This window comes from Streptomyces sp. NPDC016459 (assembly GCF_040632845.1).
GTDB lineage: Bacteria > Actinomycetota > Actinomycetes > Streptomycetales > Streptomycetaceae > Streptomyces.
Genome location: NZ_JBEYCR010000016.1, coordinates 55662 through 109541, shown reverse-complemented (window position 1 = coordinate 109541; position 53880 = coordinate 55662). Strand labels below are relative to the sequence as shown.

General features: G+C 72.3%; 48 protein-coding genes and 1 pseudogene. 17 read left to right on the top strand and 32 right to left on the bottom strand.

The window, feature by feature from the left end:
- Positions 1–484: IS5 family transposase (locus tag ABZ567_RS28210; protein ID WP_360794846.1), on the top strand; the 484-nt coding region annotated here is incomplete at its 5' end.
- 296 nt (positions 485–780) lie between these two features.
- On the opposite strand, the gene ABZ567_RS28205 is transcribed toward ABZ567_RS28210, so the two are convergent.
- The 3 genes from ABZ567_RS28205 to ABZ567_RS28195 form a co-directional block, all read right to left on the bottom strand.
- Positions 781–1287 carry a DinB family protein gene (locus tag ABZ567_RS28205; RefSeq protein ID WP_360794843.1) on the bottom strand — a complete coding sequence of 169 codons (507 nt, stop codon included), beginning with the start codon at positions 1285–1287 and terminating at the stop codon, positions 781–783.
- 268 nt (positions 1288–1555) lie between these two features.
- Positions 1556–2599 (bottom strand): alpha/beta hydrolase, encoded by a 1044-nt coding sequence (locus tag ABZ567_RS28200; RefSeq protein ID WP_360794840.1) that lies wholly within the window; start codon positions 2597–2599, stop codon positions 1556–1558.
- 611 nt (positions 2600–3210) lie between these two features.
- Positions 3211–3900: a metal-dependent transcriptional regulator gene (locus ABZ567_RS28195; RefSeq protein ID WP_360794837.1), complete on the bottom strand. Its 690-nt coding sequence runs from the start codon at positions 3898–3900 to the stop codon at positions 3211–3213.
- A gap of 161 nt (positions 3901–4061) precedes the next feature.
- On the opposite strand from ABZ567_RS28195, the gene ABZ567_RS28190 reads away from it, so the two are divergent.
- Positions 4062–4829: an SIS domain-containing protein gene (locus ABZ567_RS28190; protein WP_360794834.1), complete on the top strand. Its 768-nt coding sequence runs from the start codon at positions 4062–4064 to the stop codon at positions 4827–4829.
- 68 nt (positions 4830–4897) lie between these two features.
- Here the strand turns inward: ABZ567_RS28190 and ABZ567_RS28185 are convergent, their stop codons facing one another.
- Both ABZ567_RS28185 and pdxH read right to left on the bottom strand, forming a co-directional pair.
- Positions 4898–6241: a PAS domain-containing protein gene (locus tag ABZ567_RS28185; RefSeq protein ID WP_360794831.1), complete on the bottom strand. Its 1344-nt coding sequence runs from the start codon at positions 6239–6241 to the stop codon at positions 4898–4900.
- A gap of 125 nt (positions 6242–6366) precedes the next feature.
- A complete protein-coding gene (gene pdxH, locus ABZ567_RS28180) occupies positions 6367–7032 on the bottom strand; it encodes a pyridoxamine 5'-phosphate oxidase (protein ID WP_360794879.1) in 666 nt (221 codons plus the stop codon).
- Positions 7033–7268: 236 nt separating this feature from the next.
- Here pdxH and ABZ567_RS28175 point away from each other — a divergent pair, with 236 nt between their 5' ends.
- A complete protein-coding gene (locus tag ABZ567_RS28175; protein WP_360794828.1) occupies positions 7269–8369 on the top strand; it encodes a citrate synthase 2 in 1101 nt (366 codons plus the stop codon).
- On the opposite strand, the gene ABZ567_RS28170 is transcribed toward ABZ567_RS28175, so the two are convergent.
- The 5 genes and pseudogenes from ABZ567_RS28170 to ABZ567_RS28150 all read right to left on the bottom strand — a co-directional run.
- Positions 8348–9463 carry a 2-oxoglutarate and iron-dependent oxygenase domain-containing protein gene (locus ABZ567_RS28170; protein WP_360794825.1) on the bottom strand — a complete coding sequence of 372 codons (1116 nt, stop codon included), beginning with the start codon at positions 9461–9463 and terminating at the stop codon, positions 8348–8350. The two genes, ABZ567_RS28175 and ABZ567_RS28170, sit on opposite strands and share 22 nt — an antisense overlap.
- Before the next feature lie 454 nt (positions 9464–9917).
- Complete coding sequence (locus tag ABZ567_RS28165) at positions 9918–10496, bottom strand: TetR/AcrR family transcriptional regulator (RefSeq protein ID WP_360794822.1); 579 nt, start codon at positions 10494–10496, stop codon at positions 9918–9920.
- Complete coding sequence (locus ABZ567_RS28160; RefSeq protein ID WP_360794819.1) at positions 10484–11206, bottom strand: enoyl-CoA hydratase family protein; 723 nt, start codon at positions 11204–11206, stop codon at positions 10484–10486. The genes ABZ567_RS28165 and ABZ567_RS28160 overlap by 13 nt, the downstream gene beginning before the upstream one ends.
- Positions 11203–12804, bottom strand: a complete 1602-nt coding sequence (locus tag ABZ567_RS28155; RefSeq protein WP_360794816.1) for an AMP-binding protein — start codon at positions 12802–12804, stop codon at positions 11203–11205. Before ABZ567_RS28155 ends, ABZ567_RS28160 begins: the two co-directional genes overlap by 4 nt.
- Before the next feature lie 135 nt (positions 12805–12939).
- Positions 12940–13062: pseudogene (locus ABZ567_RS28150) on the bottom strand (excalibur calcium-binding domain-containing protein); the annotation flags it as partial.
- A gap of 762 nt (positions 13063–13824) precedes the next feature.
- Between ABZ567_RS28150 and ABZ567_RS28145 the strand changes: the two are divergent.
- Positions 13825–14703 carry a sporulation protein gene (locus ABZ567_RS28145; RefSeq protein ID WP_360794813.1) on the top strand — a complete coding sequence of 293 codons (879 nt, stop codon included), beginning with the start codon at positions 13825–13827 and terminating at the stop codon, positions 14701–14703.
- Here the strand turns inward: ABZ567_RS28145 and ABZ567_RS28140 are convergent.
- From ABZ567_RS28140 to ABZ567_RS28115, 6 genes are all read right to left on the bottom strand, one after another.
- On the bottom strand, positions 14661–15794 hold the full coding sequence (locus ABZ567_RS28140) for an acyl-CoA dehydrogenase family protein (protein WP_360794810.1): 1134 nt from the start codon (positions 15792–15794) through the stop codon (positions 14661–14663). The genes ABZ567_RS28145 and ABZ567_RS28140 overlap by 43 nt on opposite strands.
- On the bottom strand, positions 15791–17791 hold the full coding sequence (locus tag ABZ567_RS28135; protein ID WP_360794876.1) for a biotin carboxylase N-terminal domain-containing protein: 2001 nt from the start codon (positions 17789–17791) through the stop codon (positions 15791–15793). Before ABZ567_RS28135 ends, ABZ567_RS28140 begins: the two co-directional genes overlap by 4 nt.
- 17 nt (positions 17792–17808) lie before the next feature.
- Positions 17809–19437 (bottom strand): carboxyl transferase domain-containing protein, encoded by a 1629-nt coding sequence (locus ABZ567_RS28130; protein ID WP_360794807.1) that lies wholly within the window; start codon positions 19435–19437, stop codon positions 17809–17811.
- A gap of 60 nt (positions 19438–19497) precedes the next feature.
- The gene (locus ABZ567_RS28125; protein WP_360794804.1) at positions 19498–21177 is read right to left on the bottom strand and encodes an acyclic terpene utilization AtuA family protein; all 1680 of its coding nucleotides are present in this window, start codon (positions 21175–21177) and stop codon (positions 19498–19500) included.
- Entirely contained in the window at positions 21177–22139 is a 963-nt protein-coding gene (locus tag ABZ567_RS28120; protein ID WP_360794801.1) for a TIGR03084 family metal-binding protein, read from the bottom strand. Before ABZ567_RS28120 ends, ABZ567_RS28125 begins: the two co-directional genes overlap by 1 nt.
- 258 nt (positions 22140–22397) lie before the next feature.
- Positions 22398–22583, bottom strand: coding sequence for a DUF1272 domain-containing protein (locus ABZ567_RS28115; protein ID WP_360794799.1), 186 nt, complete (start codon positions 22581–22583; stop codon positions 22398–22400).
- Between the two features lie 995 nt (positions 22584–23578).
- Between ABZ567_RS28115 and ABZ567_RS28110 the strand changes: the two genes are divergently transcribed.
- Both ABZ567_RS28110 and ABZ567_RS28105 read left to right on the top strand, forming a co-directional pair.
- Positions 23579–24820 carry a helix-turn-helix transcriptional regulator gene (locus ABZ567_RS28110; protein WP_360794797.1) on the top strand — a complete coding sequence of 414 codons (1242 nt, stop codon included), beginning with the start codon at positions 23579–23581 and terminating at the stop codon, positions 24818–24820.
- A gap of 233 nt (positions 24821–25053) precedes the next feature.
- Positions 25054–25335, top strand: coding sequence for a hypothetical protein (locus ABZ567_RS28105; RefSeq protein WP_360794794.1), 282 nt, complete (start codon positions 25054–25056; stop codon positions 25333–25335).
- A 417-nt stretch (positions 25336–25752) separates the two neighbouring features.
- Here ABZ567_RS28105 and ABZ567_RS28100 read toward each other — a convergent pair whose 3' ends face one another.
- Positions 25753–26127, bottom strand: coding sequence for a VOC family protein (locus tag ABZ567_RS28100; RefSeq protein ID WP_360794791.1), 375 nt, complete (start codon positions 26125–26127; stop codon positions 25753–25755).
- A gap of 128 nt (positions 26128–26255) precedes the next feature.
- On the opposite strand from ABZ567_RS28100, the gene ABZ567_RS28095 reads away from it, so the two are divergent.
- On the top strand, positions 26256–26411 hold the full coding sequence (locus ABZ567_RS28095) for a hypothetical protein (protein WP_360794788.1): 156 nt from the start codon (positions 26256–26258) through the stop codon (positions 26409–26411).
- A 12-nt stretch (positions 26412–26423) separates the two neighbouring features.
- Positions 26424–26900, top strand: coding sequence for a GNAT family protein (locus ABZ567_RS28090; protein ID WP_360794785.1), 477 nt, complete (start codon positions 26424–26426; stop codon positions 26898–26900).
- Between the two features lie 125 nt (positions 26901–27025).
- Here ABZ567_RS28090 and ABZ567_RS28085 read toward each other — a convergent pair whose 3' ends face one another.
- Positions 27026–27895, bottom strand: coding sequence for an EamA family transporter (locus ABZ567_RS28085; RefSeq protein ID WP_360794873.1), 870 nt, complete (start codon positions 27893–27895; stop codon positions 27026–27028).
- Between the two features lie 244 nt (positions 27896–28139).
- Between ABZ567_RS28085 and ABZ567_RS28080 the strand changes: the two genes are divergently transcribed.
- Positions 28140–28997 carry a LysR family transcriptional regulator gene (locus tag ABZ567_RS28080; RefSeq protein ID WP_360794782.1) on the top strand — a complete coding sequence of 286 codons (858 nt, stop codon included), beginning with the start codon at positions 28140–28142 and terminating at the stop codon, positions 28995–28997.
- A 94-nt stretch (positions 28998–29091) separates the two neighbouring features.
- Here ABZ567_RS28080 and ABZ567_RS28075 read toward each other — a convergent pair whose 3' ends face one another.
- Together ABZ567_RS28075 and ABZ567_RS28070 are read right to left on the bottom strand one after the other, a co-directional pair.
- Positions 29092–29682, bottom strand: coding sequence for a GNAT family N-acetyltransferase (locus ABZ567_RS28075; RefSeq protein WP_360794779.1), 591 nt, complete (start codon positions 29680–29682; stop codon positions 29092–29094).
- A 115-nt stretch (positions 29683–29797) separates the two neighbouring features.
- Entirely contained in the window at positions 29798–32662 is a 2865-nt protein-coding gene (locus ABZ567_RS28070; RefSeq protein ID WP_360794776.1) for an FAD-binding and (Fe-S)-binding domain-containing protein, read from the bottom strand.
- Between the two features lie 51 nt (positions 32663–32713).
- Between ABZ567_RS28070 and serC the strand changes: the two genes are divergently transcribed.
- Positions 32714–33832 carry a phosphoserine transaminase gene (gene serC / locus ABZ567_RS28065; RefSeq protein WP_360794773.1) on the top strand — a complete coding sequence of 373 codons (1119 nt, stop codon included), beginning with the start codon at positions 32714–32716 and terminating at the stop codon, positions 33830–33832.
- A 70-nt stretch (positions 33833–33902) separates the two neighbouring features.
- On the opposite strand, the gene ABZ567_RS28060 is transcribed toward serC, so the two are convergent.
- Together ABZ567_RS28060 and ABZ567_RS28055 are read right to left on the bottom strand one after the other, a co-directional pair.
- Complete coding sequence (locus tag ABZ567_RS28060; RefSeq protein ID WP_360794769.1) at positions 33903–34268, bottom strand: hypothetical protein; 366 nt, start codon at positions 34266–34268, stop codon at positions 33903–33905.
- Between the two features lie 101 nt (positions 34269–34369).
- On the bottom strand, positions 34370–35359 hold the full coding sequence (locus ABZ567_RS28055) for a WD40 repeat domain-containing protein (RefSeq protein WP_360794766.1): 990 nt from the start codon (positions 35357–35359) through the stop codon (positions 34370–34372).
- A gap of 174 nt (positions 35360–35533) precedes the next feature.
- Here ABZ567_RS28055 and ABZ567_RS28050 point away from each other — a divergent pair, with 174 nt between their 5' ends.
- Positions 35534–36418 (top strand): alpha/beta hydrolase, encoded by an 885-nt coding sequence (locus tag ABZ567_RS28050; protein ID WP_360794763.1) that lies wholly within the window; start codon positions 35534–35536, stop codon positions 36416–36418.
- A gap of 69 nt (positions 36419–36487) precedes the next feature.
- A complete protein-coding gene (locus ABZ567_RS28045) occupies positions 36488–37213 on the top strand; it encodes a GDSL-type esterase/lipase family protein (RefSeq protein ID WP_360794760.1) in 726 nt (241 codons plus the stop codon).
- Here the strand turns inward: ABZ567_RS28045 and ABZ567_RS28040 are convergent.
- On the bottom strand, positions 37168–37581 hold the full coding sequence (locus ABZ567_RS28040) for a carboxymuconolactone decarboxylase (protein ID WP_360794757.1): 414 nt from the start codon (positions 37579–37581) through the stop codon (positions 37168–37170). The two genes, ABZ567_RS28045 and ABZ567_RS28040, sit on opposite strands and share 46 nt — an antisense overlap.
- 280 nt (positions 37582–37861) lie before the next feature.
- Here ABZ567_RS28040 and ABZ567_RS28035 point away from each other — a divergent pair, with 280 nt between their 5' ends.
- On the top strand, positions 37862–38302 hold the full coding sequence (locus ABZ567_RS28035) for a MarR family winged helix-turn-helix transcriptional regulator (RefSeq protein WP_360794870.1): 441 nt from the start codon (positions 37862–37864) through the stop codon (positions 38300–38302).
- Positions 38303–38314: 12 nt separating this feature from the next.
- Here ABZ567_RS28035 and ABZ567_RS28030 read toward each other — a convergent pair whose 3' ends face one another.
- From ABZ567_RS28030 to ABZ567_RS28005, 6 genes are all read right to left on the bottom strand, one after another.
- Complete coding sequence (locus tag ABZ567_RS28030; protein WP_360794754.1) at positions 38315–39304, bottom strand: aldo/keto reductase; 990 nt, start codon at positions 39302–39304, stop codon at positions 38315–38317.
- Between the two features lie 172 nt (positions 39305–39476).
- Positions 39477–40073, bottom strand: a complete 597-nt coding sequence (thpR, locus tag ABZ567_RS28025; RefSeq protein WP_360794751.1) for an RNA 2',3'-cyclic phosphodiesterase — start codon at positions 40071–40073, stop codon at positions 39477–39479.
- Positions 40074–40110: 37 nt separating this feature from the next.
- Positions 40111–40830: a VCBS repeat-containing protein gene (locus tag ABZ567_RS28020; RefSeq protein WP_360794748.1), complete on the bottom strand. Its 720-nt coding sequence runs from the start codon at positions 40828–40830 to the stop codon at positions 40111–40113.
- Positions 40831–40907: 77 nt separating this feature from the next.
- Positions 40908–43181 carry an FG-GAP-like repeat-containing protein gene (locus tag ABZ567_RS28015; protein WP_360794745.1) on the bottom strand — a complete coding sequence of 758 codons (2274 nt, stop codon included), beginning with the start codon at positions 43179–43181 and terminating at the stop codon, positions 40908–40910.
- 336 nt (positions 43182–43517) lie between these two features.
- The gene (locus tag ABZ567_RS28010; RefSeq protein ID WP_360794742.1) at positions 43518–44855 is read right to left on the bottom strand and encodes an MFS transporter; all 1338 of its coding nucleotides are present in this window, start codon (positions 44853–44855) and stop codon (positions 43518–43520) included.
- 27 nt (positions 44856–44882) lie between these two features.
- Positions 44883–45326, bottom strand: a complete 444-nt coding sequence (locus ABZ567_RS28005) for a MarR family transcriptional regulator (RefSeq protein ID WP_360794739.1) — start codon at positions 45324–45326, stop codon at positions 44883–44885.
- A gap of 201 nt (positions 45327–45527) precedes the next feature.
- Here ABZ567_RS28005 and ABZ567_RS28000 point away from each other — a divergent pair, with 201 nt between their 5' ends.
- Positions 45528–45788: a hypothetical protein gene (locus ABZ567_RS28000; RefSeq protein ID WP_360794736.1), complete on the top strand. Its 261-nt coding sequence runs from the start codon at positions 45528–45530 to the stop codon at positions 45786–45788.
- Between the two features lie 11 nt (positions 45789–45799).
- Here the strand turns inward: ABZ567_RS28000 and ABZ567_RS27995 are convergent, their stop codons facing one another.
- Entirely contained in the window at positions 45800–47245 is a 1446-nt protein-coding gene (locus ABZ567_RS27995) for an NCS2 family permease (RefSeq protein WP_360794733.1), read from the bottom strand.
- Positions 47246–47394: 149 nt separating this feature from the next.
- Here ABZ567_RS27995 and ABZ567_RS27990 point away from each other — a divergent pair, with 149 nt between their 5' ends.
- The 3 genes from ABZ567_RS27990 (at position 47395) to ABZ567_RS27980 (ending at position 51216) form a co-directional block, all read left to right on the top strand.
- Positions 47395–47688 carry a DUF2530 domain-containing protein gene (locus ABZ567_RS27990; protein ID WP_360794730.1) on the top strand — a complete coding sequence of 98 codons (294 nt, stop codon included), beginning with the start codon at positions 47395–47397 and terminating at the stop codon, positions 47686–47688.
- Between the two features lie 148 nt (positions 47689–47836).
- Positions 47837–50245: an HAD-IC family P-type ATPase gene (locus ABZ567_RS27985; protein ID WP_360794727.1), complete on the top strand. Its 2409-nt coding sequence runs from the start codon at positions 47837–47839 to the stop codon at positions 50243–50245.
- A gap of 119 nt (positions 50246–50364) precedes the next feature.
- Positions 50365–51216, top strand: a complete 852-nt coding sequence (locus ABZ567_RS27980; protein ID WP_360794724.1) for an MBL fold metallo-hydrolase — start codon at positions 50365–50367, stop codon at positions 51214–51216.
- A 7-nt stretch (positions 51217–51223) separates the two neighbouring features.
- Here ABZ567_RS27980 and ABZ567_RS27975 read toward each other — a convergent pair whose 3' ends face one another.
- Complete coding sequence (locus tag ABZ567_RS27975) at positions 51224–51658, bottom strand: hypothetical protein (protein ID WP_360794721.1); 435 nt, start codon at positions 51656–51658, stop codon at positions 51224–51226.
- A 125-nt stretch (positions 51659–51783) separates the two neighbouring features.
- Positions 51784–52767 (bottom strand): hypothetical protein, encoded by a 984-nt coding sequence (locus ABZ567_RS27970; RefSeq protein WP_360794718.1) that lies wholly within the window; start codon positions 52765–52767, stop codon positions 51784–51786.
- Between the last annotated feature and the right edge of the window lie 1113 nt (positions 52768–53880).

Genomic DNA, 53880 nt, shown 5'->3' with positions numbered 1-53880 from the left:
AGTTCACCTCGCCAGCGACAGCCGTGCACGGCCTCTGGTCCTCCGCGTCACCGGAGGCCAGGCGGGTGACGCGCCAGCCTTCGAGACCGTCATGGCAGGCATCCGTGTTCCGCGTGGCGGTCCTGGGAGACCGAGGACTCGGCCGGAGGCAGTCCTGGCGGACCGCGCGTACTCCTCCCGCGCGATCCGCGGGCATCTCCGCCGCCGCGGGATCCGCGCTGTCATTCCACAGCCGTCCGACCAGGTCGGCCACCGTCTCCGGCGAGGACGTGCCGGCGGGCGCCCGCCCACTTTCGACGCCGAGGCATACAAACAGCGCAACGCGGTCGAACGATGCATCAACCGGCTCAAGCAGTGGCGCGGCCTGGCCATGCGAACGGACAAGCTCGCCATCGCCTACCAGGCCGCACTCCACTTCGCAGCCATCCTGATCTGGACGCGACCACGGAACGCCGAGGACGCCCGCTTGCCAGGGAATGCCTGACTCAGGGCATCGACGTGGCGTCAGTTGCCTTCACCCTGCAAGCCGAGCACCTTCCGGACCTCTTCGCGACGAACAGATGCCGATATGCCGTCACCTGGCGCTGAGGGATGCCACAGAGCGTCGCCCTATCCGCCAGGGCGTGCTCCAGCGCAGGGTCACCTGTCTCCCGGCATGCAGTGAAGCCCGTCGGGGCAAGCCCGAACGTGAATCTGAGGGATCGGAGACGGCGACCAAGCTGCGGCATGGCCACCACCCTCGCACGTGGCCCGATCACCGTGAAGTCAAAGAGACAGGCTCTAGTCGCCGGTCGTGCCGTCGAGCATCTCGCGCAGGATGTCCAGGTGGCCGTTGTGGCGGGCCGTCTCCTCCGTGAGGTGCAGGAGGATCCAGCGCAGGTCGACCTTGAGTCCGTCGCGGACGGCTCGCTCGGCCCGGTCGTCCAGATCGCGTCCGGCGGCCAGTTCGCGGTAGCGGGCGCTCTGTTCGGCGTACTCGTCGAGCAACTGCGTGAGCGGGAAGTCGACGGCGATACGCATCTCGCGGTCGGGGTCCTCCTCGGTCCAGGGGCCCTGGTCCTCCTCGCCGAGGAAGACGATCTGGAACCAGTAGTACTCGACCCAGCGGAGGTGGTTGATCACCCCGCTCACGGTCATCAGTGGTGAGCCCGGCAGGAGTGCCTTGCGGGCGTTCTCCGCGGAGATTCCGGCGCACTTGGCGCGTGCGGTGTCGCGCGTGTAGTCGAGGAACGTGGTGAGCTGGGTGCGCTCGTCCCACGCGGGCGGCGTGTCGTCGATTCTGGTCATCGCGGGAAGCGTCCCTGATCACGGCGCCGGATGTCGAGGCATTTGTCGACGGGCCCGGCAAGATCCAGGAAGGACCCCAGGGTCCGTAGGCCCCGGGGCCGGAGTCGTCGACGCGCGTGCCGCTGTCGTGGCACTCGGGCCGGCTTGGCCGGGTACGGGGAGGGGCGGGGCCGCTCGTGCCAGGGAGGGGACGCCGAGCCCGTGGCCGTACCCGTGTCCACAGCGGCGAGCGGGGCGGCCCCGCGGCGGGGGCCGGCGCCCCCCAGGTCTACGGCGTGAGGACGCCGTTCAGGAAGGGCTCGACGGTTTCCGCCCATGCCTCCGGGTGCTCGTAGTGGAGGAGATGCCCGGCGTCGGGGATCTCCGCGTACGCCCCGTGGGGCAGCACCCGGACCATCTCCTGGGCCTCCGCGCGGCCCAACTCGCCGTCCAGGCCCCGGACCACGAGGGTCGGGCAGCGGACCTGGGCGAGGGAGTCCCAGTGGGCGTCGTGCACCCAGGTCGCCCGGGAGGTCAGCATCTGCGCCGGGTCGAAGACGGGGCGCCAGCCGTCGGCGTGGGCGGTCATCACCTCGGCGAAGAAGGCGCCCCGGGCCGGGTTGGGAAGCTCCACCCAGGCGTCCTCCTCGCCGAACCAGCGGCGGACGGCGTCCAGGGACGGGAAGGGCGCGGGCCAGCCGCGGAACCAGTCCTGCCAGGCGCGCTGGGAGGCGGCGCCGAGGGCGGAGGCCCGCATGTCGCAGATGACGAGGGCCCGGACCAGGTCGGGGCGGTCGGCGGCGAGCTGCCAGGCCGTCAGGGCGCCCATGGAGTGGCCGACGAGGGTGACCGGGCCGAGGCCGAGCTGCTCGACGGCGGCCGCGGCGTCGGCGACGTACGCCTCGCGGGTGAAGGGGCCCGTGGCGGGTTTGTCGCTGGCGCCGTGCCCGCGCTGGTCGAGGGCGACGACCCGATGGCCGCCGGTGAGCCGGCGGACGGCGGAGGCCCAGTGCCCGGCGTGACCCATCAGCCCGTGGAGGAGTAAGACCCCGGCCCCTGCGGACTGCGGGACCGCGGGCGGCACGGGGCCGGGCCCGGCGGCCTGCGCGGCCGTCAGCGGTACCGGGCCGAGGCCCGCGGCCCCCCGGGTCGGCTGCGGCGCGGACCCCGGGCCGGTGGCCTGCCCCGGCGGCCTCGGGACGAGGCCGGGGGGCGTGCCCGGGGGCGCCTGGCGGGCGATCCTCGGGGTGGTGGCCGGCCCGGGTCCGGGCGTGAAGTCCCAGGCCGCCAGCCGTACGCCGTCGGCCCCGGTGACGTCGAGTCGTCGCGCCATCCCTGGCACCCCCTCTTGCTTCCCGTCGAACCACGCCAGACTATCGAACTCGCATTCGAAAATGCGCTCCTGCCACACAACACCCCTCGTTCGAGTGACAGGGCTCAAGGATTGACACCCGCCGCCGAGGGGAGATGTTCAACGGGAGGCGGACCGCTCGGGGAAATCGGTCCGACGGGGACGACCTTGAGAGCTCGGGGCTCCAGGTCGGAACTGGGGAGGACAGGCCCCGGCGCCCGAGGGCGCCGGGGCCCTCTGTCGTCCGGCCCCCCTCGCCCGCCGGGGCGAGCCGCACCCGGCGTACGGAAACCGTCCGTCGCATGGCCCCACCCCTCCCCGCAGTCGCACCGCTCGACCCAGCGTGGCACGGCGAGGGCACGCGCGTGGCCATTCCGGCGTAAATCGGGGCGCACGGCGGGAGGTCGCCCCTCAGGGCGACGGTGCCAGGGGGTCGTGACCTCGTTCCGCTCAACCGGAGCGGTAACGCGTACGCCCCCCTACGGGCACGCGGTCCGCGCAGACCGTCCATCTCGTCTGCGACTCCGAGTGGCCGGGCGTCGCCGTTCCCTTCCCCTGACGGGAAGGGAACGGCCGACCCGCGGCACGACCGGTCAGCGCTTCGCGACGAACACGTGCGCCGCGGTCTCCGCGTCGAGCTCGGCGGCCTCGCCGCTGCTGCCCACCAGGACACCGCCCGGCGACTCCGTCACCGACACCACGGAGCCGGGCTGCACGCCCGCGCGCCGCAGCGTGTACATCAGCTGGGCGTCCGTCTGGATCGGCTCGCCGATCCGGCGCACGACGACCGTCTTGCCGCCGCTCGCGTCCAGCTCGGCGAGCGACACCATCGAGTCGTCGAGGAAGGCCTCCGCCCCCGCCTTCTCGCCGAGCTCCTCGAGGCCCGGGATCGGGTTCCCGTACGGCGACTCCGTCGGGTGGCGCAGCAGTTCGAGCACCCGCCGCTCCACGGCCTCACTCATGACGTGCTCCCAGCGGCAGGCCTCGGCGTGCACCTGCTCCCACTCCAGGCCGATCACGTCGACGAGCAGGCACTCCGCGAGGCGGTGCTTGCGCATGACGCGGGTGGCGAGGCGGCGGCCCTCGTCGGTGAGCTCCAGGTGCCGGTCGCTGGCGACGGCCACCAGGCCGTCGCGCTCCATCCGGGCCACCGTCTGGCTCACGGTCGGACCGCTCTGGTCGAGCCGCTCGGCGATCCGGGCGCGCATGGGGACCACACCTTCCTCCTCAAGCTCGAGGATGGTGCGGAGATACATCTCCGTTGTGTCGATCAGTCCGGACATACGTGCCCCTCGATGAGTCGTGCGCTGGCCCTTCAGCAATTCTGACGCATCGGACGGACAACCGGGCCGCACGACCGAAGGGCGGTATTGACAGAGCAATGGTCCAGACCGCACCGTGATCGGCGACCAGGACACGACGGCGACGAGAAGGAGCTTCCGGAATGGGCGACAGCGCGGGCGAGAGCAAGCTGGCCGGACAGTTCTTCGACGCGGCGATCGGCCTGCTCAAGGAGGTCCGCGACGGCGACTCCGCCGAGATCGCCGCGGCCGGGGCCGCGATCGCCGAGGCCGTCGCGGGCGGCAACCGGCTCTTCGCGTTCGGCGCGGGCCACTCCTCCCTCGCCGCCCAGGACGTCGTCTACCGGGCCGGCGGCTTCGCCCTCATGAACCTGCTCGCCGTCCCCGGCGTCGTCGGTGTCGACGTCATGCCGGCGACGCTCGGCTCCGCCCTCGAACGCGTCGACGGACTCGCCGGAGCGGTCCTCGACTCCTCCCCCGCCACGGCCGGGGACGTCCTGATCATCGTCTCCCTCTCCGGACGCAACGCCCTGCCGGTGGAGATGGCCATGAACGCCCGCGCCCTCGGCCTCACCGTCATCGGCGTCACCTCCGTGGCGTACGCGACGGAGACGAAGTCCCGGCACGTGTCGGGGACGCACCTCAAGGACCACTGCGACATCGTCCTCGACTCCCGGATCGCCGTCGGGGACGCCGAACTCACCCACGAGGGCATCGAGGCCCCGTTCGCGCCCGCCTCCACCGTCGTCACCAGCGCCCTCATGCAGGCCGCGATGGCCGCCGCCGCCGAGGAACTCGTCCGGCGCGGCATCGAGCCGCCGCTGCTGCGCTCCGGGAACGTCGACGGCGGGCACGAGTGGAACGGCCGCGTGATGACGGAGTACGGGGACCGGATCTTCTACCGGCACTGAGGGCCGGACGGGCCCGGGGCGTGTCAGAACCAGGAATCCGGGGCCGGCCCGGAAGGTCCCGCCCGGCTCTACGTTCCGGACGGGCCCCGGGCCGCGTCGCCCGTGTCCAGGGCCGCCGCCACCCTCGTCGCCACCGCCTCCGCGAAGACCACGTCCTCCCGTTCGAAGGGTGCGCGGCAGGCCGCACGCAGGAAGGTGAGGACGCCGAGGGTCCTGGCGCGGGAACGGAGCACCACGCACACCGCGTGGGCCGCGTCGCCCGGCCACTGGTGGGCCTCCGCCCACACCTCGGCGGTACGGCCCGCGCTCGCCCGCACCGTGCCCACCCGGTCCCAGGCCTGGAGCGCCGGATGCCTCGGGCCGTACCGGAGCGGGATGCCGCCGCCCACGACCGGCGAGGCGGGGCCGGGGGCGCCGGCCGGCGTGGCCAGGGCCCGGGTGAGGCGCCGCTCGCCGGCGACCCGGTCGACCAGGGCGTGGTCGGCGAACCCGGCCAGGGCGAAGTCCAGCAGGACCGTCGCCGCCTCCGCCGGGTCCTCGCACTCCGCCGCCGCCGCGCCGGCCCGGTGCAGCTGGCTCCAGCGGAACCGCAGCCGGTCGGCCTCCCGCGCCGCGAGCCGCTCCTCCGTCACGTCCTGGAACAGCCAGGCGACACCCAGCGGAACCGGTTCCTCCGCCATCGGTGACGACAGCCGCAGGAAGCCGCTGCGCCAGCACCGCCGCCGCTCCCCCGCGCCGGTCCTGAGCGTCACCCACACCTCCGACGGCGCGGGCGGGCTGCCCTCGGCGAGCACGTGCTGGAACGCGGCCTCCAGATCCTCCGCGCCCTGGACGACGACATCCCCGAGCGGGCGCCCCAGCAGGGCCGTACGGGCCGTCCCGAAGGCGCGGGCCGCATGTCCGTTGGCCATGGCGGGGCGCAGGTCGGCGTCCACGAGGACGACTCCCCAGGAGGCGTCGTCGAACAGGGCTTCGCTGAGGGCCACCGACCGCTCCAGGTCGAGCTGGACGTGGACCTCGCTGAACGCGCAGTACACGCCCGCCGGGGCGCCGTCCGCCGCGCGTACCCCGGCGGCCTGGCTCCGCACGAGCACCCGGCCGCCGTCCTTGCGGAGCAGCGCCAGCTCGTGGACCTGCCGGCCGGGGCCGTTCATGGCGCCCATCACCCGGCGCAGCGTCTCCTCGGCGTCGGCGCTGCGCGCGGCCCACCCCTCGAACCCGCGCCGCCCGACGGCCTCCTCCGCGGACCAGCCGAGGATCCGCTCGGCCTCGCGGTTCCAGTGCGTGATCGTCCCGTCGGCGTCCAGGGCGCAGAGCGCCGCGTCCATGCCGTCGAGCAGCGCGGCCAGCAGATCGGCCCCTGCCCCGGAGACGGAAGCGGTCTCGCTCGCGGACCCCGTGAAAGCACTCATCCCGGCACCCCCCATGCTGGTCCCATTCAACTGGAACGTGACGCAGAGCACATCCCGTTCGGCGAAAATGTTGCCGCGGAAACGAAGGCGGGCACGCGCGCGCGAGGGATCGGGCACGCGCGCGCTCAGGGCGCGAGGCGCTCCAGCCGCCAGGTCGCGCCGCCCTCGCCGCCCCCTGCGTCTCCTCCGTCCCCTCCGTCCTCACGGACGTACCGCAGGCGGTCGTGGAGGCGGTTCTCGTGGCCCTGCCAGAACTCGACCGCGTCCGGGACGACCCGGATGCCGCCCCATTCCGGGGGGACCGGGACCTGGGCGTCCGCCGGGTAGCGGGCGGCCAGTTCCTCGTAGCGGGCGAGGAGTTCCGCTCGGGAGGCGATCACCGACGACTGGGGGCTGGCCCAGGCACCGAGCTGGGAGCCGTGCGGGCGCGTACGGAAGTAGGCGACGGTCTCGTCGCGGCCGACGCGCTCGGCGCGGCCCGTGACGACGACCTGGCGGGCCAGCGGGTGCCAGGGGAAGAGCAGCGAGGCGTACGGATTGGCCGCGATCTCCACGCCCTTGCGGGAGGCGTAGTTGGTGAAGAAGACGAAGCCGGCCCGGTCGTAGTGCTTCAGGAGCACCGTCCGGGAGGACGGCCGGCCGTCGGGGGCGGCGGTGGAGACGATCATGGCGTTCGGTTCGTGGATCGCCGGGCTCGCGGCGGTCTCCTTGAACCAGCGGGCGAACTGCGCGATCGGCTCGGGCGCCAGTTCGGCTGCCGAGAGCTCCGTGGTGCGGTACTGCTCGCGCATGTCGGCGGGATCCAGGCCCTCGTTCACAGGATCGGTCACGGGACCATCCTGCCGCAGCGCCGCAGTCTGCCCGGCACCGCGTGCCGCCAATCCTTACTCGCCGGATCGGCGCAGTGTGCCGGATGTCACGCTTCCCCGCATCATCGGAACCGTACAGACTCTTGGGCTGGACGACTGTTGATTTCCCACCATCACCCACCACCTGATTGATCGATCATCGATAGAGGAGCCGCCTGATGTCCGACTTCGTACCCGGGCTCGAAGGAGTCGTCGCGTTCGAGACGGAGATCGCCGAACCCGACAAGGAGGGCGGCGCACTCCGCTACCGCGGCGTCGACATCGAGGACCTCGTCGGCCAGGTCTCGTTCGGCAACGTCTGGGGCCTGCTCGTCGACGGCGCCTTCAACCCCGGCCTGCCCGCCGCCGAGCCCTTCCCCATCCCGGTGCACTCCGGCGACATCCGCGTCGACGTCCAGTCCGCGCTCGCCATGCTCGCGCCCGTGTGGGGCCTCAAACCGCTCCTCGACATCTCCGCCGAGCAGGCCCGCGAGGACCTCGCCCGCGCGGCCGTGATGGCCCTCTCGTACGTCGCCCAGTCCGCCCGCGGCCAGGGCCACCCGATGGTCCCGCAGAGCGAGATCGACAAGGCCCAGTCCGTCGTCGAGCGCTTCATGATCCGCTGGCGCGGCGAGCCCGACCCGAAGCACGTCAAGGCCGTCGACGCCTACTGGACGTCCGCCGCCGAGCACGGCATGAACGCGTCCACGTTCACCGCCCGCGTCATCGCCTCCACCGGCGCCGACGTGGCCGCCGCGCTCTCCGGGGCCGTCGGCGCCATGTCCGGCCCGCTGCACGGCGGCGCGCCCTCCCGCGTCCTCGGCATGATCGAGGAGATCGAGCGGACGGGGGACGCCACCGCGTACGTCAAGCAGGCCCTCGACAAGGGCGAGCGCCTCATGGGCTTCGGCCACCGCGTCTACCGCGCCGAGGACCCCCGCGCGCGCGTGCTGCGCCGCACCGCCCGCGAGCTGGCCGCGCCGCGCTTCGAGGTCGCGGAGGCCCTGGAGAAGGCCGCCCTGGAGGAGCTGCACAACCGGCGCCCCGACCGTGTCCTGGCGACGAACGTCGAGTTCTGGGCGGCCATCGTCCTGGACTTCGCGGAGGTCCCGGCGCACATGTTCACGTCGATGTTCACCTGCGCCCGTACGGCCGGCTGGTCGGCGCACATCCTGGAGCAGAAGCGCACCGGGCGCCTGGTCCGGCCGTCCGCCCGCTACACGGGCCCCGGCCAGCGGGACCCGCGCGCGATCGAGGGTTACGCCGACATCGCCGGCTGACCGCCGGGGTGCAGCTCGGAGCGCGCCTCCTGACGCGCCTCCGGGTACGGCGCCGGGTGCACCTCCGGGTGCATCTCGGGGTGCAGGAGGAGCTCCGCGTGATGGCGTGCCGCGACCAGCGGATGGGCGCGGAGCTTCCCCTTCAGGGCATTGCGCCCGTACTCGGCGAACAGCGGGTTCGCCGGGTCGGCCGTGACGCCGGGCGCCGTCTCCGCGTACGGGAACGCCAGCGGTGCGATCCGGGCGTCGAGCCGCGGGTTGTAGAAGAAGGGCACGGAGAACCGTTCCGTCGCCCCGGGGGGCGAGACCACCCGGTGGTTCGTCGCGATCAGGTAGCCGTTCGTGGCCACCTCAAGGAGCTCCCCGAGGTTCACGACGAACGCGCCCGGCAGCGGCGGCACGTCATGGAACCTCCCGTCCTCCCTCTGCACCTGGAGCCCGCCGACCTGGTCCTGGAGCAGCAGCGTGAGGAAGCCGTAGTCCTTGTGCGCGCCGACGCCCTGGTCGTCGCCCTCGCCGCTGCTGCCCGGGTAGCGCACCAGCTTCAGCTGCGGGTGGGCGCGCGGGCCGAAGATGTCGTCGTAGAAGTCCGCGGGCGCGCCGATCGAGGCGAGCAGCTCGTGCAGCAGGCGCTCGGCGACGCCGCTGAGGCGCTCGATCCAGTGCAGGGCGGCCGTCCGCAGCTCGGGGAGCGCGGCGGGCCACTGGTTGGGACCTTCGAGCCACCAGTACGGGGCTTCCCAGGGCGCGGGGGTGTGCGCGGGGTGCTCGGCGCCGATGTCGAGCTGGTCGCGCCAGTCGCGTGCTCCGGCCGTGCGCTCGTCGCCGGTGCGGGTGTAGCCGCGGAAGTGGGGCGAGTTGATGTTGTCGAGGGCGAGCCGGTCGGCCTCGGGCAGCGCGAAGAAGGCGTGCATGGCGGAGGTGAGGGCCCGGGTCTCGGCCTCGGTCACACCGTGCCCGACGAGCTGGAAGAACCCGACGTCGTGGGCGGCGGAGTGGAGCTGGGCGTGGAGCAGCCGCCGGGCCTGGGGGCCACGGTCGGCCGCCGAGAGGTCGACGATGGGGAGCTGGGAGGAGTACGAGCTGTTCGTCATGGGTGCGTCCGCGGGGGTCTACGGGTGCCCGGGGCGGCCGCCGGGGGTGGGGCGGGGGCCACGGGTGCCGATCGGCTTGGGCTCTGACGAGGGACCCTGGGGGCGGTGACGGGGCCCGGGAGGGTCAGGCGGAGCGGCGACAGCTCATGCTCGTGACGCGGACGAAGTCCACGTGGCGACGGCGTACGAGCGTAGGCATGGGACCAGCGTACTGCGGCGGCGTCGGAACGAGTGTGGCTCGGGTCACGTCGCGGTGCCCGCGGGCCGGGCCGTACGTCCGCGGTGACGCGCCCGTGAGGGGGTGGCGCCCGTCCCGTGTGACGCGCCCGTGAGGGGGGTGTCACCCCTCCCGTGTGACGCGCCCGGCGGGGGGCCGTCCCCTGTGGGTGCCCCCGGCCACCGGGACCCGGGCCGCCCGGGGACGCCCGGTCGCGCCGGGCCTGCGCGCGCCTCGCTACACCAGCGCCTCGTCCAGGAGTCGCGCCCACTGCGCCACCACCCGTTCCCTGCGGGTGCGGTCGTCGGTCAGGAGGGTGGCGAGGCCCAGGCCGCGGGCCATGTCCAGGAGGCCCTGGACGGTCTCGCGGACGCCGGGGCGGGACTCGTCGGCGCCCAGGACCTCGACGGCGACGCGGTGGGACTCCCGGCCGACGCGGGCCTCCAGGTCGGTGACCCGGTCGCGGAGCTGGTCCTCGGCGGCGGCGGCCACCCACAGGTGCAGTGCGGCCCGGAAGAGGGGCCCGGTGTACAGGTCGACGAGGGCGGCCACGGCCTCGTGCCGGTCGCGGGAGGGGAGCGCCCGCAGCGCCTGGGAGCGTTCCTCGGCGACGTACTCGACGGCGGCCGTGAACAGGTCCTCGCGGGTCGGGAAGTGGTGCTGGGCGGCGCCGCGGGAGACACCGGCCCGTTCCGCGACGACGGCGACCGTGGAACCGGCCCAGCCGTGCTCGGCCAGGCAGGCCACGGCCGCCTCCAGGAGGCGCTGCCGGGTGGCGCGGCTCCTGTCCTGCTTGGGTGCGGTCACAGCCGCCATGCGGGGTCCCGTCGTTCGAGGAAGGCCGTCATCCCCTCGCGCGCCTCGGCGGAGGCGAAGAGCGTGGCCGATTTCCGCACCAGGTCCTCCGCGTCGCGCTCGAAGGTCTCCAGGACTCTAGCGGTGACCAGGAGCTTCGCCTCCCGCAGACCCTGCGGGGAGGCGGCGCGCAGCGCGTCGAGGATGCCGTCGAGTTCCTCGGCGGGGGCCGTGACCAGGCCCATGGCGATCGCCTCCGGGACGCCGAAGCGCTCACCCGTGAGGTAGTGGCGGGAGGCGGCGCGCGGTTCGAGCTTCGGGAGGAGGGTGAGGGAGATGAGGGCGGGGGCGACCCCGATCCGTACCTCGGTGAGGGCGAAGTCCGCCTCCTGCCCCGCGACCACGATGTCGCAGGCGCCGAGCAGGCCGAGACCGCCCGCCCGTACGTGTCCCGTGACGTGCCCGACGACCGGTTTCGGCAGCTCGACGACCTGCCGGAGCAGGTCGACGAAGGTGTACGGGCTCGGTGGCGCCTTCAGGTCGGCGCCCGCGCTGAAGGTGCCGCCGGTGTGGGTGAGGACGACGGCGCGGACCCCCGGGTCCTTGCCGCAGTCGGTGAGGGCGTCGGCGAGTTCGGCGACGAGCGGCGCGGAGAGCGCGTTGCGATTGGCCGGGGAGTCCAGGGCGAGGGTGGTGATGCCCCGCTCCTCGGTGATGGCGACCAGGGTCATGTGCGGTCCCTCAGTTCCCTTCGGAGGATCTTCCCTGACGCTGCCCGGGGGACGCCGTCGACGAACTCGACGGCGCGGATCTTCTTGTACGGGGCGACCCGGGCGGCGACGTGCGCCATGACGTCCTCGGCGGTGAGGCCGGGCGCGGCCGGCTGGCGTACGACGAAGGCCTTGGGTATCTCGGTGCCGTCCGCGTCGGTGACGCCGATGACGGCGGCGTCGGCCACGCCCTCGTGGGTGAGGAGGAGCGCTTCGAGTTCGGCGGGGGCCACCTGGAACCCCTTGTACTTGATGAGTTCCTTGACGCGGTCGACGACGAACAGCCAGCCGTCGGCGTCGACCCGGCCGACGTCACCGGTGTGCACCCAGCCGTCGGCGTCGATCATGGCGGCGGTGGCGTCGGGACGGCCCAGGTACCCCTTCATGACCTGCGGTCCCCGGATGGCGATCTCGCCGTCCTCGCCGGGGGCGGCGTCCTTCGACGGGTCGTCGAGGGACAGGATGCGCATCTCGGTGGAGGGCAGCAGTCTGCCGACGGTGCCGGGCGGGGGGTTCTCGGCGTCGAGCGGGACGACGTGGGTGCCCGGGGACAGCTCCGTCATGCCGTACGCCTGGAGGATCGGCGGCAGTCCCAGCCGCGCCGAACAGGCCTCGGCGAGGGCCGCGTCGAGCGGCGCGGCGGCGCTGACGATGTACTCCAGGGAGGACAGGTCGTAGTCGGCGACGGCCGGATGCTTGGCGAGGGCGAGCACGATCGGCGGAGCCACGTACAGGCCGTTGATGCGGTGCTTCTGGACGGCGCCGAGGAAGGTGTCGAGCTCGAAGCGGGGGAGGACGACGACGGTGGCGCCCTGGCGGAGGGGCGCGTTCATGAGCGCGGTGAGGCCGTAGATGTGGAAGAACGGCAGCACGGCGAGGATGCGGTCCCCCGGCCCCATCGGGATGAGCGGCTCCAGCTGGGCCAGGTTGGTGGCGATCGAGGTGTGCGTGAGCATCACGCCCTTGGGGATCCCGGTGGTGCCGGAGGAGTACGGCAGGGCGGCGATGTCCCGGTCGGGGTCGATGTCGGGCTCGGGCACGGGTCCGGTGGAGCCGAGGAAGGCCTGCAACGACCGTGTGGTCCTGCCGTCGGGGCCGTGGCCCTCAGGTCCTTCCGGCGCCTGGTCGCAGACGAAGATCTCCTCGACGCCGCCGGCGAGTTCGGCCGCCGCGCGGGCGGCCGCGAGCAGCGGCGACACGGTCACGATCCAGCGCGCGGCGGAGTCCCTGAGCTGCTTCGCGAACTCGTCGGGCGTGGCGAGCGGGTGCACGGTCGTGACGGAGGCACCCGCGCGCGTGGCGGCGTAGAAGGCGAGGGGGAACAGCACGGTGTTGGGGCTGTGCAGCGCGAGGACGTCCCCCTTCCTCACCCCGGCCCCGGCGAGTCCGGCGGCCACCCGCCGGTGGAAGGCGTCGACCTGCCCGTACGTGAGGGTGAGCTCCCCGGTGCCGTCGATCAGGGCGGGCGTGTCGCCGCGCTCGGCGGCCCGCCCGAGCACCACGTCGTGGATGGGGAGGGAGACGGTGGACACGTTCTCGTACTCGCTGTGGAACACCATGTGTTGCCCCCTGAGCGGTGGAAGGTGGTCGCCAGGATCGCGTGTGCCGGTACGGCTTGGGGAGACCCTGTCAGCAGTCCACCGAAACAATCAAGCGTGCATGCATGGTTTGGTGCGTCCCCGGTTCTCCGGCCGTCAGTTCTCGCAGGCCACGCCGTCGCCGTCACGGTCGAGGTGGTCGGCGTATCCCGGGTCGCCCGCGTGGATGGGGGCGGCGCCCGCGGCGCGGACGGCCGAGCAGTTGGCGTAGTAGACCGACTCCTCAACCGGCGGGGTGGGTTCGGCGGTCTCGGGCTGCTGGGTCGTCGGGCGTGGGGCCGGGGCCCGGGTGCGGGTCGGCGTGGGGAGGGCTTCCGGGGTCCGGGTGGGCTTCGGGGCGGCCTCGGTCGTCGGGGCGGGCTTCGCGGTCGTGGGGCGCGCGGTCGTGGGTTCCGGCGTCGGGGTCGCGGTCGTGGGTTCCGGCGTCGGGGTCGGCTGCGTCGTGGGCGTGGCCGGGGCGGTGGCAGGGGCCGTGGTCGGCGGGGCGGTCGTGGGGGACACCGGGGCCGTCGGCGCCGGCTTCGGGTCCGCCTCGGCGTCTTCCTTCGGCGGGTCGCTGAAGAGGATCAACAGGAACCACAGGGTGGCCAGGACGGTCGCGACGATCTTCTTCGTCCCGCTCCAGCGGCTCAGCCAGACCAGGGCTATGCCCGCCGGGGGGATGAACACCAGCAGCACGATGATCAGGGCGGAATGCTGCCACCAGCGCCGGACGGGCGGGGGCGGCGGGGTGTACGAGTGGGCGTGCGGGGGCGGGTACACGTGCGTCTCCCGGAAGGCGGCGAAGGCGGTGAGGGTGGTGAAGGCGGTGAAGCCGGTGAGGGGGGTGAAGTGGGTGAGGTGACGAGGATCGTACACAGGAGGTTCACAAGTGGGGGCCGTGCTTACGGAATTGACCTCACACTGCGCCAAGGCCGCCTCGTGAGCCCCTCGGCAACGGGCCGGCTCCACCGCCGGAGCGTGGACGGCTAGCCTCCCCCCATGGTGTTCAAGAGACTGCTGGGCAGCAAGAACAAGGGTGGGCCCTCGATCCCGCTGGTGGTCGACACGGTCATCGCGGACGAGCCGGTACAGCCGGGCGGGATGCTGCGGGGCGAGGTCGTGCTGCGCGCGCCGGACCGGGAGGTGCGGGTGCGGGACGTCAAGGTGAAGCTCGTCGTCAACGCCTCCCCCGCCCTCGGCAAGGACACCGAGGTCGACACGGAGTCGGGCGACGTGTTCGGGATCGCCTATCCGGGCGGCGCGTTCACCGTCGGGAAGGGCGAGGAGGTACGGATACCCCTCCGGTACCGGCTGAAGTGGGAGACGCCGGTGTCCGAGGTGCACGGGGAACGGGTGGAAGGGGTCCGCCTGGCCGCGTACACGGAGGTCGAGTCCGAGGGCATCGAGGACCGTACCGACAGCGACCCCCTGCACATCGCGGCGACCCCGCTGCACGAAGCCGTCCTCGACGCCTTCGCCGCCGCCGGGTACTCCTGCGGCAGTGCGCAGATCGACCCCCTGGGGCACATCCCGCGCGCCGAGCGCCAGCTCTCCGAGCGGCAGAGCTTCCGCCTCGTCGACACCCTGGCCGTGCAGGGCCTCCCCCGGCCGCAGCACCTGGAGGTCACCTTCGTCACCAACCCGGTCGGGGCCGAGATCTACGTCCGCAAGGCGGCCCTGCACCAGAAGGAGTGGGCGAGGAAGCCGCCCTACGAGCGGTACGCGGCCGCCCACCACGAGGTCGGGCAGCGGGACTTCGAGGCGGACGTGAACCGCTGGATCGAGGAGGTCGCCGCCCTGCCCGACAAGCGGGAGGACCCCCGGCTCGAACGGGTTCAGTACGACTTGGGCAGCCCCAGGGAGTGGGCCGAGACGTAGTTCAGGATCATCTCCCGGCTGACCGGGGCGATCCGGGCCACCCGGGACGCCGTGATCAGGCGGGCGAGGCCGAACTCCTTGGTGAGGCCGTTCCCGCCGAGGGTGTGCACGGAGGTGTCGACGGCCTTCACGCAGGCCTCGGCCGCCGCGTACTTGGCCATGTTCGCGGCCTCGCCCGCCCCGACGTCGTCACCCGCGTCGTACAGCCGCGCCGCCTTCGCCATCATCAGGCGCGCCAGCTCCAGCTCGATGTGCGCCTGGGCCAGCGGGTGCGCGATGGCCTGGTGGGCGCCGATCGGGGCCTTCCAGACCTGGCGCTCCTTCGCGTACGTCACGGCCTTCGCGAGGGCGTACCGGCCCATGCCGATCGCGAACGCGGCCGTCATGATCCGCTCCGGGTTGAGCCCCGCGAAGAGCTGGAGCAGGCCCGCGTCCTCGTCGCCGACGAGCGCGTCGGCCGGCAGGTGGACGTCGTCGAGGGTCAGCTCGAACTGCTTCTCGTTCGCGTCGAGTTCCATCTCGATGTGCCGCCGCCGGAAGCCGGGGGCGTCGCGCGGGACGACGAAGAGGCAGGGCTTGAGGGTGCCCGTGCGGGCGTCGGACGTGCGGCCCACGATGAGGGTCGCGTCGGCGATGTCGACGCCCGACACGAACACCTTCCGGCCGCTCAGGACCCAGCCGTCCTCGGTGCGGGTCGCCGTGGTCGTGATGCGGTGCGAGTTGGAGCCCGCGTCCGGCTCCGTGATGCCGAACGCCATCGTCCTCGTACCGTCCGCGAGGCCCGGCAGCCAGGCCCGCTTCTGCTCCTCCGTGCCGAAGCGGGCGATGACCGTGCCGCAGATCGCGGGCGACACCACCATCATGAGGAGCGGCGCGCCGGCGGCCCCCGCCTCCTCCAGGACGACCGACAGCTCGGCCATGCCGCCGCCCCCGCCCCCGTACTCCTCGGGCAGGTTCACCCCGAGGTAGCCGAGCTTGCCCGCCTCCGCCCACAGGGCCGCCCGGTCGAAACCGGGACCGTGGCGCCGGCCGAGCGCGGAGACGGCGGCGCGGAGCGCGGTGAGCTCTTCACTCTCGATCATGGTGCTCATACGGTCTGGTCCTCCTGAGCTTCGGTCGGGGCGTCTGTCTGTACGGGTGCCTGTGCCGGCGCCTGATCGGGTGCCTCCGCGGGCGTCCGCTCGGGTGCCTCCACGGGTGTTTGCTCGGGGGCCTGTACGACGGCGAGCAGGGCGCCGACCTCGACCTGGCGGCCGGGGGTGGCGTGGAGTGCGGTGAGCGTTCCGGAGGCGGGGGCGGTGACGCGGTGCTCCATCTTCATGGCCTCCAGCCACAGCAGCGGCTGCCCCGCCGCGACCCGGTCGCCGACGGCGAGACCGTCCGCGACCCGGACGACGGTGCCGGGCATGGGCGCGAGCAGGGAGCCCGGCTCCTGGGCGGTGGTCGGGTCGGGGAAGCGGGGCCGGGCGGTCAGCCGGTGGGGGCCCGCGTGGACGGTGTCGCCGTACCGGGTGACCTCGACGTCCCGTACGACTCCGCCCACGTCGAGGCGTACGCGGTCGGGGGCGGCGCTCACGACCCGTACCCCGACGGGTGCCGTGACCTCGTAGCCGCCGCCCCGGGTCGGCCGGTAGCGGACCTCGTGCTCCCCGTACGTCTTGATCTGGTCCTGCGAGGGGAGGTTGCGCCAGCCGCCGCCGAACCTGCCGGTGTTCCCGGCGGCGTCCGCGAGCGCGGCGGCGACGGCGGCGTGCGCCTCGCCGTCCCGGGGGTGGGCCAGGACGTCCGGGTTCCGCCCGTAGAACCCGGTGTCGAGCAGGTCGGCGTCCAGGAACTCGGGGTGCCGCAGGGAGGCGACCAGCAGGTCCCTGTTGGTGACCGGCCCGTGGAGCACCGCGCGTTCGAGGGCGTGGGCGAGCTTGCGGGCCGCTTCGGCGCGGGTCGGGGCGTGGGCGACGACCTTGGCGAGCATCGGGTCGTAGTGGACACCGATGGTGTCCCCGGAGACGTACCCCGTGTCGACCCGCAGCCGCCCCTCCCGGGAGACGCCGTAGGGACCGCCTCCGGGGATGTCGAAGCGGTGCAGGACACCCGTCTGCGGTGCCCAGTCCCGCGCCGGGTCCTCCGCGTAGAGACGGGCCTCGATCGCGTGGCCGTGCGGGACCGGCGGCTCGGGGGGCAGGGCGCGGCCCTCCGCGACCGCGATCTGGAGGGCGACGAGGTCGACCCCGTACACCTCCTCGGTCACCGGGTGCTCGACCTGGAGGCGGGTGTTCATCTCCAGGAAGTGCGCCCGGCCGTCGGCGACGAGGAACTCGACCGTACCCGCGCCGACGTAGCCGACGGCCTTCGCCGCCCTGACGGCCGACTCCAGGAGGGAGGCTTCGAGCGTGGCGGGCAGGCCGGGCGCCGGGGACTCCTCGACCACCTTCTGGTGGCGGCGCTGGAGCGAGCAGTCGCGGGTGCCGAGCGCCCAGACGCCGCCGTGCGCGTCCGCGAGGACCTGCACCTCGACGTGCCGCCCGTTCTCCACGTACGGCTCGACGAACACCTCGCCGTCCCCGAACGCGCTCTCGGCCTCGGCGGACGCCGCCCGCAACGCGCCGTCCAGGTCGTCGAGTTCGCGGACGATCCGCATGCCCCGACCGCCGCCGCCCGCCGCCGCCTTCACCAGGACGGGCAGGTCCGCCTCGGTGACCTCGGTGAGCGGGGCGATCCCGAGGAGTTCCTTCGCCCGGGTCTTCGAGGCCATCGCCTCGATCGCCTCCGGCGGCGGGCCGATCCACACCAGGCCCGCGTCGATCACGGCCCGCGCGAACCCGGCGTTCTCGGAGAGGAAGCCGTAGCCGGGGTGGACGGCGTCCGCGCCCGCCGCGAGCGCCGCCTTCACCACCAGGTCGCCCCGCAGGTACGTGTCCGACGGCGCCGCCCCCGGCAGCCGTACCGCCGCGTCGGCCTCGCGGACGTGTAGGGCGTCGGCGTCCGCGTCCGAGTGGACCGCGACGGTGGAGATGCCGAGGTCACGGCAGGTGCGGAAGACCCGGCAGGCGATCTCGCCCCGGTTGGCGACAAGGACGGTGGACATCACCGAGGTCATCTGGGGCCTCACATTCGGAAGACGCCGAAGCCGCCGTGCGCGCCCTCGACCGGTGCCGTGTGGATCGCGGAGAGGCACAGTCCGAGGACCGTGCGGGTGTCGCGGGGGTCGATGACCCCGTCGTCGTAGAGCCGTCCCGAGAGGAACATCGGCAGGGACTCGGACTCGATCTGCGCCTCGACGAGCGCGCGCAGACCGGCGTCGGCCTCCTCGTCGTAGGGCCGGCCCTTGGCGGCGGCGCTCGCCCTCGCCACGATGGACAGGACGCCGGCGAGCTGCTGCGGGCCCATCACGGCGGACTTGGCGCTCGGCCAGGCGAACAGGAAGCGGGGGTCGTAGGCCCGGCCGCACATGCCGTAGTGCCCGGCGCCGTAACTGGCCCCCATGAGGACGGACAGGTGGGGGACGCGGGAGTTCGACACCGCGTTGATCATCATCGCGCCGTGCTTGATGATGCCGCCCTGCTCGTACTCCCTGCCCACCATGTAGCCGGTGGTGTTGTGGAGGAAGACCAGCGGGACGTCCCGCTGGTTGGCGAGCTGGATGAACTGCGCCGCCTTCTGCGACTCGGGGCCGAAGAGGACGCCCTGGGCGTTGGCGAGGACGCCGACGGGGTAGCCGTGGAGGCTCGCCCAGCCCGTCACCAGGCTCGGCCCGTAGAGCGGCTTGAACTCGTCGAAGTCGGAGCCGTCGACGATCCGGGCGATCACCTCACGCGGGTCGAACGGCGTCCTGAGGTCGCCCGGGACGATCCCGAGGAGCTCGTCCTCGTCGTACGTCGGGGGCGCGGCGAGGTCCTGCCCCCCGGTCCGGCCTGTCCGGCCGGACGGATCGGGATGGGCCTTGCGGTGGTTGAGGCGGGCGACGATCCGGCGGGCCTGGCGGATCGCGTCGGTCTCGTCGACGGCGTAGTGGTCGGCGAGCCCGGACGTACGGGCGTGCATCTCCGCGCCGCCGAGGGACTCGTCGTCGCTCTCCTCCCCCGTCGCCATCCTCACCAGCGGCGGCCCGCCGAGGAACACCTTCGAGCGCTCCTTGATCATCACGGTGTGGTCGGACATCCCGGGGACGTACGCGCCACCGGCCGTGGAGTTGCCGAAGACGACCGCGACCGTGGGAATGCCGGCGGCGGAGAGGCGGGTGAGGTCGCGGAAGAGCGCCCCGCCGGGGATGAAGATCTCCTTCTGGGACGGCAGGTCGGCGCCACCGGACTCCACGAGCGAGATGACCGGCAGCCGGTTCGCGAACGCGATCTCGTTGGCCCGCAGGGCCTTCTTCAGCGTCCACGGGTTGGAGGCGCCGCCCCGCACGGTGGGGTCGTTGGCGGTGATCAGGCACTCGACGCCCTCGACGACCCCGATCCCGGTGATCAGGGAGGCCCCTACGGTGTAGTCGCTGCCCCAGGCGGCGAGCGGTGACAGCTCCAGGAAGGGGGTGTCGGGGTCGAGGAGCAGCTCGACCCGCTCACGGGCGAGCATCTTGCCGCGCTTGCGGTGCCGGGCGGTGTACTTCTCACCGCCGCCCGCGAGGGCCTTGGCGTGCTCGGCGTCGAGGGCGGCCAGTTTGTCGAGCATGGCGGCGCGGTTGCTCCGGTACTCGGTCCCGCCGGTGTCGAGGGCGGAGGCGAGGACGGTCACGGGGTCCCTCCGGGGGGTTGTCGGGGGTACGGGGTCACGGCAGCCGCCCGGGTACGGGGGTCACAGGAGCCCTGCCGGTACGTCGAGCTCGCGGGAGCGGAGCCATTCGCCGAGGGCCTTGGCCTGGGGGTCGAAGCGGGCCTGGGAGGCGACGCCCTCGCCGAGGATTCCCGCGACGGTGAAGTTGAGCGCGCGGAGGTGCGGGAGGACGTGCCGGGTGACTGCCAGGGCGGCCGTCTCCGGAAGGAGTTCCCTGAGCTTGTCGACGGTGAGGGCGTGGACCAGCCAGCGCCACTCCTCCTCCGTACGGACCCAGACGCCGACGTTGGCGTCGCCGCCCTTGTCGCCGCTGCGTGCCCCGGCGACCCGGCCGAGGGGGACCCGCCGGGCGGGCCCTTCGGGAAGCGGATCGGGAAGGTCCGGTTCGGGTACGGGTTCCAGTGCCCGGATGTGCGCGGGCGGGGGGACCGACACGCGGCCGCCGTCCGGGAGGACGGCCGTGTGCGGGACGGCGGCGGCCGGTACGTACGAGGTCGCGAAGACGCCGTAGGGGGCGCCCCTTCCGGGTGTGGCGGTGACGTGGAAGCCGGGGTAGCTCGCCAGGGCCAGTTCGACGGCCGCGCCGGTCAGGGCCCGGCCGACGGCCTCGGGGCGGGGGTCGCGGACGACGAGCCGCAGCAGCGCGCTCGCGGTCTCCTCGGTGCCGGCGTCGGGTCGGTCGGTGCGGACCAGCTCCCAACGGACGTCCGTGGGGCGGGCCTTGGCGAGGGCGTCCTCGACCTGGTCGCGGACCAGTCGGGCCTTGGCCTCGATGTCGAGGCCGGTGAGGACGAACACCACCTCGTTGCGGAAGCCGCCGAGCCTGCTGAGCCCGACCTTGAGCGTCGGGGGCGGCACCTCGCCCCGTACGCCGTCGATCCGGACCCGGTCGGGGCCGTCCGGGGTGAGGCGGACGGTGTCGAGCCGGGCGGTCACGTCGGGGCCGGGGTAGCGGGCGCCGGCCGTCTCGTACAGGAGCTGCGCCGTGACCGTGCCGACGTCGACGAGGCCGCCGGTGCCGGGGTGCTTGGTGATGACGGCGCTACCGTCCGCGTGGAGCTCGGCGACCGGGAAGCCGGGGCGGCGGAGGACCTCCGGGTCGTGGTCGCGGAAGAAGGCGTAGTTGCCCCCGGTGGCCTGGGCCCCGCACTCCAGGACGTGCCCGGCGACGACCGCGCCGGCGAGTCTGTCGTACTCCTGCGGCCCCCAGCCGAAGTGCCACTGCGCGGGCCCGGTGACGAGGGCGGCGTCGGTGACCCGGCCGGTGACGACGACGTCGGCGCCGGCGGCGAGACAGGCGGCGATGCCGGCGCCGCCGAGGTAGGCGTTGGCGGCGAGGACGCCGTCGGTGGCGGGCAGCCGGTCGCCCTCGACGTGGGCGATCCGGGTCGGCAGGCCGAGCTTCACGGCGAGGGCGCGCAGGGCCTCGGCGAGCCCGGCGGGGTTGAGTCCGCCCGCGTTGGCGACGATCCGGACCCCGCGCTCATGGGCGAGTCCGAGGCCTTCCTCCATCTGGCGCAGGAAGGTCTTCGCGTATCCGGTGGCCGGGTCCTTGAGCTGGTCGCGGCCGAGGATCAGCATGGTCAGCTCGGCGAGGTAGTCGCCGGTGAGGACGTCGAGTTCACCACCGGTGAGCATCTCGCGGACGGCGTCGAACCGGTCGCCGTAGAAACCGGAGGCGTTCCCGACACGGAGGACCATCAGGCCCCCTCGGGGGCGGTCGTCGGGGCGGGCCCGGGGTCGGCGGCGGGCGCCGGAGTAGGGGCGGGGCTGGTGCCGGGCGCCGGGGTGGGGGCGGTCCCGGGGCCGGCGGCGGGCGCCGGGGGCCCGCTCGCCCCGGTCGGGGTCCGGTCGGCGTCAGTCGGGGCCCGGTCCGGGCCCGCCGCCGGAGTCCGCCCCGTACCCGCCGGCCCCGCGAAAGCCTGGGCGATGGTGAGCCACTGCTCGGCGTCGGGGCCGTCCGCCACCAGGGCGGTGTCGGCGCGGTGGGTGCGCTGGGTGACGAGCAGGCAGAAGTCGAGGGCGGGTCCGGTGACCTTCTGGGCGGCGCCCTCGGGGCCGTACGACCACACCGTCCCGTCGGCGGCACGGAGTTCGACCCGGAAGGGTTCGGCGGGGGCGGGGAGGCCCCGCACCAGGAAGGCGTAGTCCCGGGCGCGGTGGCCGATCCAGGCGACGTGGCGGAGGCGGGCGGTGGGTTCGCGGACGACCCCGAGGGCGTCGGCGACGTCCTGGCCGTGCGCCCAGGTCTCCATGAGCCGGGCCGTGGCCATGGCGGGGGCGCTCATCGGCGGCCCGTACCAGGGGAAACGCACGCCGGGCGGCACCGCGCGCAGGGCTTCCTGGAGCTTCTCGCGGCCCTCGCGCCAGCGGGCGAGCAGTTCGGCGGGGGGCAGCTTCGCGCCCTCCTCGGCGCCCTCGTCGACGAAGCGGTCGGGCGCGGCGAGCGCCTTGGCGGTCTCGGCGGCGAAGGCGTCGGCGTCGGTGGCGGCGAGGAGGGCGGCACGGTCGGTCCAGGCGAGGTGCGCGATCTGATGGGCGAGGGTCCAGCCGGGCGCGGGGGTGGGCGCAGCCCACATCTCCGGCGTCAACCTGCTCACCATCAGGTCGAGTTGGGCACTCTCGTCGCGCAGGTCGTCCAGCACGGCGACGGGGTCGGACACGGTGCGCTCCCCTCGGGGGACGGGCGTTCACGGTCACGGGCCTTCGCCGAGGAGCATGGCAGCGACCCCAGAAACAATCAAGCGTGCTTGCTTGAGAAAATCCGGCGTGCCCCGAGGCCAAGCCGAGGCCACCACCGTCGCGGTCGCCGTCAGGAACTCGGTCCTAGCGCCGTGGGGACGGGAGGGGCCCGGCCGGACGCGCCCGCTGCGGCAGCAGAGCACTACGCCGAGAACCGCCGGCCCCTCCTCACGCTCACCTCAGGACGCGACGACGCGTCGCGGCCGAGCCACCAACTCGCCACCGCAGTTGGGGCAGACCCCCGCCATGGCATCGGCGCACGGAACGCAGAAGCTGCACTCGTACGAACAGATCCGCGCGGGCCCGTCAGCCACCAGGGCCGCCGTCTCGCACCGCTCACACCGGTCCCACATCTCCAGAGCCACGGTCGGCCCCCCTCCCTCGTACGACTGCGAACGAACGCCCCATGGTCCGCACCCGCCCCGAGCACCCTCCACACCCCGGACGGCCAAAGATCAACGGAATCGGGTCAGCGTCGCCTGACCGGGTGGAACGCAGAGCCGGGCCTGCCAGCCCGCCGGCCCGTAGGCACCTCGGCACCTCGGCACCTCGGCACCTCGGGGCGAGGACTCCGGGACTACTGCTGGGCCCACCACGTCCCTACCGCCCCCGTGGCCGTGGTGACCAGGGCGACGAGCCATCCGGGGATGCGCTGGACGGTCACATGCAGCCCGCCGACACGGAGTTCGAACTGCGGAAGCGGGCGTTGCGTGTCCCTGTCAACGTTGCGAGTCCTAGTCACCGTTCGGAGTCCTCTCACTGATCTTCAGGCCGTTCGGTTGGTGCATCCTCCGGCTCCCGTCGCGCGCCGTTGCGCGATGCCACCGGAAGAGAAGAAAGGACACGACGCCACGACGCGGATGACCGTAGCTATGCCGCGAAGTGAGCTGCCCGGGATGAGATCAGCCAGATCGCCACCAGCTAGGGCGAGTTCAAGGGCCGTCACCGGGACTTCGCCGGGGAAGGGCTTCGGCGCCCCCGCCCCATATCGCGCTGATCACGGGTCAAGCCTATGGCTCTCCGGGCCCACCCGTCACGGGCTGTATGTGTACAAAACAGGGTGTGCAAGTGTGACGCTATGGCCATCCGCACGACGGGCTGACTCTCGGCTGCTTCGAGCCAAAACGACGACGGCACGTCTGACGTGTGCTTGGAGGTCGTCGGTGCGAGGCGCGTCCGGCCAGGTCGGTGTGCGGGTAGTAGCGCTGGAGCAGAGCGCCGGGGTGGTTCAGGCTCAACACGGGATCGACAGGCGATGGTTGTTCGGCGGGGTGGGGACCGTCACCGTGCAGGCCGACCATGACTGATCAGCCTTGGCCGGTCAGCGCAGGGCCCTACTCTGGATACGAGGTGAGGGCCGATGTCCGCAGGGTTGGCAGACAACGTCAGGAAGTACCGTCGAACGGTCGGGCTGAGCCAAGAGGGGCTGGCCGAAGCGGCTCGCCTCTCGCTCAGCACCGTTCGCAAGGTGGAGCAAGGCGGACATGTCAGCATGGATACCCTCGCCTCCCTCGCCGGGGCGCTGGAGGTTTCGACTTCTGCCCTGTTCTCCAGTGAGGCGCCTCAGTCCGTCGTAGGCACACGGGACGAGGCGAACCGTCGCCACCTGGCTGAGCTGAGGCGGGCTCTCATGCCTCCCCTGGGGCTCGCCGCCCCCCTGTCGGAGCCCGCGGAAGCCGAGGCCCCATCGGTCATCCGCCAAGGCGTACAGGATGGGCACGCGCTCTATCAGGCCGACCGGTACGACGCCGTCGCGAAGCGTCTGCCCTCGTTGCTCCGGAGCTCCGAGGCTGCCGTGGCGTCCCTTGAGGGTGAAGAACGTCAGCAGGCCACGATCGCTCGCGGTCACGCGCTGTTACTCACGGGCAAGTACCTCACGCAGGTCCGCCAGTACGACATGGCGTATTACGCGCTCGCAGAGGCCATCCGGCTCGCTCGCGAGACCGGCCACACCCAGTTGGCGGCGACGGGTGTCGTCGGCCTGTGCTGGCTGCTGCTCCGGCAGGACCGATTCGACGAGAGCGAACAGCTCGCGGCGCAGACGGCGACGGAGATCGAGCCGCGCATGTCCGAGGCGACACCCGCACGGCTCGCGGTGTGGGGCGAGCTGTGGCTCAGGGTCGCCGCTGCCGCTCAGAGGAACAACCGACAGGACGTCGCGAAGCACGCCCGCCGGATGGCGGCCACCGCCGGCGGCGCACTGGAGCGCGAACACATGGCGTTCCCCTCGCATTGGAGCGCGTTCGGACCCGTGACGGCTGAGGCGAAGGCCATTGAGGACCTTGCCCTCGTGGGGGATGCGCGCGGCGTCCTCCGACGTGCCGACGAAGGCCCCCTGAGTGCCGGAGCCGTCAGGGACTTCGGCCGGCTGAGTACGAACAACTGGGGCCGTCATCGACTCGATGTGGCCCGCGCGCATGTCGTTCTCGGGTCTCATCAGGACGCCATGGACGAGCTTGTCCAGCTCCGCGCGACCGCCGGTGTCTGGCTGACTCATCAGCCGATGGCGTGGCACGTGATGGAAGACGTGTTGAAGACACGGAAGCGGACGTTGACGGAGGACATGCGCAGCATGGCGGCTCATCTCGGGATCAGCGGGTAACTACTCCGAGGGGGAGTAGTGGGGCGCGTGCGCCTACCGGACTACCTCTCCTCGCACGTGGCTCGGGGTACTGCGCGCTCCTACCGTCCCTCTTACCGAACCAGCGGCAAGAGGGGGCCGAAACAATGCGGAGTACCGACGGCGACCGAGGGCGGCGGCATGACCTTGCCGACGTGGCCGCGGAGCACAGGCCGCGATTGCTGCCGTGGACGACTGACGACGGCAGGTCGTGCTTGCTGAGCACAGGCCGCGCGGGCGGGTACGTCTCCCGGCTTGCCGACGACATGGAGGCCGCGCAGCTAGCCATGGCCGAGGACGTACTCAAGGAAGCCGGCGAGGTTCTGGGCGACTCCCTGTCCACGTACACGGACGTGCGGTACGCCGGGGTCCGTCTCGCCGACTGCCTCACCGACGTGCTGCGGGTCGCGGAGAGCCGGGGACTGCGCCTGCCCGGACCGAGCGACACCGAAGGGGACGGCAGCGCCCGCGCTCTGCCCGCTGAGGCGTTCCGTTGATCACGCACAGGGACATCGGCAAGCCCGTGGAAGACGGCTCGGGACGGGTAGGCATCCTGCGTGACGTGATCCCCGACTGGGAAGACCCCGCCGAGTTGCCGGGCCGGCGCCGCAGGCAACGCATGGCGTTCGTGAGGCCCGAAGGTGGTGGCCGTGAGTGGCTGCTGCCGCCGGCTTCACTTGCTCGCGCCCGGATTCCCGACGCCGTTCGGGCTCGGTAGCGAGGACCGACCCGTGATCGCCCCGTTCGCGCGCCCTTCCCCGTAGGGCGCGCGGGCGGGGTTACGCGCCGTCCTGGCGCTCGCCCTCGCCGCTGCGGTCCCGGACGTACCCAGACGAGCTGTACGACCATGCGCGATGCTGTCACCCGGGCCATTTTCGCCTCGCGCGGCCCAAGCGTCGAGCGAAGCCTCCGCGTCACCCGACCAGGCAGAACGGATGGCCCGCCGGGTCCGCGTACACGCGCCAGCCCCTCCTGCCGTCCCCCTCGTCGAGGACGGTCGCGCCCCGGGCGAGGACCTGCTCCTGGGCCGCGTCCAGGTCCGCGACGCCGAAGTCCAGGTGGAACTGCTGGGGGCGCTCCGGGTCCGGCCACGTCGGCGGGCGGTGGTCGGGGACGCCCTGGAAGCAGAGGACGAGGCCGCCGGGCGTGTGCAGGGTGGACCAGGCCGCGTCGAGGGACCAGCGGCGGTCCGGCCGGTCGACCTCTCCGCCGAGCACCGAAGCGTAGAACTCGGCGAGTTCGCGAGGTGCGGGGCAGTCGATCACGACGCACTGCAGTTCAGCGATCATGCGCCGGATCCTAGGGCCGCCCGGGAGACCGGGACCCGGCCCTGACCCTCCGGACACGCCCTCGGGGACCTCGGTACGGGACCGGAATTGGCTGGCCGGTCGTTTCCCGTGGCCCGTAGCATCCGCCCATGGTCGAGGACACAGCGGAAGCGGTGGCGGAGCGGGTCGCCGGGGAGGCCCCCGGGGCGGGGGACACGGGACCGGGCCGGGAAGTGTGCTGGCGCGGAAGGACCGTCGCCTTCGCGTCGCTCGACGTCGACGACGCGGAGCTGGTGCACGCCTGACGCGTCGATCCGGTGACCGCCCACGAGATCGGCATGTGGCCGCGTTCCCTGTCCGCCGTACGCGACCGCATCGAGCGTGACCGCGACGACCACGACCGTGACGACTTCCTCGTCCTCCTCCCCGACGGCACCCCGATCGGTCACACCGCTCTGATCGATCAGGACCTGGTCGACGGTACGGCCGAGATCATGCTGATGCTGGACCCCGACCACCGGGGCCGGGGCTACGGCCCGGACGCGGTGGACGCGCTGGTCGACCTCGCCTTCGGTGAACTCCCCATGCACCGCGTCCAGGCCGTCACCCACACGACCAACACCGCGGCTCTCGGCGTCCTCGCCCGGGCCGGGTTCGTCCAGGAAGGGGTGCGCCGCTCCTCCTGCATGCACCGGGGCCGCCGCTACGACGTCGCGGTACTGGCCCTGCTCCGGGACGAGTGGCTGGCGCTCCCCCGCCCCCGGTCATGGGAGGTGCCGGTCACCGGCCGGTGAGCCGAGCCGGCATTCCTCCCGAGGGTCCCGGGCGGGCGCTGCCGCCCGTGACCGCCTCCGACGCCGCGCCCGACGGGCTGAGGCGGCCACAGGGCCCGGACGTGCCGCGCCCGCCGGTACGGGAACTACGCGCCGCTCCTGACCTGCGTCCGGACCGCCCCGATGCTCGCCGCTATGACGAGGGCGATCGCGAGGGCGTCGAGTGCGGCCAGGGCCTGGCCGAGGACGAGGAAGCCGGCGGCTGCCGCGATGGCCGGTTCCAGGCTCATCAGGATCGCGAAGGTGGGGGCGGGCAGGCGGCGCAGGGCGAGGAGTTCCAGGGTGTACGGCAGGACCGAGGACATCAGGGCGACGACGAGGCCGAGGCCGATCGTCGACGGTACGAGCAGTCTGCCGCCGGCCTCCACGATGCCGAACGGCAGGCTGAGGACGGCGGCGAACGCCATCGCGAGCGCCAGCCCGTCCGCCTGCGGGAAGCGTCGGCCCGTACGCGCGCTGAAGACGATGTACGTCGCCCACATCGCTCCTGCCGCGAGCGCGAAGCCCGCACCGAGCGGATCGAGGCGGTCGAAGCCGCCGCCGCCGAGGAGGACGACGCCGCCGAGGGCCAGCCCGGCCCAGAGCAGGTTCACCAGCCGGCGCGAGGCGATCACGGAGAGGATCAGCGGGCCGAGCACCTCCAGCGTCACCGCGGCGCCCAGCGGGATCCGGTCGACGGACTGGTAGAAGAGGATGTTCATGCCCGCCATCGCGGCGCCGAAGGCGACGATCGTCCCCCAGTCCGCCCGCCCGTAGCCGCGGACCTTGGGCCTGCACACGATCAGCAGGACGGCCGCGGCCAGCAGGAGCCGCAGCGTGACGACCCCGAGTGCGCCCGCGCGCGGCATGAGCAGGACGGCGACGGCGGAGCCGAACTGTACGGACAGCCCGCCCGCGACGACGAGCGCCACGGGGCCGAGCCGGTGACCCGCCGCCCCCCGCGCGGGACCGCCGATCGGCTCCGCACCGACGGCCGCCGCCACCGGGGCCGCTTCCTTCACCGGACTGTCCACCGACCGCTCCTCCACACCGCACCGCACGCACAACGGGGTTCAACCGAACCCCAACAGGTTTAACAGACTGTACTCGCAGTGCAGAGTAATGCACTACCGATTTCGGAACCTCTCCCTCCCCTCCCACGCTACGAGCCTCCGCGCGGCACCGGAAATGCCGATTGCGCTGCGGTTATGCTCCGGACGCATGAGCATCGAGCTGCGCCACCTCCGCTGCTTCCTCGCCATCGCCGAGGAGACCAGCCTCACCAGAGCGGCCGCCCGGCTCCATCTCACCCAGCCCGCCGTCTCCCGCACCCTCGCCGCCCTCGAACAGCACCTCGGCGCCCGGCTCGTCGACCGCTCCACCCACCGTGTCGCCCTCACCGCCGAGGGCCGCGCCTTCCAGGACCGGGCCGGGGCCGCCCTCGCCGCGTTCGATGCCGCCGTCGACCCGGCCGGACTCGGCCACCGGCCGCTGCGCCTCGGCCACGCCTGGTCGGCGTTCGGCCCCTCCACGACGCCTCTGCTCCGACGCTGGCAGCGCGAGCACCCCGAGACCCCGCTCGAACTCCTCCGCATCGACGACCGCACCGCCGGCCTCACCCGCGGCGAGGTCGACGCGGCCCTGCTCCGGGGCCCCGTCGACGCGCCCGGCCTCGCCACCGAGGAACTCACCACGGAGGAACGCGTCGCGGCCGTACCCTCCGACAGCCCTCTCGCCGACCGGCCACGGCTCACCCTCCACGACCTCGCCGACGGCACCGTCGTCCTCAACACCGTCTCCGGTACGACCACCCTCACGCTCTGGCCGCCCGCCACCCGCCCGGCGACCACCGTCACCGTCGCCAACACCGACGACTGGCTCACCGCGATCGCCGCCGGCCGGGGCGTCGGCGTCTCCTCCGCCTCCACGGCCGCCCTGCACCCCCACCCGGGCGTCACCTACCGCCCGCTCTCCGACGCGCCTCCGCTCCCGGTGGTCCTGGCCTGGCGCGACGCGTTCCCGCACCCGGCCACCGGCGCACTGGTGGCGATGGCCCGGGAGATCGTCAGCGGGCGCTGAGCGCGTCCCGCACTCGCGGAGGATGCCGTAGGTGAGGGACTCCTCCCGCGCCCCCGCACGACCACGCGCCCCTCCACGCCGGCAAGGTGACCACTCATGGCCTCCGCTGCGGCCGCCCTGACTCCTCCGAGCGTCGAAGCCACTCGCTTCGGGTGAGTTCGTACTCGACTTCGCCGTGCTCCGAGCCCTCGATCGCCTCCGGCCAGTCGCCGGTGAAGCTGCGGAGGAACGACAGGCCCGCCTTCTCCATCACGCGCCGGGATCCCGCGTTGACCGTCATCGTGTTCGCGGTCACCCGCTCCACGCCGAGGTCCGTGAATCCCCTGCGGATCAGGGCCCGTGATCCCTCGGTGGCGTAGCCGCTGCCCCAGGCCGCCTTGTTCAGCCGGTAGCCGAGTTCCACCACGGCGGGGCTGTCGTCGTCCAGGGGGCGGAATTCGAACCAGCCCAGGAAGGCCCCGGTGGTCTTCTCCTGCCCGGCCCAGTAGCCGGGGATCCCGAAGCACGGGTACGTGTGGAGGAGCCGGGGCAGGGTCCGGTCCTGGATCACCTCGCGGCTCGTGGGCCGGCCGCCGGTGATGAAGCGCATGACGTCCGGGTCACCGTCCAGTGCGACCAGATGGTCGACGTCGGCCTCGGTGAAAGCGCGCAGCACGAGCCGGTCGGTCTCCAGGAAGATGTTCATCCCGCGATCCTCACCACCGGCAGCAGCGCCCGCCACCGGATATCGACAGCGGGCCGGTCACACGAGGTGACGAGCTCCGTACGTCCCCCGGAACCGCCGACCGCCCCGCGCGGAATCACCCCGGTACGTCAGAGCCCCCCAGCCCCTCCCCCAGCACCTCCGCCAGGTGCCGCCCCCGGACGCCCCCCACGTCCCCCATCTGCGTCCTGCACGAGAAGCCGTCCGCCAGGACCGCCGCCTCCGCCGGGGCGGCGCGCAGTGCCGGGAGCAGCTGGTCCTCCGCGCATGCCACCGACACCTCGTAGTGACCCGGTTCGAAGCCGAAGTTGCCCGCGAGGCCGCAGCAGCCTCCCGCCAGCTCCCCCGTCAGTCCCGCCCGCTCCCTGAGCCGGCGGTCCGCGGCGTCGCCCAGGACCGCGTGCTGGTGGCAGTGCGTCTGGCCGGTGACGGGTCGGTCCAGACGCGGCGGGTCCCAGTCCGGCGCCAGCGTCTCGAGGGCCTCCGCGAACGTCCGGACCGACGCGGCGACACGCGCCGCCCTCGGGTCGTCGGGCAGCAGTTCCGGCAGGTCGGACCGGAGGGTCGCCGCGCACGACGGCTCCAGGACCACCACCGGTCTCACGCCCCCCGTGACCCTCGCAAGCCCCTCGGCGCCCTCGCCCCTCACAGCGCCCTCACCGCCCTCCAAAACGTCCAGCATCCGCCGCATCACCCGCCGCGCCGCCCCCAGCCGCCCCGTCGACACGTACGTGAGCCCGCAGCAGACCCGGCCCGGTGGCAGCGCCACTCCCAGTCCCGCCGCCTCCAGGACCCGGACCGCCGCCCTGCCCACCTCCGGGGCCAGGTGATTCGTGAACGTGTCCGGCCACAGCGTCAGGTCCGGCCGACGGGTCGGCTCCCGGTCCTTGTCCGGCCCCAGCGTCAGGTCCGCCCGGCGGGTCGACTCCCGGTCCGCGAACCATGACGTGAAGGACCGTTCCGCCACGCGCGGCATCGCCCGCTCCGGGGTCACCCCCGCCAGCCTCGCCGCGAACGGCAGCCCCATCACCGGGTTCAGCGCCCGCCCGAAGACATCGAGCCAGCGCGGCAGCCCGCCCATCGTCCAGTGGGAGCGCGGCCGCCGCAGGAAGCCGACCGGGCCCGCGTAGTGCCGGTCCAGGAACTCCGCCTTGTACGCGGCCATGTCGACGCCCACCGGGCAGTCGCTGCGGCAGCCCTTGCAGGACAGGCACAGGTCGAGCGCCTCCCGCACCTCCGCCGAGCGCCAGCCGTCGGTGACGACCTCGCCGAGCGCCATCTCGTGCAGCAGCCGCGCCCGCCCTCGGGTGGAGTGCTTCTCCTCCCCCGTCGCCCGGAACGACGGGCACATCACCCCCGGCCCGGAACTCGGGCCCTCCACCCGGCACTTGGCGACCCCCACGCACCGGGCGGCGGCCCTCCCCACCCCCACCACCGGAAGCCCGGTGAAGCGGAGCCCGGAGTCCAGCGGCTCCGGCCTCACGAGCATCCCCGGGTTCAGGCCCCCGTCCGGGTCCCACACGTCCTTCACGGCACCGAACAGGCCGACGAGCCCCGCCCCGTACATCCTCGGCAGCAGTTCGGCCCGTGCCTTGCCGTCGCCGTGCTCCCCGGAGAGCGAGCCGCCGTGGGCGACCACCAGGTCCGCCACCGCCTCCGAGAAGCGGCGGAACTCCCGTACGCCCTTCTCCGTCCACAGGTCGAAGTCGATCCGGACGTGGACGCAGCCGTCGCCGAAGTGCCCGTACGGGATTCCCCGGAGACCGAAATCGGCAAGGAGCGCGCGGAACTCCCTCAGGTACGCGCCGAGTCGGGCCGGTGGCACCGCGCAGTCCTCCCAGCCCGGCCAGGCCTCACCCCCGGGCAGTCGCGTCGCCGTGCCCGCCGCGTCCTCCCGGATCCGCCACAGCGCCCGCTGCCCGGCCGGGTCCCGCACCAGGGCCGCGTCGAGCGCGTCGGCCGCCCGCACCAGGCGCCGGGCCGCCCCCGCCCCGTCGACCTCGCAGAACAGCCACGCCCCGCCCCTCGGCAGCCCTTCCGCGCCCCGTACGAGATCGGCCGCCATGCCCTCGACCGTCAGCGGGCCGTACTCGAGGAGCCCCGCCGCCGCCTCGGCCGCCGCGCTCTCGTCGGCGTACCCGAGGACGACGAGCACCGGTTCCTCCGGCAGCGGGACGAGCCGTACCGTCGCCTGCGTCAGCACTCCGAGCGTGCCCTCGCTGCCGCAGAACGAGCGGGCCACGTCCACGCCCCGCTCGGGAAGCAGCGCGTCGAGCGCGTAGCCGGAGATCCTGCGCGGCAGGCCCTCGGGGTAACCGGTCCGCAGCAGGGCGAGATTGCCGCCGACGAGGTCGAGGAGTCCGGGCGGCGCGCCCCGCCCGTCCCGCCCGAGCGTCAACCGCGCGCCCCGGGACGTCACCACATCCAGCGAGCGCACGTTGTCCGCCGTGGTCCCCCAGGCGACCGAATGCGCCCCGCAGGCGTTGTTGCCGATCATGCCGCCGAGGGTGCAGCGGCTGTGCGTGGACGGGTCGGGTCCGAAGGTCAGGCCGTACGGCCGTGCCGCCTCCCGCAGCCGGTCGAGGACGAGCCCCGGCTGGACGACGGCCGTCCGCTCCTGCGGGTCCAGGGAGACCAGGCGGTTCATGTGCCGTGTGAGGTCGAGCACGACGCCGGTGCCGGTGGCCTGGCCGCCGATGGACGTCCCCCCGCCGCGCGCCACGACCGGGGTCCCGTGCGCGCGGCACACCTCCAGGACGGCGGCGACGTCGCCGACGTCGCGCGGCGCGACCGTGCCGACCGGAACACGCCGGTAGTTGGAGGCGTCCATCGAGGTCAGAGCCCTGGCGGTGGTCGAGAAGTCGACATCTCCCGCGACGGCGGCGCGCAGGTCGGAGGCGAGGCCGGACGGGTGTTCCTCGTGTGTTCCCACAGTCCCAGGATGTCTCAGTGCTCGTCTCATCGGGCGGACATCCGGCGACCGGCCCCTTCCCGACCCGATACTCTCCGCCTCGTGGCTGATATCGAGATTCCCGCTGACATCAAGCCCGCCGACGGCCGTTTCGGCGCGGGCCCCTCCAAGGTGCGTACGGAGGCGCTGGACGCCCTGGCCGCCACCGGCACCTCTCTCCTCGGCACGTCCCACCGCCAGGCTCCGGTCAAGAACCTGGTCGGCGAGGTTCGTACCGGCATCCGCGACCTCTTCTCGCTCCCCGAGGGCTACGAGGTGATCCTGGGCAACGGCGGCTCCACCGCCTTCTGGGACATCGCCACCCACGGTCTCATCGAGAACAAGTCGCAGCACCTCACCTTCGGCGAGTTCTCCTCCAAGTTCGCGAAGGCCGCGAAGCTGGCCCCGTGGCTGGCGGAGCCGACCGTGATCTCCTCCGACCCGGGCACCCACCCGGAGCCGGTGGCAGAGGCGGGCGTCGACGTCTACGCGTACACCCACAACGAGACCTCCACCGGTGTCGCCGCGCCGATCGAGCGGGTCGCGGGCGCCGACGAGGGCGCGCTCGTCCTGGTCGACGCGACCTCCGGTGCGGGCGGCCTCCCGGTCGACATCACCGAGACGGACGTCTACTACTTCGCCCCGCAGAAGTCCTTCGCGGCCGACGGCGGCCTGTGGCTCGCCGCGTTCTCCCCGGCGGCCCTGGAGCGGGCGAAGAAGATCCACGAGTCGGGCCGGCACGTCCCCGAGTTCTTCTCGCTGCCGACGGCGATCGACAACTCGCTGAAGAACCAGACGTACAACACGCCCGCGCTCTCGACCCTCTTCCTGCTCAACGAGCAGCTGAAGTGGATCAACGGCCAGGGCGGTCTGGACTGGGCCGTGGCCCGGACGAAGGAGTCCTCGGACGCGCTGTACGGCTGGGCCGAGGAGTCCAAGTACGCGTCGCCGTTCGTCACGGACGCGGCGAAGCGCTCGCAGGTCATCGGCACGATCGACTTCGCGGACGACATCGACGCGGCGGCGGTCGCCAAGGTGCTGCGCGCGAACGGGATCGTGGACACCGAGCCGTACCGCAAGCTCGGCCGCAACCAGCTGCGGATCGCGATGTTCCCTGCGGTCGACCCGGCGGACGTGCGCGCGCTCACGGCCTGTGTCGACTACGTGATCGAGAAGCTGTAACACCCTGTCGTACGCAGGGCCCGGCGTCGGACACGACCGATGCCGGGCCCTCCGCCGTGTCCGGCGCGGCTCAGCCCGACTGCGCCTTCACGTGGTCGATGACCGCCGTGAACTCGGCCGTCGGCGAGAACTCCACGACGTCGGTGTCCTCAAGCGCCTCGGGGGCGTGGCCCGGGCCCCAGTAGTAGGCCTGCCCGGCCTCGTAGATCTCCTCGCCGGCAGCGGTCCGCATCCTGATCCGGCCGTTCAGGAGGTACCCCCAGTGGGGGCACTGGCACAGGTCGCCTTCCAGACCCTTGAGCGCCGGGGCCATGTCGGTGCCCTTGGGGAGGTGGATGAAGGCGACGCTCATGTCGCCCCCGGCCACCTGCGTACGGAAGTCCACGCCGCCGCCCTCCATGGCGACGGGGGTGTCCTCGCGAGTGAATCCGGTCATGGTTCCTCCACGGCTCGTCCCCGGCCTGTCGGCCTGTCCGGTCTCCTTCCAGTCTCGACCCGCGACCTCGACCGCGCCCGGTCGGCAGGGAGAGGACTCCGTCAGCCGCGGCGAAGAAGGCGCTTGACGCCGAAGACGAGCACGAAGGCGCCCGCGAGGACGAGGAAGCCCACCGTGGCGCTACCGCCCTCCCCGCCGGCGGCCGGCGACTGCGGGGACGTCGGCGCGCCCGGGGTGTCCGCCGGATTGTCCGAGGGGCGCGGCGCGGTCTCCTGCCGGTCCACCCGGACGACCCTGCTGCCCTGCCCCTCGGAGCCGAACATGAACGCCGAGCCGTCCGTCGTGTACGTCACCGACTCCGCCTGCCCCTGGAAGGGGGCCCCGACGGAGGTGCTTTCGCCGTCCGGACGGCCGTTCTTCCAGACGTACTCCCTGGCGCTGAAGTAGCCGCGCAGCATGAGCCGGTCGCCGTCCGGGGAGAAGGCGCCGTCGGTCACCCACGGGACCTCGCCGATACGCCGGAACACGTTCGTCCCCGACGAGGAGAGCTTCTCGGGGCCCGCGTACAGGCCGCCGCCCTCCTCGTTCTTGCTGGCGATGTACACCCGGCCGGTCTTCGGGTGCACCATCAGCGCCTCGGCGTTGCGCGCCCCGTCGGCGTACTTCACGACGTACTGGCGGGCCGCCACCTTCTGGTCCTTCAGGACCTTCGGTTCGGGGAAGCGGTAGATCCAGACGTGGTCCCAGGTGCCGTCGAGGTTGTCGCCGATGTCTCCGACGTAGAGGTCCCCGTCCGGGCCGACCGCGATGGCCTCCATGTCCCGGGGGGTGCCGACACCCCGCAGGGTCAGGGTCGCGACCGTCTTTCCCGTACGGGAGTCGATGCCGTAGATCAGGGGCGCGTCCTGGTCGTTGTGCGTCCAGTAGATCCCGGGGTGGGCCCGGCTCGCGGCGATGCCGCTGGACTCGGTGACGCGGGAGTCCTCGATCGTGAAGTCCCGGTCGGGCTCCGGCCCTTCGGCACGGGCATGACCGGCCGGGAGCAGCACCAGGGCCACCGCCGCGCCGAGGGCGCACAGAGCAGATCGCATGTCCCCCAGCCTGCCACGAAGTGGGACCCGGGGGGCCGGCCGGCTGCCCCTGAAACCTGCTTGACCTGCGTCGGGGTCGGTGTGGGGGCTGGTGGGGCGGCTGGCATGCGGGCTCCGACCCCGGGGGCCGGAAATCGTTTGACCCGCGCCGGACGCCCTGTCAGGGTCGCGCCCATGTCTCCCTCCGCCGCCGCGGTCCCCGGCTTCTCCGCGCACACCTTCCCCGCGCCCGACGGCACCCTGCTCGCCTACCACGATTCCGGTCCCGGGACCGGGGAGCCGTTGATCTGTCTGCCCGGCGGGCCGCTCCAGGACTCCGTCTATCTCGGCGACCTCGGCGGCCTGTCCGCGCGCCGACGGCTGATCCGGCTCGATCTGCGGGGGACGGGCGCGTCGGCGGTGCCGGACGACCCGGACTCGTACCGTTGCGACCGGCTCGTCGAGGACGTGGAGGCGTTGCGGGTGCACCTCGGGCTCGACACGATCGATCTCCTCGGGCACTCGGCGGGCGCGAACCTGGCCGCGCTGTACGTCACCCGGTACGCCGACCGCGTCGGCCGGCTCGTCCTCGTCACCCCGGGCACGGCGGCCGTCGGACTCGACACGGCTCCGGAGGAGCGGCTGGCGGCGGCGCGGCTGCGGCGGGACGAGCCGTGGTTCGGGCCCGCGTACGCCGCGCTCCAGGAGGTCACGGCGGGGCGCGGGACGGCGGAGACGTTCGGGGCGGTGACGCCGTTCTTCCACGGAACGTGGGACGAGGCCGCGCGGGAACGGCACGCGGCCGGGGCGCGGCAGCGCAACGAGCGGGCCGCACCGGTCCACGGAGGCGAGGGCGTCTACGAACCGGCCGCCACGCGCGCGGTGTTCGCGGAGTTCGGGCGGCCGGTGCTGGTCGTCGCCGGGGAGGGCGACGTGAACACGCCGGTGCCGACGGCCGCGGCGTACGCGGATCTCTTCCCGAAGGCCGGGATCGCGGTCCTCGCGGGAGCCGGGCACTTCCCTTGGCACGACGACGCCGAGGAGTGTGCGGCGACGGTGGAGGCCTTCCTGAACGCGTGACGCGGCCGGGGCAGGGCCGTGTCCCGGATCACGTCGCAGGTCAGGGACGGCGTCCGCGATGATATGACCATGCGTTTTCTGTTCGTCGGCGACAGCATGACCATCGGACGCGCCGGCGACTGGACCTGGCGGTACCGCATGTGGCGGCACCTGGAGTCCACGCTCCCCGGCGGGTACGAGATCGTCGGCCCGCGCACCGGTCTGTACGACCCCGCCGCCGACGCCCCCGTCTCGGCCGCCTACGCCGACCCGGACTTCCCCGCCCACGCCCGGCGCCATCTGGCCGGCTGGGGCGAGGGCTGGCTCCACATGGCGCCCGCGATCGGGGAGACGGTCACCGCGACCGGCGCGGACGTGCTGCTCGTCTCGCTCGGCCTGATCGACCTCGGCTTCTACACGAACAGCGACCAGACCGAGGAGAACGTACGGGCCTTCGTCGCGGCCGCCCGCACCGCGAACCCGCACGTGCGGGCCGTCCTCCTGCCGGTCATACCCAACGTGCGCGCCGGGTACGACGCCCCCTTCGCCGCCGAGTGCGCCCGCTTCAACGAGCTCCTCGCGAAGGCGGTCGCCGACCTGGACACGGCTGCCTCGCCACTCCTGCTCGCGACGGTCCCGGCGTCGTACGACCTCGGCATGGACACCTACGACGGCACCCACCCGGGCCCCGCCGGCGAACACAAGCTGGCCGCCGCCTTCGCGGACGCGATGCACCGGGCGTGGGACCTGGGCGGCCCATACGAATCCCCTCAGGCGGCCCGGGTGAGGCGGTTCGCGAAGGTCGAGAGGGTGTAGGCGCCGATGCCGAGGACGACCTCCAGGGCGTTGCGGCGGATGTAGCCGGCCTCCTGGAAGGCGGCCAGCTCCTCGTCGCCGACGGCGCCGGAGGTGGCGAGCACCTGGAGGGTGAACGTCCTTACGGCGTCGAGGCGTTCGGGGTCGGGTGCCGGGCCGAGGGCGGCCATCTTGGCCTCGTGCATGTCGACGCAGAGGTGGCACTGGTTGCGGGCGGCGACGATCAGGATCACCGTCTCGCGGGAGTGCGGGTCGAGGGTGGTGGACTCGAAGATCTGGCTGAGCTTCAGGAAGCCGTCGAGGGTCTCGGGGGACTCCTTGAGGAGCGCTACGGCGTTGGCGGTGCGGGCGGACAGGTCCAGGGACAAGGCGTCTCCGATGTGCGGGGCCGGGTGAGAGGGTAGAATCGACAACATGGTTGACCATGTCGAGAGAGATAAAGTAAACCAGGTTGTCGATCGAGGCAAGGGGATAAGCGCCCCGATCGAGGTGTCGGGCAGCGGTCGGGACGCCGGGCCTGCCCCGGCCTCGAGCAGCGAGCCGGCCGGGGCGCCTGCCACCGCGTCGGGCAGCACTCCGGGCCACGGTCCCGGCCACGGCCACGGTCCTGGTGGCGGTCCGGCCGGGGCGCCGGGTTACGAGCTTCCCCTGCTTCTCTTCGGCGGCTTCCGCACCCTCATCGACCGGCTGCACACCCGCCTCGCCGCCGAGGGCCACCCCGAGCTGCGGCCCGCCCACGGCTTCGCCATGCAGGCCATCGGCGGCCGGGGCGCCACCGCCAGCGAGATCGGGCGGCACCTCGGCGTCTCCAAGCAGGCCGCGGGCAAGACCGTCGACCGGCTGCTCGCCCTCGGGTACGCCGACCGCGCCGACGACCCCGACGACGCCCGCCGCAAACTCGTCCACCTCACCCCGCGCGGCCACGAGGCCCTCGCCCGCTCGGCCGCGATCTTCGACGAACTGCGCGCGGAATGGGTCGCGGCCCTCGGCGCGGACCGTGTCCGGGACATCGAGACGTCCCTGCGGAACGTCGTCCCCGCGGAGACGGCGTTCCGCCTGGACGCCACCAGCTGGCTCGGCGCCCCCTGAACCCCTACGGGATCACCAGGCGAAGGCCTCCGGGGAAGGACCCGGGCCCGGGAAGATCTCGTCGAGCTCGGCCAGGAGCTCCTCACCCAGCTCCACCTCCAGGGCGCGCAGCGCGCTCGTCAGCTGCTCGGGCGTACGCGGGCCGACGATCGGACCCGTCACGCCCGGCCGGGTGAGGAGCCACGCGAGGGCCGTCTCGCCCGGTTCAAGTCCGTACTTGTCGAGCAAGTCCTCGTACGCCTGGAACTGCTTCCGCGCCACCGGGTCGGCGAGCGTGGCCGCCGCGCGGCCCTCCGTGCGCCGCCTGCCCTCGGTCTCCTTCTTCAGGACGCCGCCGAGGAGGCCACCGTGGAGCGGGGACCAGGGGATGACCCCGAGGCCGTACTCCTGGGCGGCCGGGATCACCTCCATCTCGGCGCGCCGCTCGTAGAGGTTGTAGAGGCACTGCTCGCTGACGAGGCCGACGGAGCCGCGCCGGGCGGCGGTCTCGTTGGCCTGGGCGATCTTGTAGCCGGGGAAGTTGGAGGAACCGGCGTAGAGGATCTTGCCCTGCTGGACCAGGACGTCGATCGCCTGCCAGATCTCCTCGAAGGGGGTCGAGCGGTCGATGTGGTGGAACTGGTAGAGGTCGATGTAGTCGGTGCCGAGGCGCTTGAGGCTGCCTTCGACGGCCCGGCGGATGTTCAGCGCCGAGAGCTTGTCGTGATTGGGCCAGGCCTCGCCGTCGGCGCCCATGTTCCCGTACACCTTGGTGGCGATGACGGTCCTGTCGCGGCGGCCGTCGCCCTTCGCGAACCAGGAACCGACGATCTCCTCGGTACGGCCCTTGTTCTCACCCCAGCCGTACACGTTCGCGGTGTCGAAGAAGTTGAGCCCCACGTCCAGCGCCGTGTCCATGATGGCGTGACTGGTGGCTTCGTCCGTCTGGGGGCCGAAGTTCATCGTCCCGAGGACGAGGCGGCTGACCTTGAGTCCGGTGCGTCCGAGCTGCGTGTACTCCATGACGTCAGCCAACTGCTTCGAGTGGCCTCGAAGCAAGGGGGTGCCCGCGGGGGGCGGGCAGCGCGCGCCCCGCCTACAGGCCGGTCACGGAGGCCACCGCGATGATCGCGAACATCAGTACGAGCACGCCGGCCATGATGCGGTTACGGGTCTTGGGATCCACCCTTCGAGGTTAACCCGCCCGGACGTCCCGCCCGCCCCCGCCTCCCTCAAGGGGCCAGCCGCCGACCTTCTCGTACCGCGGCTGCTCACCCGGCACCCCGCTCACCGGCAGGTTCGAGCGGACAAGCGCCAGCTCGGCCACCTGCCACCGCGTGCCCTCGAAACCGTCGAGCACGTCCAGGAACGGACGCAGGTCCACGTCGTCCGCCCGCCCGCGCCCGAGCGTCAGGTGCCCCTGGTAGCGACGGTGCTCGTCCATCGGCACCCCGGCCCTGCGCGCGGCGGCGTCCGCGCGCTCGGCGAGCAGCCGCAGCTCGTCCAGATCCCCGGCGACCCCGGTCCACAGGGCGCGCCGCCCGAAGTGCCCGCCGCCGTGGAGCCGCAGCGGGAACGGCGGGGTGCGGTGCGCGGCCCTGGCGAGCCGGACCCGCAGCTCGGGCAACAGCTTCTCGTCGACCTCGCCCATGAAGGCGAGCGTGAGGTGCCACCCGGGCCGCGAGGCCCACCGCAGCCCGTCCGCCCCCGGGAGCCGGTGCAGCCGGTCCACGACGTGCGTGAGCTCGGCCAGCTGCTCCGGGGGCGGCAGGACACCGGCGAAGAGCCTCATGCGCCAAGTCTGTCAGGAGACCCGGCCGGACCGGCTCTCAGAAGAGCTGGTTGTACGCCGTCTCGGCGGGGGCGACGCCGGTCTGGGTGGCGGACCGAGGACCGAACGGGACGCTGTAGTCGCCCGTACCGGGGTAGAAGTAGGCGGCGCCCGCCGTCGTCCGCGCGTACAGGTCGGGGCGGCCGTCCTTGTTGCCGTCGCCGATGCCGACGAGATCGGCGTACACCTGCCAGCCGCCGCCGATCTTCGTACGCGGCGCGAAGGGGGCGGTCGTGGAGCCCGTCGCCTTGTAGAGGTGGAGATCGCCCACCGTGTCCACGGCGACCAGGTCCGCCCGCCCGTCACCGGTCAGGCCACTGCCGCCGGTGAACTGGGTGTACGCGTTCCACCCGCCACCGATCCGCACGGGGTCCTTGGTCAGCGACGGGTCATCGACGTGCAGCCACAGCACGCCGGACCGGTCACGGGCCACGGCGTCGAAGGCCGTGGAACCGGCGATGTCGCCGACGGCCTCGACACGGTCGTAGGCGTTCCAGTCCCCGGTGTAGACCGCCCAGTGGCGGGTCTCACCGGTGACGAGGCGTCCCGTGGCGTCGTCCCAGCGCGTGTCGATCGCGTTGAGCTTGCCGTCGGTCCGGCGGGCGAACAGGTCGGGCGAGCCGTTGTCGTTGTAGTCGTGCGCCTTGGGCGCCCGGGTCACCTCGAAGGTGCCGGTGGCCGTGACGGGCGGCATCCCGTTCCAGGGCCTGGCCGTCACCGTCCACGCGTACGCCCCATACGCAAGACGTGTTCCTCTCGGGCTGCGCGGGGGGAGGCAGGGCGGGCACGGATGCGTCAGGAGACCTGGTTGTACGGCGCCCCGTACTTCGCCGCTCCGGCCTCGGTCGAGACGCGGGGCTTGACCGGGAACTTGTAGTCGCCCGTACCGGCGTAGAAGTAGGCGGCGCCCGCCGTCGTCCGCGCGTACAGGTCGGGGCGGCCGTCCTTGTTGCCGTCGCCGATGCCGACGAGATCGGCGTACACCTGCCAGCCGCCGCCGATCTTCGTCCGCGGCGCGAACGTGCCGTCACCCTTGCCGAGATACAGCCAGAGGACGCCGTCCTTGTCGCGGGCGACGAGGTCTCCGGTCGGGTTGCCGCCGAACTGGCCGGTGGCGGTGAGCTGGTTGTAGATGCCCCAGCCGTAGCCGATCTTCTTCCGCGGCTCGAAGGGAGCGGTCGTCGAACCGGTCGCCTTGTAGAGGTACAGATCGCCCGCCTTGTCCACGGCGACCAGGTCCGCCCGCCCGTCACCGGTCAGGTCACTGCCGCCGGTGAACTGGGCGTACGTGTTCCACCCGCCGCCGATCCGCCCCCGGGACTCGTAGCCGACACGGGTCGCGCTGCCGGTGCCGCGGTGGAGCCAGAGGACCCCGTCCCGGTCGCGGGTGACCAGGTCGGCGGCGTCGGAGCCGGCGAGGTCGCCGACGGACTCGATCCGGTCGTACACGTTCCAGCCGCGCAGACCGGAGACGTCGTTCGGCAGGGCGACGAGCCGTCCCGTGGCGTCGTCCCAGCGGGTGCTGATCTGGTCGAGGTAGCCGTCCTTGTCCAGCGCGACCAGGTCCGGCGCCCCGTTGTCGTCGAAGTCGTGCGGCTTGGGGGCGCGGGTCACGGTGAAGGTGCCGGACGTAGTGACGGCCGGCGTCCCGTTCCACGGCCTGGCGGTCACCGTCCACTCGTAGGCGCCGTTGGGGGCGGACTCCGGGTACCAGTCACCCACTTCGCCGGCCCAGTCGAACCCGAGGGTCCCGTCCGGGTAGGCCCCCGAGCCGGACGCGGGCCGGACGACCGTCCGGTACTTCTCGTTCGTCACCTTGCTCGTCAGCTCGACGGAGAGGTCCGCCCTCGCCGTGGAGAACTTCCAGGACAGGCGGGCCTTGGCCACTCCGTCCAGGTCGACGGTTGCCGGGGCGCCTCCGACGTACGTCAGGGGGGTGGCGCCGTCGTTCGGCTCGCCGGTGGAGGCGACCAGCTCGGCCGTCGGCCGGCCGTCCGCGCCGGCAGCCACCCGGTAGACGCCCGCGCCGTCGGCGGCGGTGACGCCGAGGACGAGCAGCGAGCCGTCGGGGCCCTGGGTGGCGTGCCGGGCGTGATTGAGGAGCTTGACGGTCGAACCGTCCTTCAGGGAGACGGCCGAGAACGCGTGCCACGGGGTGGCGCCGCCCGTGGTGACCGGGTCGGTGGCTCCCCACGCGAACCAGTCGCCGACCAGACCGCCGGTGATCCCCGCCGCATCCTCGGGGCCGAGCGCAGTCCGCCGGACCTCGCTCTGGCCTCGTACCGCCGTGGCGAGGACCAGCTTGTCGTCGGTCCGCTCGGTCCAGGCCACGTGGGCCGGCGAGAGGAAGAGGGACCTCTTGGTGTACGGCTTCGGCCCGTCGGGGTGCGGGACCATCGGGTACTGGCCTTCGACCCGCCCACCGGCCAGGTCGATGACCAGGGCGTCGTCGGAGCTCTTTGCGACCGCCGCGCCGGGCAGGGTGGCGGTCGCCCATACCGGGTGCATGTACGTGTCACCCACTGTGCGGACGGTCGGTTTCCCGCCCGTGACGTCGATCAGCTTCAGCGTCTGAGGGTTGCGGCTCACCAGAAGCGTCGAACCCACGGCGCCATCGAGGCGCCCGAACGTCTCCTGGCTCGCCGACAGATCGAGGGTGACGGGCGCGGCGCCCGTCGCCATGTCGTACACCCGCACGGCCTTGGTGTATATCTCGTCGCCTCCGGCTTCGGACCACACGCGCCCGACCACGACGCTGTCCGAGCCGGGTCCAGAGCCGAAGACCTCATCGCCCTCACCCTTCGCGATGACCGTGGACACCCCGTCCGCGTACCGCGTCCAGCGCGCGGTGCCGTTGTTGTCCTCCGAGAGGAAGCCGGTGGCCCCGGCGCCGAGCAACTTGCCGCCCGCGGCCAGGAACGGAACCCGGACCGTCGCGGCGGTCTGGGCGGCGGCCGCGGCCACAACTGCGGGCGCGGGCGCGGCGGATGCGGCCGGGACGACGAGCGAGGCGGCGAGCACGACGCCCACCGAGACCACGAGACGCCGATGCGACGAAGCAGTACGCAAGGTGTATTCCTCCCCAAGCCCTGATGTATACGCCCCTTACGACTAGCGAACTCGTCGAAGGGTTGTACGACTTGATCGAGGGATGGAGATCGACATCAACAAGCGCAGGCACGAAGGCGGGCCGGCCGGACGACGCCGGGAGGGGCCGGGGCCGGAGCGGGGGAGGGGGTGTCCGGACGTAAAAGCGTCTTGAACTCGCGCGAAGCGCGGTGAGACGCAGTCCGGACACCCCCTCCCCCGCGGAGGCCCCGGCCCCGGCGGACGCTCACCCAGGCGCACCCGGGCACGCCCATGCCCGCCCAGCCGCCACCCACCCGGCCGCCGCCCGCCCAAGGGCTACGCCGCGGTCGCCAGCCGTTCGCGCGCCACGAACCGCACCTGCGGGTGGCCGTGGCGCCAGGCCATCGCGACCTTGAGGCCGCCGATCTTCGCGAGCACCAGGCCCACGACGACCGCCGCCATCAGCGAGATCACACCGCCCGTGGCGAAGCCGACGCGGGCGCCGTACGTGTCGGTGATCCAGCCGAGGAGCGGCGCGCCGATCGGGGTGCCGCCGGCGAAGACCATCATGTAGAGGCTCATCACGCGGCCCCGCATGGCCGGGTCGGTCGCCATCGTGACGGCCGAGTTCGCGGTGATGTTGACCGTGAGGCCGATCATGCCGATCGGTACGAGCAGCAGCGCGAACAGCCAGAAGGTCGGCGACAGGGCCGCCGCGATCTCCAGGACGCCGAAGACTCCGGCCGCGAGGACCAGCATCCGCAGCCGGGTCGAGCCGCGCCGGGCCGCCGCGAGGGCGCCCACGAGGGAGCCGGCGGCCATGAGGGTGTTGAGGAAGCCGTACATACCGGCGCCGACGTGGAAGACGTCGCCGGAGAAGGCGGTGAGCCAGATCGGGAAGTTGAACCCGAACGTGCCGATGAAGCCGACGAGGACGATGGGCCAGATCAGGTCGGGCCGTCCGGCCACGTACCGCAGTCCTTCCCTCAGCTGCCCCTTGCCGCGCGGGGCGCGTTCCACCTTGTGGAGTTCGCTGGTCCGCATGAGCAGGAGGCTCACGAGGGGGGCGAGGAAGGACAGGCCGTTGAGGAGGAAGGCCCAGCCGCTGCCGACACCGGCGATGAGGACACCGGCGACGGCGGGGCCGACGAGCCGCGCGGACTGGAAGTTCGCCGAGTTCAGGGAGACGGCGTTGCGCAGCTGGCCGGGGCCGACCATCTCGGCGACGTAGGCCTGGCGGGCCGGGTTGTCGACGACCGTCACCATGCCGAGGAGGAAGGCGATCAGGTAGACGTGCCAGACCTGGACGTGCCCGGAGAGGGTGAGGACGGCGAGCGCGAGGCCGCAGACGCCGAGGGCGGCCTGGCTGACGAGCAGCAGGTTCCGCTTCGGGTAGCGGTCGGCGATGACACCGCCGTACAGGCCGAAGAGCAGCATCGGCAGGAACTGCAGGGCTGTGGTGATGCCGACGGCGGCGGCCGAGCCGGTGAGGCTCAGGACCAGCCAGTCCTGGGTGATGCGGGCCATCCACGTGCCGGTGTTGGAGACGATCGCTCCGGTGAAGAACAGCCGGTAGTTGCGGATGCGGAGCGAGGAGAAGGTTTCCCCCCGCCCACGGGTCTTGAGGGTGGGTTTGTGGACGGGTGCGGAGTCTGCTCCGGGTCCCGTACTCAAAATGCGTTCGCCTCCTCGGCGCGTGGACTACAGGTGGGCGAGCTTCTCCAGGACGGGGGCCGCGGCGCGCAGCTTGGCCCATTCGTCCTCGTCCAGACCTTCGGCGAGGGTGGCCAGCCAGGCGTTCCGCTTGCGGCGGGACTCTTCGAGCATGGCCTCGGCCTGCTCGGTGGGGCTGACGACCTTCTGCCGGCGGTCGTCGGGGTGTGGCTCCAGCCGGACCAGTCCCTTGGCTTCGAGCAGCGCGACGATACGGGTCATCGACGGCGGCTGTACGTGCTCCTTGCGGGCCAGCTCACCGGGGGTGGCGGAACCGCAGAGGGCGAGGGTGCCGAGCACCGACATCTCGGTGGGGCTCAGCGACTCGTCGACGCGCTGGTGCTTGAGGCGTCGGCCCAGTCGCATGACGGAGGAGCGGAGCGCGTTCACGGCCGCGGCGTCGTCGGCGGTGCCGTGGGACAGGTCAGGCATGTTCGTTAGCCTAACTCATTACTCTGTCTAAATACCAGCCGGATCGCGTCGGCGTCGCACGGATCACACCGGCACCTGGCGGCACACATGGCAGCACAGCGCCGGGCAGATCACACTCCGGCCTCCATGTATCACTCGAACGAGTGAGCCGGATCCAGAAAGTGACGCGAAGAGGCCCCGGCTGCCCCGACCCTGAACGACATGGGATCGACAGTGCTCAGCCTGCGCATCGACGGTGAGCTGCTCGACCGGCTCAGGAGTCACGCCGCGAGAAGAGGAATGAGCGTCCAGGACTATGTCGTCCGGACGCTCATTCGGGAGGATTTCGACGAGCGGTTCCAGACCGCCGTCGACGAGACGGAGAGGTTCTACGGGGAGTCCGACGGAGCGGGAGGCGAGACGGACGACGCGGCGGCCGTCCCGCCCCGGCATCACGCGAGGCCGGGCGCCGGCATCGCGTAGCGGTTACCGGATCACGTGAGGCCGAGCGCCGGCATCGCGTAGTAGAAGACGAAGACCGCCGACACGACGTACATGGCCACCGGGACCTCACGGCCCCGGCCGGCAGCCAGCCGCAGCACGCTGAACGCGATGAAGCCGATGCCGATCCCGTTCGTGATCGAGTACGTGAACGGCATCATCACCATCGCCAGGAACGCCGGCACCGCGATGGTGAAGTCGCTCCAGTCGATGTCCTTGACCGAACCGGCCAGGATCAGGAAACCGACCGCGAGCAGTGCGGGCGTCGCCGCCTGGGACGGGACCATCGTGGCCAGCGGCGTGAGGAACAGCGCCACCGAGAACAGACCGCCGGTCACGACCGAGGCGAGACCCGTGCGCGCGCCCTCACCGACGCCCGCCGTGGACTCCACGAAGCAGGTGGTGGCCGAGGAGGAGGTCGCGCCGCCGGAGGCGACGGCCAGGCCGTCCACCAGCAGGACCTTGTTGATGCCGGGGAAGTTGCCGTCCCTGTCGATCAGCTTGGCCTCGTCGCCGACGCCGAGGATCGTGCCCATGGCGTCGAAGAAGCAGGACAGCAGCACGGTGAAGACGAAGAGGACGCCGGTCAGGTAGCCGACCTTCGCGAAGCCGCCGAAGAGGCTGACCTCGCCGACCAGGCCGAAGTCGGGCGAGGCGACCGGGTTGCCGGGCCACTCCGGGGTGGTCAGACCCCAGGAGGGGACGGTCGCGACCGCGTTGATCACCATCGCGACGATCGTCATGACGACGATCGAGATGAGGATCGCGCCCGGCACCTTGCGGATGATCAGGGCGAGGGTGAGGAGCGCGCCCAGGACGAAGACCAGGACCGGCCAGCCGGTGAGGTGACCGTCGGCGCCGAGCTGGAGCGGGACGGTGGTGTGCGCGGCGTCGGGGATACGGGAGACGAAGCCCGAGTCGACGAGGCCGATCAGCATGATGAAGAGGCCGATGCCGATCGCGATGCCCTTGCGCAGGCCGACCGGGACGGCGTTCATCACGCGCTCGCGCAGACCGGTCGCGACGAGCAGCATCACGACGACACCGGCGAGGACCACCATGCCCATGGCGTCGGGCCAGGACATCTTCGGCGCGAGCTGGAGCGCGACGACGGTGTTGACGCCGAGGCCGGCGGCGAGGGCGATCGGGACGTTGCCGATGACACCCATGAGGAGCGTCGAGAACGCGGCGGTGAGGACGGTGGCCGTGACGAGCTGGCCGCTGTCGAGCTGGTGGCCGTACATGTCCTTGGCGCTGCCGAGGATGATCGGGTTCAGCACGATGATGTAGGCCATCGCGAAGAAGGTGGCGAAGCCGCCACGCACCTCGCGGGCGACGGTCGAACCACGCTCGGAGATCTTGAAGTAGCGGTCGAGGCCCGAGACGGGGACTTCGGGGCCCTCGGGGGAGGAGGCCTTGGCGGCGGCCGTGGTGCTCATGGGGTGGGGTTCCTCTTCGGAGAAGTCCTTTATTGGCGGTTCATACGAAGGAAACACGCCGGAGGCAAACCGTTTCAGTATGAACACATGAACGAGCGAGCGTCTATCTCCGCGCGTAGATGAGAAACGCGGCCGCCTAGACTGGCCCCATGGCGAAGTGGACACCGAAGCACGAGGCACCCGAGCCCCTCGAAGGGCCCGTCGTCGGCACCGTCACCGGCGGCACCGTCCTCTGGTTCGTCCTCTTCCTCGTCCAGGTCCCGTTCTACGGCTGGTTCGACGACCGGGACCTCACCTGGTGGGTGTGGACCTGCCTGGCCGGCGCGGGGCTCGGCCTGATCGGCATCTGGTACGTACGCAAGCGCGACGCGGCGATCAAGCGCCACGAGGCGGCGCGCTCGGCGGGGGCGGGATCCGCCCCGGAGACGGCACCGGGCGCGTAGCCGACCCGGACCCTGGGCATCCGCGCGTAGCCGACCCGGACCCGGCGCGTCGGCGCGTAGCACCTGGGGACCATTCCCCTCCTCCCACGGTCTGATCTTCGCCCTTCCCGGCAGGTGAACGCCCCGTTCCGGCCGTACCGTCGAGAACATGACTCAGCGGGCGAAGATCGACACGGACGGCAGGGAGACCGAGGCGGCCGACCCTCCCGTCGTCCACCGCACCGCGGGGCTCACCTCGGCCGAGGTCGCCGAACGCGTCGCGCGCGGCGAGGTCAACGACGTCCCCGTACGGAGCTCCCGCTCCGCGACCGACATCGTCCGCGCCAACGTCCTCACCCGCTTCAACGCGATCATCGGCGTGCTCTGGGTGATCATGCTCGTCGTCGCGCCGATCCAGGACAGCCTCTTCGGCTTCGTCATCGTCGCCAACACCGGCATCGGCATCATCCAGGAACTCCGCGCCAAGAAGACCCTCGACGGACTCGCCGTCATCGGGGAGTCCAAGCCGACCGTCCGTCGCGACGGCGTGACCGCCGAACTCTCCGCCTCCGAGATCGTCCTCGGTGACCTGATCGAACTCGGCCCCGGTGACAAGGTCGTCGTCGACGGCGTCGTCGCCGAGGCGGACAGCCTGGAGATCGACGAGTCGCTCCTCACCGGCGAGGCCGACCCCGTGGTGAAGAGACCCGGCGACCCGATGATGTCCGGCTCGTTCGTCGTCGCCGGCGGCGGCGCCTTCACCGCCACCAAGGTGGGCCGCGAGGCGTACGCGGCGCAGCTCGCGGAGGAGGCCTCCCGCTTCACGCTCGTCCACTCCGAGCTGCGCTCCGGCATCTCCACGATCCTCAAGTACGTGACGTGGATGATGGTCCCGACCGCGATCGGGCTGATCATCAGCCAGCTCGTCGTCAAGGACGACGACCTCAAGAACTCGATCGCCCGCACGGTCGGCGGCATCGTCCCGATGATCCCCGAGGGCCTGGTCCTGCTCACCTCGGTCGCCTTCGCCATCGGAGTCGTACGCCTGGGCCGCAAGCAGTGCCTCGTGCAGGAACTGCCCGCCATCGAGGGCCTCGCCCGCGTCGACGTCGTGTGTCTGGACAAGACGGGCACGCTCACCGAGGGCGGCATGGACGTCACCGAGCTGCGCATGCTCGACGGCTCGGACGAGACGTATGTACGCAAGGTGCTGGGGGCCCTCGGCGAATCCGACCCGCGCCCCAACGCCTCCCTCCAGGCCATCATCGACGCCTACCCGGAGACGGTGGAGTGGCGGTGCACGGAGGCGCTGCCGTTCTCCTCGGCCAGGAAGTACAGCGGCGCGGCCTTCAGCGAGGGCGACGGCGAGAACTCGACCTGGCTCCTGGGCGCCCCGGACGTACTCCTCCCCGCCGACGACCCGGTCCTGACCGAGATCGACCACCTCAACGAACAGGGCCTGCGGGTCCTCCTCCTGACCCGTACGACCCACGAGCTCGACGACCCGGAGGTCGTCGCCGACACCCGCCCGGCCGCGCTCGTCGTCCTCGAACAGCGGCTGCGGCCCGACGCCGCCGACACCCTCGCCTACTTCGCCGACCAGAACGTCGCCACCAAGGTCATCTCGGGCGACAACGCGGTCTCGGTCGGCGCGGTCGCCGCGAAGCTCGACATGGCAGGCGCGGAGAACACCGTCGACGCCCGCACCCTCCCCACCGACCGGGAGGAGATGGCGAAGGTCCTCGACGAGAACGCGGTCTTCGGCCGGGTGTCCCCGCAGCAGAAGCGGGACATGGTGGCGGCGCTCCAGTCCCACGGCCACACCGTCGCCATGACGGGCGACGGCGTCAACGACGTCCTGGCCCTGAAGGACGCCGACATCGGCGTCTCCATGGGTTCGGGCTCGGAGGCGACGAAGGCGGTCGCGCAGATCGTCCTCCTCGACAACAGCTTCGCGTCCCTGCCGTCGGTGGTGGCGGAGGGCCGGCGGGTCATCGGCAACATCACCCGGGTCGCGACCCTGTTCCTGACGAAGACGGTCTACTCGGTGCTCCTGGCGGTCCTGGTGGTCTGCTCGCAGGTGGAGTACCCCTTCCTCCCCCGCCACCTCACCCTGCTGTCCACCCTGACGATCGGCGTCCCGGCGTTCTTCCTCGCGCTCGCCCCCAACAAGGAACGCGCGAGGCCGAACTTCGTACGGCGGGTGATGCGGTACGCGATCCCCGGCGGCGTCCTCGCGGCGGCCGCCACCTTCACCACGTACCTCCTGGCCCGGCACCACTACAGCGGCGAAGGCGCCCTGGAGGCCGAGACGAGCGCCGCCACCCTCGCCCTGTTCCTGGTCTCCCTGTGGGTCCTGGCGATCATCGCCCGCCCGTACACCTGGTGGCGCCTCGCCCTGGTCGCCACGATGGGAGGCGCGTTCCTCCTGGTGCTGGTCGTGCCCTGGCTCCAGGACTTCTTCGCCCTGAGGCTGGTGGGCACGACCATGCCGTGGGCGGCGGTCGTCATCGCGGCGGCGGGAGGCCTGCTCCTGGAGGTCACGTGGCGGTGGGTGGACCGCAGGTTCCCGGCGTAGGGGCGACCGCGCGAGGAGCCCTGATCCGACCGGCCGAGACCTGCGTTTGACGGCAGCCCGGCGCGGGGCTGCACTGGATGCATAGGCGCTGCGGCGACTCCGCGCGAGGGAGAGCGGCGATGACCACCACGGACACGTTCAACCTTCTGCAGCCGTACAAGATCGCCGAGGAGACGTTCGTCATCCCGTGGGCCCTCGAGGCCCCGCCGGTCGGCCACTTCCCGATGAACTCGATGGTGATCCGGGGAGCGGAACCGGTCCTCGTGGACACCGGGGCGCCCGCGGTGCGCGCCCAGTGGCTGGAGGCGGCCTGGTCCGTCGTGGATCCCCTGGACGTACGGTGGATCTTCCTCACCCACGACGACCGCGACCACGCGGGCAACCTGCTGGCGGTCCTCGCCGCATGCCCGAACGCGACCCTGCTGACGACGTGGTTCTCCCTCGGTCGCATGGCCGAGGAGTGGGAGACGCCCATCAACCGGTGCCGCTTCATGATCGACGGCGACACGATCGACGCGGGCGACCGCACCCTGGTCGCCAAACGGCCGCCCCTGTACGACAACCCCACGACCCGCGCTCTCTTCGACCGGAAGAGCCACGTCCTGTGGTCCGTCGACACCTTCGCCACGAACGTACCGGCCCCGATGCCCGAAACGGCGGCGCTGTCGCCGGACGAGTTCCGCGACGGCCAGTTCTTCGGCGGGAGGCTGGTCGCTCCCTGGGTCGCGCTGCTGGACGCCCAGAAGTTCGGGACCGTCGTCGACGACTTCCAGCACCTGGACGCCGAGGTCATCGCCGGCTGCCACTGCCCGGTCCTGCGCGGCCCCCAGATCCCCGAGGCCTACGACCTCCTCCGCCGGCTCCCCGAGATCCCCTCGTGGACGGAGTTCACCCAGGCCGACCTGGACCAGTGGATGGCGGACGCCGAGAGCTCGGTTCCGCCGGAGCAGCCGCGACCGTCGGGGACGTGAGCGACGCTCAGAGACCAACCCCCTCCTCGAACCCGCGGAAGGTCCCCGTGGCGTCGGCCGCGTCCGCGAACTCGGCGAAGTCCATGTTGGAGATGCTGAGGTTGGCCGACACGTCGGGGAACCACCGGGCGGGGAGCCGGAACGTCCGTCCCGGCTCGTCGTCCGACAGGTCCACGGCCAGGAGCGGGTGCGACGGGTCGCCCATGGCGTGCGCGTCGGCCAGGAACACATGGACGATCTGGTCGTCCTCCTCCGCCCGGGCCTCCTCGTCCAGCAGATCCCGGACGCTCACCCCGGCGAAACGAGGGTCGCTGACGTACGTGGCATCGATGCGGTCGTCGACCGCGTCGAGCGCGGTTCGGAGCGCGTCCCAGGCCGTGTCGTCACCGAAGTCGGTACGAAGAACCAGCGAGGTCAGATCATCGGGTTGAGGCAGCGGCATGGAAGGGATCCTGCCACCCGCCTCCGACATCCACCGCTGCCCCGGCATGCCGAGCGGCGGGGGCGGTCATGCGGTGGCGGCGAGGCGGCCGTCGACGCCACCGCATGGAACGCGGCTGGGGGCGGTCAGGCCGCGGACCGGCAGTTGCCGCAGCCACCTTCCGGATCGTGGCTGCGGAACGCACGGTCACACCCGTCGCAGTTGACCAGCGGTGCGGGTCCGTCGGTCACCGACGGCGGCGGTACGGCGGCCAGCGGAGGCGGCAGGAGCGTCGAGAGCCGGAACTCGACGAACCGGCCCGGGTGGTGGATGGGCACGTGCGCGGGCGGCAGGGCGGCGGTGAGCGAACGGATCACCTGCTCCGGGGTGGCCGCCCGGGACAGCCACTCCTCGACTCCGGGGGTGAGCCGTAGGACGTCACGCCAGGAGAGCAGGAGCCGCGAGTCGACGGTCCGCAGCCGGGCGAGCAGGTCGGCGGCGGGCCTGTCGAGAACAGGCGGCGTCGCCTTCGACGTCGGCGGTACGGGACGGACCTCGGCCCCGGCTGAGGCGGAGGGCGCAGGGCCGGGACGAGGACCAGGGCCTGGGCCTGGGCCCGAACCCAGGTCCGGGTCCGCGTCCGAGACCGAGCCCGAGTCCGAGCGGTCCGCGTCCGAGCCCGAGTCCGAGACCGGCCGGGTCTCCGCCCGTACGGTCTCGGATACGGCCGGCGACCGCAGCCCCCGCCCCCCACCGCACCCGGGCTTGTCGTACGCGAGCGTCCGCGTGGCGAACCGCCCGCCTCCGAGCTCAACCCGCCGCCGCTCGACGTACCCCTCGGCCACCAGTTCGTTGAGTGCCCGCCGGATGGTGATCTCGCCCTCCCGGAACCGCAGGGTGAGCGTCTTGACCGTGACGTCGGCGCCGTCGGGCAGCGACTGGATGTACACGCCGAGCCCGATGGCGACGGCCGAGAGGCGCGGATGCTGGGCGAGGTGGTTGCCGACGACGGTGAACCGGTCGGTGTGCCGGTGCCGTACGTGGATGACCCCGGAGCGAGGCGCGTCGACGGGAATCTCGAACGGAATGGGGCACGCGGAAGGGACCGCGTTAGACTGCGGGTAAGCCATTGGGAAGCGCTACTTCCTGATTGCCAGGCCCTCGTGGGGATTGTGAGTCCCTGCGGGGGCCAACTTGTCATATGCCGCTATTGCGCTGACCGTACCGCACCCCCGACCTCACCTGTCCGCGTTCCGGACAGCTTCACCCGATCGTGTGGCAAGGGGAGTTGGGGACCGGAGGGGTGGGTTGGAAGGTTCTCTCCCGTTCCTTTAAAGGACGTCGAGCAGAACCGGGACGCAGCGAAGCACGCCCCGGCGGACCTTCCCGCGTCGCAGGTCAGGCCGCCCGGAGCATCGGGCGAGCGCGCTCGAAGACCTCACGCGTGTAGGAGTTGCCGAGGGGGGACGAAGCGCGGACAGCATGATCCCCACCCGGTCGTCACACCGGCCGGACTGCACGGGTGGGTAGTCGTCCAGGACACGGTTCCCATCGCTGCACGCCTCTTCCAGGCGTCCGACCGCCAGCTTTCTTTCAGCGAGCATGGCGTTATATCGCACGCGCGCACGGCGATAGACGGGTTCCCTCAGACGCTCGTCGGGAACGGCCCTGTCCGGCGGTGGCCTCGCAGGGGACGGCCTCTCCGGACGCCCGGACGGCGGCGGCCCGTACGACCGGATCGTGGCCACCTGCGGAGTACGGGCGATCCCACCGACCTGGCTCGCCCGGACCAGGCCCGGCAGCCAGATCCTCGCCACGGTGTGCGGTTGGCTGTACTCCTCCGAACTCGCCCGCCTCACCGTCGACGACGACGGCACCGCACACGGCCGGCTCCTCGGCGGCCAGGTCTCCTTCATGCTGGCCCGCCCCCCACCTCCCACCGCCCTTGGGAGTACTCCCGGGCCTCGACGAGGCGAAGAACGGGAGACCCTCATCGGCCCCGACATCCTCGACGACTGGACCATACGGTTCGTCGCCCAACTCGCCGTGCCTCGCGCTCAGCTCGTCCGGATCTCTCTCGACGGCGGTGAGGCGTGGCCCGTACTCCTCGACGCCGAGGCCGGGGCATGGGCCGCGCTTCGGCGCGACAGCGGCCGCTGGACCGTCCGCGAAGGCGGCCGGGACCGCCTGTGGACCCGGATCGAAGAGCACGTGACGCAACTCAGGTGCGGGGAAGCGGGTGA

Excerpts from the sequence above, each read along its gene's own strand:
- ABZ567_RS28205 (WP_360794843.1), bottom strand. The coding sequence starts at position 1,287 with ATGACCAGAATCGACGACACGCCGCCCGCGTGGGACGAGCGCACCCAG.
- ABZ567_RS28200 (WP_360794840.1), bottom strand. The coding sequence starts at position 2,599 with ATGGCGCGACGACTCGACGTCACCGGGGCCGACGGCGTACGGCTGGCG.
- ABZ567_RS28195 (WP_360794837.1), bottom strand. The coding sequence starts at position 3,900 with ATGTCCGGACTGATCGACACAACGGAGATGTATCTCCGCACCATCCTC.
- ABZ567_RS28190 (WP_360794834.1), top strand. The coding sequence starts at position 4,062 with ATGGGCGACAGCGCGGGCGAGAGCAAGCTGGCCGGACAGTTCTTCGAC.
- ABZ567_RS28185 (WP_360794831.1), bottom strand. The coding sequence starts at position 6,241 with ATGAGTGCTTTCACGGGGTCCGCGAGCGAGACCGCTTCCGTCTCCGGG.
- pdxH (WP_360794879.1), bottom strand. The coding sequence starts at position 7,032 with ATGCGCGAGCAGTACCGCACCACGGAGCTCTCGGCAGCCGAACTGGCG.
- ABZ567_RS28175 (WP_360794828.1), top strand. The coding sequence starts at position 7,269 with ATGTCCGACTTCGTACCCGGGCTCGAAGGAGTCGTCGCGTTCGAGACG.
- ABZ567_RS28170 (WP_360794825.1), bottom strand. The coding sequence starts at position 9,463 with ATGACGAACAGCTCGTACTCCTCCCAGCTCCCCATCGTCGACCTCTCG.
- ABZ567_RS28165 (WP_360794822.1), bottom strand. The coding sequence starts at position 10,496 with ATGGCGGCTGTGACCGCACCCAAGCAGGACAGGAGCCGCGCCACCCGG.
- ABZ567_RS28160 (WP_360794819.1), bottom strand. The coding sequence starts at position 11,206 with ATGACCCTGGTCGCCATCACCGAGGAGCGGGGCATCACCACCCTCGCC.
- ABZ567_RS28155 (WP_360794816.1), bottom strand. The coding sequence starts at position 12,804 with ATGGTGTTCCACAGCGAGTACGAGAACGTGTCCACCGTCTCCCTCCCC.
- ABZ567_RS28145 (WP_360794813.1), top strand. The coding sequence starts at position 13,825 with ATGGTGTTCAAGAGACTGCTGGGCAGCAAGAACAAGGGTGGGCCCTCG.
- ABZ567_RS28140 (WP_360794810.1), bottom strand. The coding sequence starts at position 15,794 with ATGAGCACCATGATCGAGAGTGAAGAGCTCACCGCGCTCCGCGCCGCC.
- ABZ567_RS28125 (WP_360794804.1), bottom strand. The coding sequence starts at position 21,177 with ATGGTCCTCCGTGTCGGGAACGCCTCCGGTTTCTACGGCGACCGGTTC.
- ABZ567_RS28110 (WP_360794797.1), top strand. The coding sequence starts at position 23,579 with ATGTCCGCAGGGTTGGCAGACAACGTCAGGAAGTACCGTCGAACGGTC.
- ABZ567_RS28100 (WP_360794791.1), bottom strand. The coding sequence starts at position 26,127 with ATGATCGCTGAACTGCAGTGCGTCGTGATCGACTGCCCCGCACCTCGC.
- ABZ567_RS28095 (WP_360794788.1), top strand. The coding sequence starts at position 26,256 with ATGGTCGAGGACACAGCGGAAGCGGTGGCGGAGCGGGTCGCCGGGGAG.
- ABZ567_RS28080 (WP_360794782.1), top strand. The coding sequence starts at position 28,140 with ATGAGCATCGAGCTGCGCCACCTCCGCTGCTTCCTCGCCATCGCCGAG.
- ABZ567_RS28075 (WP_360794779.1), bottom strand. The coding sequence starts at position 29,682 with ATGAACATCTTCCTGGAGACCGACCGGCTCGTGCTGCGCGCTTTCACC.
- ABZ567_RS28070 (WP_360794776.1), bottom strand. The coding sequence starts at position 32,662 with ATGAGACGAGCACTGAGACATCCTGGGACTGTGGGAACACACGAGGAA.
- ABZ567_RS28060 (WP_360794769.1), bottom strand. The coding sequence starts at position 34,268 with ATGACCGGATTCACTCGCGAGGACACCCCCGTCGCCATGGAGGGCGGC.
- ABZ567_RS28055 (WP_360794766.1), bottom strand. The coding sequence starts at position 35,359 with ATGCGATCTGCTCTGTGCGCCCTCGGCGCGGCGGTGGCCCTGGTGCTG.
- ABZ567_RS28050 (WP_360794763.1), top strand. The coding sequence starts at position 35,534 with ATGTCTCCCTCCGCCGCCGCGGTCCCCGGCTTCTCCGCGCACACCTTC.
- ABZ567_RS28045 (WP_360794760.1), top strand. The coding sequence starts at position 36,488 with ATGCGTTTTCTGTTCGTCGGCGACAGCATGACCATCGGACGCGCCGGC.
- ABZ567_RS28030 (WP_360794754.1), bottom strand. The coding sequence starts at position 39,304 with ATGGAGTACACGCAGCTCGGACGCACCGGACTCAAGGTCAGCCGCCTC.
- thpR (WP_360794751.1), bottom strand. The coding sequence starts at position 40,073 with ATGAGGCTCTTCGCCGGTGTCCTGCCGCCCCCGGAGCAGCTGGCCGAG.
- ABZ567_RS28005 (WP_360794739.1), bottom strand. The coding sequence starts at position 45,326 with ATGCCTGACCTGTCCCACGGCACCGCCGACGACGCCGCGGCCGTGAAC.
- ABZ567_RS28000 (WP_360794736.1), top strand. The coding sequence starts at position 45,528 with ATGGGATCGACAGTGCTCAGCCTGCGCATCGACGGTGAGCTGCTCGAC.
- ABZ567_RS27995 (WP_360794733.1), bottom strand. The coding sequence starts at position 47,245 with ATGAGCACCACGGCCGCCGCCAAGGCCTCCTCCCCCGAGGGCCCCGAA.
- ABZ567_RS27990 (WP_360794730.1), top strand. The coding sequence starts at position 47,395 with ATGGCGAAGTGGACACCGAAGCACGAGGCACCCGAGCCCCTCGAAGGG.
- ABZ567_RS27985 (WP_360794727.1), top strand. The coding sequence starts at position 47,837 with ATGACTCAGCGGGCGAAGATCGACACGGACGGCAGGGAGACCGAGGCG.
- ABZ567_RS27980 (WP_360794724.1), top strand. The coding sequence starts at position 50,365 with ATGACCACCACGGACACGTTCAACCTTCTGCAGCCGTACAAGATCGCC.
- ABZ567_RS27975 (WP_360794721.1), bottom strand. The coding sequence starts at position 51,658 with ATGCCGCTGCCTCAACCCGATGATCTGACCTCGCTGGTTCTTCGTACC.
- ABZ567_RS27970 (WP_360794718.1), bottom strand. The coding sequence starts at position 52,767 with ATGGCTTACCCGCAGTCTAACGCGGTCCCTTCCGCGTGCCCCATTCCG.